Annotated in this window: 53 protein-coding genes (1 of these 53 running past the window's edge); 30 read left to right on the top strand and 23 right to left on the bottom strand. The window is 57.4% G+C overall.

The window, feature by feature from the left end:
- A protein-coding gene (locus M8010_RS19205; protein WP_250094314.1) for an EAL domain-containing protein crosses the window boundary here: on the bottom strand, positions 1-374 show its 5' end (the start). It extends 922 nt beyond the left edge of the window; 374 of the gene's 1,296 nt are visible here — the first part of the coding sequence; the start codon lies at positions 372-374; the stop codon falls past the left edge of the window.
- A gap of 568 nt (positions 375-942) precedes the next feature.
- On the opposite strand from M8010_RS19205, the gene M8010_RS19200 reads away from it, so the two are divergent.
- Positions 943-1,503, top strand: coding sequence for a cytochrome b (locus M8010_RS19200; protein ID WP_250094313.1), 561 nt, complete (start codon positions 943-945; stop codon positions 1,501-1,503).
- 54 nt (positions 1,504-1,557) lie between these two features.
- A complete protein-coding gene (locus tag M8010_RS19195) occupies positions 1,558-2,139 on the top strand; it encodes a YceI family protein (protein ID WP_250094312.1) in 582 nt (193 codons plus the stop codon).
- Positions 2,140-2,192: 53 nt separating this feature from the next.
- Here M8010_RS19195 and M8010_RS19190 read toward each other — a convergent pair whose 3' ends face one another.
- Positions 2,193-2,429: a hypothetical protein gene (locus M8010_RS19190; protein ID WP_250094311.1), complete on the bottom strand. Its 237-nt coding sequence runs from the start codon at positions 2,427-2,429 to the stop codon at positions 2,193-2,195.
- Positions 2,430-2,624: 195 nt separating this feature from the next.
- Between M8010_RS19190 and parC the strand changes: the two genes are divergently transcribed.
- Both parC and serB read left to right on the top strand, forming a co-directional pair.
- Complete coding sequence (parC, locus tag M8010_RS19185) at positions 2,625-4,949, top strand: DNA topoisomerase IV subunit A (protein WP_250094310.1); 2,325 nt, start codon at positions 2,625-2,627, stop codon at positions 4,947-4,949.
- The gene (gene serB, locus M8010_RS19180; protein ID WP_250094309.1) at positions 4,942-6,162 is read left to right on the top strand and encodes a phosphoserine phosphatase SerB; all 1,221 of its coding nucleotides are present in this window, start codon (positions 4,942-4,944) and stop codon (positions 6,160-6,162) included. Before parC ends, serB begins: the two co-directional genes overlap by 8 nt.
- A 46-nt stretch (positions 6,163-6,208) precedes the next feature.
- Here serB and M8010_RS19175 read toward each other — a convergent pair whose 3' ends face one another.
- The 3 genes from M8010_RS19175 to epmB all read right to left on the bottom strand — a co-directional run bounded on the left by M8010_RS19175 (position 6,209) and on the right by epmB (position 11,420).
- A complete protein-coding gene (locus M8010_RS19175) occupies positions 6,209-8,296 on the bottom strand; it encodes an EAL domain-containing response regulator (protein WP_250094308.1) in 2,088 nt (695 codons plus the stop codon).
- A 151-nt stretch (positions 8,297-8,447) separates the two neighbouring features.
- Positions 8,448-10,256 (bottom strand): cyclic-di-GMP receptor FimW-related protein, encoded by a 1,809-nt coding sequence (locus M8010_RS19170; protein WP_250094307.1) that lies wholly within the window; start codon positions 10,254-10,256, stop codon positions 8,448-8,450.
- A 123-nt stretch (positions 10,257-10,379) separates the two neighbouring features.
- Positions 10,380-11,420 (bottom strand): EF-P beta-lysylation protein EpmB, encoded by a 1,041-nt coding sequence (gene epmB / locus M8010_RS19165; RefSeq protein ID WP_250094306.1) that lies wholly within the window; start codon positions 11,418-11,420, stop codon positions 10,380-10,382.
- Between the two features lie 45 nt (positions 11,421-11,465).
- Between epmB and efp the strand changes: the two genes are divergently transcribed.
- Complete coding sequence (efp, locus tag M8010_RS19160; RefSeq protein WP_250094305.1) at positions 11,466-12,041, top strand: elongation factor P; 576 nt, start codon at positions 11,466-11,468, stop codon at positions 12,039-12,041.
- Between the two features lie 12 nt (positions 12,042-12,053).
- On the top strand, positions 12,054-13,028 hold the full coding sequence (gene epmA, locus M8010_RS19155) for an EF-P lysine aminoacylase EpmA (protein ID WP_250094304.1): 975 nt from the start codon (positions 12,054-12,056) through the stop codon (positions 13,026-13,028).
- Here epmA and asd read toward each other — a convergent pair.
- On the bottom strand, positions 13,000-13,878 hold the full coding sequence (gene asd / locus M8010_RS19150; protein ID WP_250094303.1) for an archaetidylserine decarboxylase: 879 nt from the start codon (positions 13,876-13,878) through the stop codon (positions 13,000-13,002). The genes epmA and asd overlap by 29 nt on opposite strands.
- Before the next feature lie 180 nt (positions 13,879-14,058).
- On the opposite strand from asd, the gene motA reads away from it, so the two are divergent.
- Entirely contained in the window at positions 14,059-14,910 is an 852-nt protein-coding gene (gene motA / locus M8010_RS19145; RefSeq protein ID WP_250094302.1) for a flagellar motor stator protein MotA, read from the top strand.
- A gap of 29 nt (positions 14,911-14,939) precedes the next feature.
- Positions 14,940-15,899 (top strand): flagellar motor protein MotB, encoded by a 960-nt coding sequence (gene motB, locus M8010_RS19140; RefSeq protein WP_250094301.1) that lies wholly within the window; start codon positions 14,940-14,942, stop codon positions 15,897-15,899.
- 6 nt (positions 15,900-15,905) lie between these two features.
- Here the strand turns inward: motB and rsgA are convergent, their stop codons facing one another.
- A complete protein-coding gene (gene rsgA / locus M8010_RS19135) occupies positions 15,906-16,961 on the bottom strand; it encodes a small ribosomal subunit biogenesis GTPase RsgA (protein ID WP_250094300.1) in 1,056 nt (351 codons plus the stop codon).
- A 117-nt stretch (positions 16,962-17,078) separates the two neighbouring features.
- On the opposite strand from rsgA, the gene orn reads away from it, so the two are divergent.
- Entirely contained in the window at positions 17,079-17,621 is a 543-nt protein-coding gene (gene orn, locus M8010_RS19130) for an oligoribonuclease (protein WP_250094299.1), read from the top strand.
- A gap of 17 nt (positions 17,622-17,638) precedes the next feature.
- Here orn and queG read toward each other — a convergent pair whose 3' ends face one another.
- A complete protein-coding gene (gene queG / locus M8010_RS19125) occupies positions 17,639-18,703 on the bottom strand; it encodes a tRNA epoxyqueuosine(34) reductase QueG (RefSeq protein ID WP_250094298.1) in 1,065 nt (354 codons plus the stop codon).
- A gap of 119 nt (positions 18,704-18,822) precedes the next feature.
- On the opposite strand from queG, the gene M8010_RS19120 reads away from it, so the two are divergent.
- The 11 genes from M8010_RS19120 to M8010_RS19070 all read left to right on the top strand — a co-directional run bounded on the left by M8010_RS19120 (position 18,823) and on the right by M8010_RS19070 (position 31,889).
- Complete coding sequence (locus M8010_RS19120) at positions 18,823-20,397, top strand: NAD(P)H-hydrate dehydratase (protein ID WP_250094297.1); 1,575 nt, start codon at positions 18,823-18,825, stop codon at positions 20,395-20,397.
- Positions 20,397-20,912 (top strand): tRNA (adenosine(37)-N6)-threonylcarbamoyltransferase complex ATPase subunit type 1 TsaE, encoded by a 516-nt coding sequence (gene tsaE, locus M8010_RS19115; protein WP_250094296.1) that lies wholly within the window; start codon positions 20,397-20,399, stop codon positions 20,910-20,912. The genes M8010_RS19120 and tsaE overlap by 1 nt, the downstream gene beginning before the upstream one ends.
- A 75-nt stretch (positions 20,913-20,987) precedes the next feature.
- Positions 20,988-22,289: an N-acetylmuramoyl-L-alanine amidase gene (locus M8010_RS19110; RefSeq protein WP_250094330.1), complete on the top strand. Its 1,302-nt coding sequence runs from the start codon at positions 20,988-20,990 to the stop codon at positions 22,287-22,289.
- Between the two features lie 19 nt (positions 22,290-22,308).
- Entirely contained in the window at positions 22,309-24,216 is a 1,908-nt protein-coding gene (gene mutL / locus M8010_RS19105; protein ID WP_250094295.1) for a DNA mismatch repair endonuclease MutL, read from the top strand.
- A 7-nt stretch (positions 24,217-24,223) separates the two neighbouring features.
- A complete protein-coding gene (miaA, locus tag M8010_RS19100) occupies positions 24,224-25,267 on the top strand; it encodes a tRNA (adenosine(37)-N6)-dimethylallyltransferase MiaA (RefSeq protein WP_250094294.1) in 1,044 nt (347 codons plus the stop codon).
- Positions 25,268-25,307: 40 nt separating this feature from the next.
- Entirely contained in the window at positions 25,308-25,556 is a 249-nt protein-coding gene (gene hfq / locus M8010_RS19095) for an RNA chaperone Hfq (protein WP_007154829.1), read from the top strand.
- Positions 25,557-25,687: 131 nt separating this feature from the next.
- A complete protein-coding gene (hflX, locus tag M8010_RS19090; protein ID WP_250094293.1) occupies positions 25,688-26,986 on the top strand; it encodes a ribosome rescue GTPase HflX in 1,299 nt (432 codons plus the stop codon).
- Between the two features lie 78 nt (positions 26,987-27,064).
- Positions 27,065-28,267, top strand: a complete 1,203-nt coding sequence (gene hflK, locus M8010_RS19085) for an FtsH protease activity modulator HflK (protein WP_250094292.1) — start codon at positions 27,065-27,067, stop codon at positions 28,265-28,267.
- Between the two features lie 2 nt (positions 28,268-28,269).
- Positions 28,270-29,145 carry a protease modulator HflC gene (hflC, locus tag M8010_RS19080; RefSeq protein ID WP_250094329.1) on the top strand — a complete coding sequence of 292 codons (876 nt, stop codon included), beginning with the start codon at positions 28,270-28,272 and terminating at the stop codon, positions 29,143-29,145.
- 182 nt (positions 29,146-29,327) lie between these two features.
- A complete protein-coding gene (locus M8010_RS19075; protein ID WP_250094291.1) occupies positions 29,328-30,509 on the top strand; it encodes an ATP phosphoribosyltransferase regulatory subunit in 1,182 nt (393 codons plus the stop codon).
- 84 nt (positions 30,510-30,593) lie between these two features.
- The gene (locus M8010_RS19070; RefSeq protein WP_250094290.1) at positions 30,594-31,889 is read left to right on the top strand and encodes an adenylosuccinate synthase; all 1,296 of its coding nucleotides are present in this window, start codon (positions 30,594-30,596) and stop codon (positions 31,887-31,889) included.
- 25 nt (positions 31,890-31,914) lie between these two features.
- Here the strand turns inward: M8010_RS19070 and cmoB are convergent, their stop codons facing one another.
- The 5 genes from cmoB to M8010_RS19045 are packed head-to-tail and all read right to left on the bottom strand — an operon-like array spanning position 31,915 to position 35,507.
- Complete coding sequence (gene cmoB, locus M8010_RS19065; RefSeq protein ID WP_250094289.1) at positions 31,915-32,910, bottom strand: tRNA 5-methoxyuridine(34)/uridine 5-oxyacetic acid(34) synthase CmoB; 996 nt, start codon at positions 32,908-32,910, stop codon at positions 31,915-31,917.
- 11 nt (positions 32,911-32,921) lie between these two features.
- Positions 32,922-33,677, bottom strand: a complete 756-nt coding sequence (gene cmoA / locus M8010_RS19060) for a carboxy-S-adenosyl-L-methionine synthase CmoA (protein ID WP_250094288.1) — start codon at positions 33,675-33,677, stop codon at positions 32,922-32,924.
- Positions 33,670-34,041 (bottom strand): PA3694 family proteiin, encoded by a 372-nt coding sequence (locus M8010_RS19055; protein ID WP_250094287.1) that lies wholly within the window; start codon positions 34,039-34,041, stop codon positions 33,670-33,672. Before M8010_RS19055 ends, cmoA begins: the two co-directional genes overlap by 8 nt.
- A gap of 32 nt (positions 34,042-34,073) precedes the next feature.
- A complete protein-coding gene (locus M8010_RS19050; RefSeq protein WP_250094286.1) occupies positions 34,074-35,075 on the bottom strand; it encodes a serine/threonine protein kinase in 1,002 nt (333 codons plus the stop codon).
- 9 nt (positions 35,076-35,084) lie between these two features.
- Complete coding sequence (locus tag M8010_RS19045) at positions 35,085-35,507, bottom strand: hypothetical protein (protein WP_250094285.1); 423 nt, start codon at positions 35,505-35,507, stop codon at positions 35,085-35,087.
- A gap of 113 nt (positions 35,508-35,620) precedes the next feature.
- Here M8010_RS19045 and M8010_RS19040 point away from each other — a divergent pair, with 113 nt between their 5' ends.
- Positions 35,621-36,736 (top strand): NAD(P)/FAD-dependent oxidoreductase, encoded by a 1,116-nt coding sequence (locus M8010_RS19040; protein ID WP_250094284.1) that lies wholly within the window; start codon positions 35,621-35,623, stop codon positions 36,734-36,736.
- 11 nt (positions 36,737-36,747) lie between these two features.
- Here M8010_RS19040 and M8010_RS19035 read toward each other — a convergent pair whose 3' ends face one another.
- Positions 36,748-37,536, bottom strand: a complete 789-nt coding sequence (locus tag M8010_RS19035; RefSeq protein WP_250094283.1) for a ComFC family protein — start codon at positions 37,534-37,536, stop codon at positions 36,748-36,750.
- Between the two features lie 40 nt (positions 37,537-37,576).
- On the opposite strand from M8010_RS19035, the gene bioB reads away from it, so the two are divergent.
- From bioB to M8010_RS18995, 8 genes are all read left to right on the top strand, one after another.
- Positions 37,577-38,647, top strand: a complete 1,071-nt coding sequence (gene bioB / locus M8010_RS19030; protein ID WP_250094282.1) for a biotin synthase BioB — start codon at positions 37,577-37,579, stop codon at positions 38,645-38,647.
- Between the two features lie 19 nt (positions 38,648-38,666).
- Entirely contained in the window at positions 38,667-39,845 is a 1,179-nt protein-coding gene (gene bioF, locus M8010_RS19025) for an 8-amino-7-oxononanoate synthase (RefSeq protein ID WP_250094281.1), read from the top strand.
- Positions 39,846-39,913: 68 nt separating this feature from the next.
- Positions 39,914-40,744 carry a methyltransferase domain-containing protein gene (locus M8010_RS19020; RefSeq protein WP_250094280.1) on the top strand — a complete coding sequence of 277 codons (831 nt, stop codon included), beginning with the start codon at positions 39,914-39,916 and terminating at the stop codon, positions 40,742-40,744.
- Between the two features lie 19 nt (positions 40,745-40,763).
- Positions 40,764-41,456 (top strand): dethiobiotin synthase, encoded by a 693-nt coding sequence (gene bioD / locus M8010_RS19015; protein WP_250094279.1) that lies wholly within the window; start codon positions 40,764-40,766, stop codon positions 41,454-41,456.
- 51 nt (positions 41,457-41,507) lie between these two features.
- Complete coding sequence (locus tag M8010_RS19010) at positions 41,508-41,753, top strand: flagellar biosynthesis protein FlgE (RefSeq protein WP_250094278.1); 246 nt, start codon at positions 41,508-41,510, stop codon at positions 41,751-41,753.
- 19 nt (positions 41,754-41,772) lie between these two features.
- Positions 41,773-42,423, top strand: coding sequence for a putative metalloprotease CJM1_0395 family protein (locus M8010_RS19005; protein WP_250094277.1), 651 nt, complete (start codon positions 41,773-41,775; stop codon positions 42,421-42,423).
- A gap of 239 nt (positions 42,424-42,662) precedes the next feature.
- Positions 42,663-44,462, top strand: a complete 1,800-nt coding sequence (locus M8010_RS19000; protein WP_250094276.1) for an acyl-CoA dehydrogenase C-terminal domain-containing protein — start codon at positions 42,663-42,665, stop codon at positions 44,460-44,462.
- A 215-nt stretch (positions 44,463-44,677) separates the two neighbouring features.
- A complete protein-coding gene (locus tag M8010_RS18995; protein ID WP_250094275.1) occupies positions 44,678-46,468 on the top strand; it encodes an acyl-CoA dehydrogenase C-terminal domain-containing protein in 1,791 nt (596 codons plus the stop codon).
- Positions 46,469-46,536: 68 nt separating this feature from the next.
- On the opposite strand, the gene M8010_RS18990 is transcribed toward M8010_RS18995, so the two are convergent.
- The 5 genes from M8010_RS18990 to leuS form a co-directional block, all read right to left on the bottom strand.
- A complete protein-coding gene (locus M8010_RS18990) occupies positions 46,537-47,172 on the bottom strand; it encodes an endonuclease (protein ID WP_250094274.1) in 636 nt (211 codons plus the stop codon).
- A 187-nt stretch (positions 47,173-47,359) separates the two neighbouring features.
- The gene (locus tag M8010_RS18985; protein ID WP_250094273.1) at positions 47,360-47,623 is read right to left on the bottom strand and encodes a hypothetical protein; all 264 of its coding nucleotides are present in this window, start codon (positions 47,621-47,623) and stop codon (positions 47,360-47,362) included.
- 99 nt (positions 47,624-47,722) lie between these two features.
- Entirely contained in the window at positions 47,723-48,730 is a 1,008-nt protein-coding gene (holA, locus tag M8010_RS18980; protein WP_250094272.1) for a DNA polymerase III subunit delta, read from the bottom strand.
- Positions 48,727-49,269: an LPS-assembly lipoprotein LptE gene (locus tag M8010_RS18975; protein ID WP_250094271.1), complete on the bottom strand. Its 543-nt coding sequence runs from the start codon at positions 49,267-49,269 to the stop codon at positions 48,727-48,729. The genes holA and M8010_RS18975 overlap by 4 nt, the downstream gene beginning before the upstream one ends.
- A 34-nt stretch (positions 49,270-49,303) precedes the next feature.
- On the bottom strand, positions 49,304-51,889 hold the full coding sequence (leuS, locus tag M8010_RS18970) for a leucine--tRNA ligase (RefSeq protein ID WP_250094328.1): 2,586 nt from the start codon (positions 51,887-51,889) through the stop codon (positions 49,304-49,306).
- Positions 51,890-52,283: 394 nt separating this feature from the next.
- On the opposite strand from leuS, the gene M8010_RS18965 reads away from it, so the two are divergent.
- On the top strand, positions 52,284-52,832 hold the full coding sequence (locus M8010_RS18965) for a zinc ribbon-containing protein (RefSeq protein ID WP_250094270.1): 549 nt from the start codon (positions 52,284-52,286) through the stop codon (positions 52,830-52,832).
- Positions 52,833-52,996: 164 nt separating this feature from the next.
- Here M8010_RS18965 and lnt read toward each other — a convergent pair whose 3' ends face one another.
- Genes lnt through M8010_RS18945 form a run of 4 tightly spaced genes read right to left on the bottom strand, consistent with a single transcriptional unit; the run spans position 52,997 to position 56,838 of the window.
- Positions 52,997-54,547, bottom strand: coding sequence for an apolipoprotein N-acyltransferase (lnt, locus tag M8010_RS18960; RefSeq protein WP_250094269.1), 1,551 nt, complete (start codon positions 54,545-54,547; stop codon positions 52,997-52,999).
- Complete coding sequence (locus M8010_RS18955) at positions 54,537-55,388, bottom strand: CorC family transporter (RefSeq protein ID WP_250094268.1); 852 nt, start codon at positions 55,386-55,388, stop codon at positions 54,537-54,539. Before M8010_RS18955 ends, lnt begins: the two co-directional genes overlap by 11 nt.
- Complete coding sequence (gene ybeY / locus M8010_RS18950; protein ID WP_250094267.1) at positions 55,385-55,858, bottom strand: rRNA maturation RNase YbeY; 474 nt, start codon at positions 55,856-55,858, stop codon at positions 55,385-55,387. Before ybeY ends, M8010_RS18955 begins: the two co-directional genes overlap by 4 nt.
- Complete coding sequence (locus tag M8010_RS18945) at positions 55,855-56,838, bottom strand: PhoH family protein (protein ID WP_250094266.1); 984 nt, start codon at positions 56,836-56,838, stop codon at positions 55,855-55,857. Before M8010_RS18945 ends, ybeY begins: the two co-directional genes overlap by 4 nt.
- Positions 56,839-57,197: the final 359 nt, after the last annotated feature.

The following is a 57,197-nucleotide window of genomic DNA, read 5'->3' as shown; positions in this document are numbered from 1 at the left end:
TCAGCCCGGTTGCCTGCTGACACCACACGCGGCGAAACGTTCAGGAATAACCAATTAAGCTGGTCCTGGAAATTCGAATAGTTGCGAATGTGTAAATAGCGACAAAGCCGGTCGAGCAGGAGGTTTTCGGCATCCGAACATGGCAGTTCGAACAGGTGCAGGGGAAGCACCGCGGCATTATCGGTATCAAATGCGCGGATCAGTGCCTCGTAGCCGACAATGCGTTTGTGGGAAATGCTGAATATGGGTTGTAACGCTGTTCGCAGCTTCAGGCCCTGATAATCCGCCGTCCATGACTCGCCCTCCCTTGTTAGCATAGGCGACAGCACATCCAGTTCCGGTGCGGTCAACGCTTCTGGGAGGGTTCGCGACATAGGCCTTCGGGTTCCGGATAAACGAAAACATCGGAAACGCCCTGGTGGCCTTCCGATCTGTCAATCCCGGTCGCACGCTGCTGATTTTGGTGAAATTTCAGCCAGAATACACAGGATTAATATTCCATGCGGGAGAGTGCCAAAACTCGCGGATTATTGCCACTATTTCATGTTAAAACAGGCAACGTCGGGTAACTGTGCACAGAAATTTGCTGAAGGGGGAGGTGCGGACGGCCCGCCGGGGCCGCCAGAAATCAGTTGTTGCTGGGGACTGCAACGGATTCGTCAAATTCAATTTCCATGTCTATTCCTCTCGTTCAATGAGTAACCCGAACCGGGCATTCAATCTATAAACAGAGTCTAGCCTGGCCATGGGTTTCCACAATCCGTAAAAGCCCTATCAGACCAAAGGTATAAGGGAAAGTACGTGCTGCCTACAGGATAAATTCGTCAGTCAGAATTTCTGACCTATGCATGCAAAACATTTCGATTGGTTTTAACCGCTCCTGTTCCTACACTGCGATTAACGATTAGGATAGGCATCGAAAGGTGAGGCAAGGAGACAGTCATGCAGGTACGCAATACCGCCAACAGGTTCGGGGTGGTGACTATCGGCTTTCACTGGCTTGTTGCCGCCACCGTATTTGGTTTGTTTGGTCTGGGTTACTGGATGGTTGACCTGTCCTACTACGACGATTGGTATAAAACAGGCCCGGACATTCACCGGAGTACCGGTATCCTGTTACTGATGATCATGACGCTTCGGTTGGCCTGGCGTTTCATCAGCCCGGTACCGAGGCCGCTGCCCAATCATAGCCGTTTCGAGGTATTGGCGGCGCACGGGGCTCATGCTCTGTTGTATGTCCTGATTTTCGTTGCGATGATCAGTGGTTACCTGATTTCGACGGCGGACGGGTCGTCTATCAGTGTTTTTGACTGGTTCGACGTCCCTTCGGTGACCGGTCGCATCAAGGGAATGGAGGATACGGCAGGGCTGGTTCATTACTGGTCTACCTGGGCGCTGGTCGCACTTGCCGCCGTGCATGGTCTCGCTGCCATCAAGCATCACTTGATTGACCGGGACGACACCCTACGTCGTATGTTGGGTACGGACCGACGCCAAAGCTGATCTGAATACGGTTTTTTAAAGACGCCTTCGGGCTGTTTCAACAAGGAGATGAACATGAAAAAACTGCTGCTTGCATCCGCGGTCTCACTCACGATGACTGCCGGAGTCCAGGCTTCGGAGCATAGTGGAACCTATGCCTTCGATACCGAGGGCGCTCACCAGTTCATAACGTTCAAAATATCGCACCTGGGATACAGCTGGCTGTACGGTCGCTTCAATGACTTCGATGGCCAGTTTGTCTATGACGCCGAAAACCCGGAAAACAGCTCCGTGGAAGTCACGGTGGATACGTCCAGCGTTGATTCCAACCACGGTGAGCGGGACAAGCACCTGCGTTCGGATGACTTTCTGCATGTCAGCGAATACCCGGAAGCAACGTTTAAAAGCAAAAGGGTAGAAGTAGACGAGGAGGGTGAGGCCGACATCATTGGTGATCTGACCCTGCGCGGCGTGACAAAAGAGATCACCCTCGATGTGGAAATGCTGGGCCATGGTGAAGATCCGTGGGGAGGCTATCGCATGGGTTTTGAGGCGGAAACAGAGTTCAAACTCACCGACTTCGGCATTCCCATGGACTTGGGCAAAGCGTCTGAAACTGTAGAGATGATTATCTCCGTGGAAGGGATTCGTCAGTAACTCGGCAGTTCAAGGCCCCAGGCTGAATGCCCGAATGCAGGTCATTCAGCCTGTCAAAACAGGTCAGTGGATTGGCTGGAACTGTCGTTGCGACAAAGGTGCCTCTGGCGCCAGAACTGGCCGAAAAAAATAACCAGCCCGATCAATATTCCCGCCCATAGATAAGGTCCTGCCAGCTGGAAAGTGCCACTTATGGCGAACTCCACCAACAGCATCAGGGTCAGAGCAAGAACAGCATTCACCAAGGCCGTCATCATGGCCTGCCCGCAGGCTTTCAGGTTGGGTCTCATAGTTCTCCACTCGCGGATGTCGTGAAACGGGTCTTCGTTAGACTAAGTGCGAGCATACGGCGAGGGTTAAACTCTCTCCATGCGGGAATTCCGCTATTGGAAATCCGACGGGGTGTTGGTGTATCCGTCCCCGCCTCCATATAATGTGCCCTTTCATATTTAGCAACTCACGTAACTTACACCAAAGGGGCATCCATGCCAGAGTTTCAGACCACGGATGAAGGCTTTGAGCGGGTTTCATTGAGGGACTACACCGAGAAGGCCTACCTCGATTACTCCATGTACGTCATTCTCGACCGGGCATTACCGAACGTAGGTGACGGCCTGAAGCCGGTCCAGCGCCGGATCATTTACGCCATGTCCGAGCTCGGCCTCAAGTCCACGTCGAAGTACAAGAAGTCCGCCCGCACGGTAGGTGATGTTCTGGGTAAGTTTCACCCACACGGTGACAGCGCCTGTTACGAAGCCATGGTGTTGATGGCTCAGCCGTTTTCTTACCGGTACCCGCTGGTCGACGGCCAGGGTAACTGGGGCGCCCCCGACGACCCCAAATCGTTTGCCGCCATGCGTTACACGGAATCTCGTCTGGCCAAATTTGCGGATGTCCTGCTCAGTGAACTGGGGCAGGGCACCGTGGACTGGGTGCCCAACTTTGATGGCACCATGGATGAACCCTCGGTGTTGCCCGCACGGCTCCCCCACGTTCTGTTGAACGGCACCACCGGAATTGCGGTAGGTATGGCAACCGATATTCCGCCCCACAATGTACGGGAGATCACAGCGGCCTGTGTCCGTTTGCTTGATCAGCCGGATGCCACGACTGACGACCTTTGCGAACACGTCAAGGGTCCGGATTTTCCGACATACGCGGAGATCATTACCCCTCGCAAAGATATCCGGCAGATGTACGAAACCGGCAAGGGTTCGTTGAGGATGCGTGCCCGCTGGATCAACGAGAGTGGCGAAATCGTGGTGACAGACCTGCCACACCAGGTTTCCGGTAACCGGGTGCTGGAGCAGATTGCCCAGCAGATGCAGACCAAAAAGCTGCCCATGGTCGGGGATCTGCGGGACGAATCAGATCATGAGAACCCGACCCGTCTGGTGATTGTTCCCCGCTCCAACCGGGTAGATCAGGAGGGGCTGATGGCCCACCTGTTTGCCAGCACCGACCTGGAGAAAACCTACCGGGTCAATATCAACGTGATCGGAAACGATGGCCGCCCGGGCGTCAAGGGTTTGCGGGAGATGCTGACCGAATGGCTCAGCTTCCGCCGCACCACGGTTACCCGCCGCCTTCAGCATCGGCTGGACAAGGTGCTGGCACGCCTGCATATCCTGGAAGGTCTGCTGGTTGCCTACCTGAATATCGACGAAGTGATTGCCATTATCCGCTACGAGGACAAACCCAAAGCGGAACTGATTTCCCGCTTCCAGCTGTCGGAAGAGCAGGCGGAAGCCATACTCGAACTTAAATTGCGGCACCTTGCCAAGCTCGAGGAAATGAAAATTCGTGGTGAGCAGGATGAGCTCGCTGCGGAGCGGGACGAACTCCAGGCTATCCTCGGGTCGGAGGACCGCTTGCGGGAGCTGATCAAGGACGAGCTGCTGGCGGATGCGGAAACCTATGGCGATGATCGCCGTTCACCGATCGTTGAGCGCAGCGAGGCTAAAGCGTTCAGTGAAACCGAACTGGTGTCCAATGATCCGGTGACGGTTGTGCTGTCCGAGAAAGGCTGGGTCAGGGCTGCCAAGGGCCACGATATCGAGCCGGAAGGGCTCAGCTACAAGGCCGGGGACAAGTTTGCCATGGCCGCGAAGGGCCGCAATAACCAGCAGGCAGTGTTTCTGGACTCTACCGGGCGGGCCTACTCCCTGGTTGCCCATTCATTCCCTTCCGCCAGGGGGCAGGGTGAGCCGCTGAGCGGCCGCATAAATCCACCATCGGGGGCGACCTTTTCCGGGCTTCTTATGGGCGACCCGGCCCGCAAGGTCCTGTTGGTAACAGACGGAGGCTACGGTTTCGTTACCTCCCTTAATGACATGATCAGCAAGAACCGTAACGGCAAAGCGGTGGTGTCGGTGCCTAAAGGGGCGGGCATCATGCCGCCGGTCGCGGTGCCGGAGTCCGGGAAAACACTTTATCTCGGCGCTATTTCCAATGAAGGGCGGATGCTGGTGTTTCCTCTGAGTGAGTTGCCGGAGCTATCGAAGGGTAAGGGCAACAAGATCATCAGTATCCCCTCGGCCCGGGTGCAGAACCGGGAAGAATACGTGGTGGCGGTTGCGGTGTTTGCCGAGGATGACCAGCTGGAAATTCGCGCCGGTAAGCGCAAGATGGGATTGCAGTTCAGTGATCTGGAGCACTATCTGGGCGAGCGTGGCCGTCGTGGCCATAAGTTGCCTCGCGGACTTCAGCGCGTGGATGCCATTGATGTGATTCAATCGGCCAGCAATGCGGCTGAGGCCGACAATGCAGAGGGCGGTACCAACGCAGAGGAGCAGCCTGACAGTGAGTGAGCTGGTTCTGATTAATGTGTCGGGCCGCGACAAGCCCGGTCTGACGTCTGAGATTACCGGCATCATGGGGCAGTACGATGTGCGTATTCTGGACATCGGCCAGGCGGTGATTCACGACCACCTGACCTGGGGAATCCTGATCGAGATTCCCGACGAATCCAAATCGTCGCCGGTTATCCGTGACCTGCTGTTCCGGTTGCATGCACTGGACCTGCAGGTGCGCTTTGCGCCCATCACTATTGAGGATTACCAGCGATGGGCGGAGGGTCGTAATCGTGCCTGTTACATCGTCACGCTGCTGTCGCGGGATATCAAGGCCGAGCAGATTGCGCGGGTGTCAGCGATAACGGCCCGCCATGGGCTGAATATCGACAACATCAGCCGGCTTTCGGCCCGACCCTCACTGAACCCGTCAGAAAACCGAATTGCCTGTGTGGAATTTTCTGTCAGGGGGACGCCGTCTGACCTGGAGCAACTGCGCTCGGATTTCCTGCACATTGCCGGTGAAATGAACGTGGACATTGCGTTCCAGGAGGATTCGATTTTCCGCCGCAACCGACGGCTGGTGGTGTTCGATATGGATTCCACGCTGATCGATGCCGAGGTGATCGATGAGCTGGCGCTGGAAGCTGGTGTGGGCGAGCAGGTGGCGGAGATTACCGAGCGCGCCATGCAGGGCGAGCTGGATTTCAGTCAGAGCTTTGCGGAGCGCCTGGCACTGCTTAAAGGCCTGGACGAGTCGGTGCTGGAACGGATTGCCGCCCGGCTACGGCTGACCGAGGGCGCTGAGCACCTGATCCTCAGCCTGAAGTCGCTGGGTTACCGCACAGCAATCCTTTCCGGAGGCTTTACCTACTTTGCCCGTCATCTTCAGCAAAAGCTGGGGATTGATTATGTCTATGCCAATGAACTGGAAATCGAGAATGGCAAAGTCACCGGCCGCGTGGCTGGCCAGATTGTCGATGGCAAGCGCAAAGCTGAATTGCTGCAGGAAATTGCCGAGCGCGAGCACATTTCGCGGGAGCAGGTAATAGCTGTGGGTGACGGTGCCAACGATCTTCCAATGCTCAGCCAGGCTGGCATGGGTGTCGCGTTTCGGGCAAAGCCGTTGGTAAAGGAGTCCGCCCGGCATTCCATCTCAACCCTGGGATTGGATGCCATTCTGTATCTGATCGGGTTCAGGGAGAGTGACAGTCTTCAGGTAGGTGAGTAATCACCTGCACGGGCTGGCCAGGGGTCGGCCCGTGCAGTGCTGAAGATTAGTGGTCGCCGAAGTCGTAGTTCATTTCCGGAACCGGTGCTTGCAGGTAGTAGCCCTGAATATAATTCACACCGGCCTGCCACAGGGTTGCCAGCACGCCAGCGTTTTCCACAAGTGGCACGATGGTCAGCTTGCCGGCGCTTTGCAGGCTCTTGACCATTTCCTTGACCTCTTCCTTGGCTTCGTCCTTTTTTTGTATTTCTTCAGTAAAGGAACCGTCAATCTTCACATAATCCACGTCAATATGCTTCAGGGTGTTGAACGGATTCAATGCGCACCCGAACTGACAGATGGAAACTTTGGCGTGCAATTCATGTACAGCTTTGGCGAAGTCCTTGGCCTGTTTCATGTAGTTGTTGGCGTCGCCCTCGCGAATCTGGAAGATCAGTGCATCGCCTGGCAGGCGAGCCGCCTTCAGCGCCACGCTCAGCCAGGGGGTGAAGGTCTTGTCTTCCAGGGTTTCCGCAGTCACATTCAGGAACAAACGTGTGTCATGGCCCCTTGATCGGTGGCCGGACAGCTGTTTGATGGTTTGCAGGATTACCCAGCGGTCAATTTTGATAGCCATTTCCGAGGGCCCGATCGGCGGCAGGAAGTCGTAGGGAGACACTTCCTCTTCGTCCTTGTCCAGCATCCTCACAAAGGCTTCGTAGTGTTCTTCGCCTTCGCCCCTGAGGTTAATGATGGGCTGGAACAGAAGCCGGAAGCGGTTGTCATCCAGAGCCTTCTGGATGGCGTCGACCGAGCTGCTTTCATCCGTGGCTTCGTAATTCGCCGGGTTGTATACCAGAACCCCGTTGCCTTGCTCGTGGCCTTCTTTTTTCTTCAGTTCCGAGGAGGCTGTGTGGGCCCGGCTCATCAGGTCCGGCGCCTTGGGGGCATTCTCTGTAATGGCTGCAACACCGATGCTCAGGGTTAGCTGCAATGTGCGTCCGTTGATGTCGAACAGGTGGTCTTCCACCTTTTTGCGGATGGTCTCGCACAGTTCAGCCATGGTTTTCTCTTCACAGGGCTGACAGAGCAGGCAGAACGCATCATCGCTCAGGCGTGCGAGAACCATGTTCTCGGGTGTCTGTTCCTTGAGCAGATTGGCCAGGTCCCCCAGCATGAGATCGGCGCCAGCTATGCCTACCTGCCCCTTCAGGCTCGTGAAATTATCAAGCGCGATGTAGGCCAGGGTGCCGGTCTGATTGTCCTTGCCGGCTGTTGCAACGGCCTGGCCAAGGGCATCCATCAGGTATTGCCGGTTGAACAGGCCGGTCAGCAGATCCTGGCTGCTGATCTGGCGGATTTTTTCTTCCAGCTCGGCATCGCTGTGCTCGGGCTGGATAACGATCTGGGTGCAGGTTTCGCCGTCATAGGTGGCCGCCGACACGGACATGGTGACGTTGAGTTCCTGGTCGTCGCTGCGGCGGGCGACGCAGTTCATGGTCATGCCGTCTTCGCCATTTTCGGCAAAGGACTTCATGAATTCCTTGTACTTTTCCTGACTTTCCGGGGTCAGGGTATCCAGCACCGGTATGCAGATCAGATCATCGATATCGTCGTAGCCCAGGAATTCCATGTAGGACTGGTTGGCATAGATGTGCATGCCATCGTTGATGTAGGCAATGGCGTCCTTGGAGCTCTCCAGCAATAACTGGCAGCGCTGCTCGGCCTCCCGCAGGTGGGACTCCAGAGTTCTGCGCCGTCGACGATCCTCCAGGGCACTCAGTTCCCGGTTAACCACCAGTACCAGTTGATCAGTATTCTCAAAAGGCACTGCATCGTGGGCGCCGGCCTTCATCACCGAAACCGAGCGTTCACGGCTGAACTCACTGGTCAGCAGTATGGAGGGAATATCCTTGTCCATGCGACGAATCATGGCCAGGGCACCGTCAGGCCCGAATTCCTGATCTACGTCGTCGCGCGCCAGTAACAAGTCCCAGTTGCCTGCCTTCAGGGTTTCCTCAAGGTCTTCTTCTGACGTGATGCGATGGGCGCGTGTGGCTTTGCCAGAGTTACGAAGCAAGCTCACAAGAGTCTCAGCATCGTTTTGTGAAGGATCAAGGATCAGCAGGTGTACGGTTGCGTTCTTTTTCTGCATTCGTCAGATGTCTCATGATACGCGTTGACTGTGCCAGATCTATCGATAGCCAAGAGCCGGCCTTCCAATAACGCTGAATGATGCAGGGGATAAGGGTTAATAACAACCCTTGGCGACCGCCCGGGCGCTTATGGTCGTCTGGCTCAGAGCCCTAAAGTGATGGCCACAGCGAATCAAATTCATCCTCGCTGGTGACTGCCGCGGATGATGCCTTGCTCGTGGTTGCAGCCCCGGCATTCTGAAGCTTGAGTTCAAACTGGCTGATACTGCCAGTGGCCGAGATCTTGCGGGAGAGTGCGCCCTGATCCTCTCGGCCATCATGTAGCAGTGATATCCGGCTCCCGGACTGAAACGGAAGCCGGGGTGTGATAAGGGTTGCTGCCTGGTTGACTACGCTGATTTCCGGCAATAACAGGCCCCTAAGGTATTCGCTGTTGTTGCCAACTTTCTGGATCAGTCGCACACCGCAAGGTGCCGCGCTTGGGGCCAGCAACTCTATACCAACCTGGGTGCCCTGATTGCGAATCTGGCGTATCCAGCGCACCACGGCAATGCTCCAGGGGTGGTTGGACTGCTCACGAACGCCGAGTACTTCGCCTGCCTGAAGCGAGGCAGGAACATTGGTTTCCCAGGCGACACAGTATCCGCCCGGGCTTGTGTTGATAAGCAGGGCGTGATGAGACTGAGGACGCCTGCGGTCTTTTTCGCTATCGGGGGTAGCGCCAATGCTGTTACGGAAGTTGATGGGTGTGTCCGCTGACTGCATGGGGTCATCGCCGATGCCCGCATCGTGAGCACCAGCCCAGGCATCTTCCCTGCGACGTGATGACCTCATGAACTGATTTTCCTGGTCATGGTGGTGGTCGTCATTGCCACTGACAAACTCGTTGAATGTCTTGGCGCCCGCAACGTAAAAGTGGGTGGCTGTCAGCCCGACGCAGATTTCGAGCGTTCCCTGGCTGGCGATGCGGTTAAAATTGCGCTTTGCAAGGATTCCCAGCGCCTGGCTGAGGTGAGTCAGCAGGGTGTCGCTGACCCGGGGTGGAAGCTCCAGATTGCTGGCGCTGTTGTCATTCCGATGATGGCGGGTATGCAGTGACTCGATAATCTGTTCTGACAGTTCACGGGTATCGAAGTTGTAACTGTCGTTAGCGGGCTTCTGCTCCAGCAGGCTGCGGTATACGGGTGCGGTGTCCCGCTCCATATTCACCACAAACAGACTGTCGTTGTCCGTGTCGGGGCCACAGGACACAAGATGCGTCCAGCTCTCAAACAGTTCGTAAACCTGTGACAGTTCCGCCTGCCGCAACTGGTTGGGGCGAGCGCAGCCAAGTAACAGAATGCGCTTGTAGCTGTCCTCCACCGTGCTGGTGCGACGGTGGTTCAGGGTTTCATCATCAACAGATAACCCATTGAGCTTGTTGCGATGGGCAAACCTGAACAGGCGATGGCATTCCAGCCAGCTCTGTGCCGGGCTGGGGCAGTAGAGTTGGTGAGACCGCACGATAGTGGCTGCAAGCTCGGAGATGGCCCGGTGAACAGCCGTGGCCACCGCTTTGCGGTTCTTGTCCAACCCGCCATTATCGAGGAACTCGAGAACACAGAGTTTATAGCCGCTGGCCGCGTGGAGCTGGAGCGCCTGGGACAGGTTTGCGATCTTGCGCTGTTTTTCGGGCAGCGCAACAGCCATGCCCAGGTAGTGCCTGGATAGTTCGGAGCAGACAAAGTGTATTTTCGGGCGGATCAATTCCAGCAGTTGCAGGCGCTGCTGCGGCGCAATGAACAGGTGGTTCAGTTCAATGATGGCATGATAGAGCTGCCGCGAGGCCTCACCAATATTGGCCATGGGTAGCTGGTTAACCCAACCCTTGAAGGCCTTTGGTGAGGTCTGGCAAAACGAGAGGCTTGCCGTTTTCTGTTCTGGAACACGGAGATCGGGTTTCAGGATAATGCCTTCCATGAAATCACGCCAATTGTATGGACCACGATTGGTACTCTAAAGTAGCAAACACACAACAGAAAGCGAGAAAAGCACGAGTTGACAATATTTAACAAGTAAATTAGGCCAACTTTGTTAAGGATGTCACGCAAAGAGGTCAAGGGGGGTCTTCCCCGGGCGGTCAGGCAATTCCCTGACAAGCTTTGGCACCAGAAATCCGGGGAGTGTACCGATCAGTTGCCGCACCAGGCACCTGGCCATGTCGTCACTGACGCTGAAATGATGGGCACCTTCCACCGGATCAAAAGCGTGGAGGTAATAGGGCAGCACGCCACATTCAAACAGCCGCTCGCTCAGGTCAGCCAATACCTTTGCCGTATCGTTAACACCCCTGAGGACGACGCTCTGATTCAGCAGGGTGACGCCGGCAGCCTTCAGCCGTTCCAGAGCCCGTCGGGTGTCACTGTCCAGTTCCGCCGGATGGTTGGTGTGAATCACCATGATAACCTGCAGCCTGCTTTCAGAAAGCCACGCAAGTAACGAGTCGCAAACACGCTGGGGAATTACGACCGGCAGCCGCGTGTGAATCCTGAGGCGGCGGATGTGGGAGATGTCCGCCAATGATTCGGCCCAGGATGACAATAACCGGTCATTGGCGACAAGCGGGTCGCCCCCGCTGAAAATCACTTCATTGATTCGGGTGTCGTTTGCCAGGGCTGCCAGTACCTCCGCCCTGTCCTCTGGTGACAGCCGGTTTTCGTCATAGGGGAAATGGCGCCGGAAGCAGTAGCGACAATTAATGGCACATTGTCCGGTGACCATCAGCAGGGCGCGGCTCTGATATTTGCGGATCAGACCGGTAGCCTGCATCGAGCCGCTCTCCTGCAGCGGATCACGAACAAAGCCGGGTTTGCTGTCAGTTTCTGCAGAGAGCGGCAGAACCTGCCGTAGCAGGGGGTCCTCCGGATCGCCCGGGATGATGCGTTGCAGATAGGGCTCCGGTACCCGCAGAGGAAACAGCCTATGGCCTTCCGTTGCACCGGAAAGCCAGATGGCAGGGTCAAGCCGTAGCCGCCGGAGCAGATCTTCGGGTGTTGTAACAGACGCTGACAGCAGCTGTTGCCAGCTGCGCGTATCATGATCGAGTAGGCGGGCTTCTATACGGGTGGCGGTTCGCTGTATCATAGCGACCTTCGAATTTTTATACGCATCGTTTCAGGTGATAATTTCATGGCTTCATATTCTACCAACGAATTCCGTGGCGGTCTTAAGGTTTTGCTCGATGGCGACCCCTGTATAATTCTCGAAAACGAATTCGTGAAGCCCGGCAAGGGTCAGGCGTTCAACCGGGTCAAACTGCGCAACCTGATGACCAATCGACAGTGGGAGCGCACCTTCAAATCCGGTGAAAGCCTCGAAGCCGCCGATGTCATTGATCTGGAAATGGAATATCTGTATTCAGACGGCGAGTTCTGGCACTTCATGAAGACTGACGGTTCGTTCGAGCAGTACCCGGCGGATGCCAAGGCGGTCAGTGATGCCCTCAAGTGGTTAAAAGAACAGGATGTCTACACCGTAACCCTCTACAACGGCGCTCCATTGACGGTAACCCCTCCCAATTTTGTGGAACTGGAAGTGGTGGATACCGATCCGGGCATGAAGGGTGATACTGCCCAGGGTGGCACCAAGCCCGCGACGCTTTCCACCGGTGCCGTCGTCAACGTACCGCTGTTTATTACCATTGGTGAGGTGCTCAAGGTGGACACACGATCGGGTGAGTACGTCAACCGCGTGAAAGTCGGCTGATTGGGTTCCGAGGTGATAGAACCACCCTCCTGGCAACCTTCGGCGTCTCTGGCTGCTCTTGAAAGCCGTGCACGTCAACTGGCCTGGGTGCGCGGCTTTTTTGCGCAACGCGGCGTGATGGAAGTCGAGACGCCGGTTTTGGGGCGGTATGGTGTTACCGATATCAATATCGACAGTATCCCTGCCGGCCCCACACCCCTGGCAGCCGGTTCCGCGGAAGCCTGGCTCCAGACCTCTCCCGAATACCACATGAAGCGCCTGCTGGCAGCTGGTGCCGGGCCTGTCTATCAGGTGGCGCGGGTGTTCCGGGATGGCGAATCCGGGCGCCGGCACAATCCTGAGTTTTCCCTGCTTGAATGGTATCGCCCCGGGTTTACCGACTCCGACCTGATGGCGGAAGTTTCAGACCTGGTGTGCGGCTGGCTGGGCTGTGAAGCGCCACGCACGATGCGTTACCGCGATGTTTTCCTCCGCTTTTCCGGTGTTGATCCGTTTCTGGCCAGCAACGCCGAACTGTCGGCCCGCTGCGAGCAATGGGTAGAGCCTTCGCAGTTGCAGGCCTTTACCCGGGACGACTGCCTGGATCTGCTGATGAGTTGCCAGGTTGAGCCGGCGCTGGCTGGAACCGGGCCGGTGTTTGTTACCGGTTATCCGGAGTCACAGGCGGCGTTGGCGCGTGTGTCCGAGCAGGACGGCTTGCGCCAGGCGCACCGTTTTGAGCTTTACGTGCAAGGCGTTGAGCTGTGTAACGGCTACTGGGAACTTACCGATTGTGATGAACAGCGGCAGCGGTTTGCGGCGGACAATCAGGCGCGACTGGCTGCGGGCAAACCCGAAATGCCCATCGACCAGGACTTTCTGGCGGCTTTGCAAGCGGGGGTGCCAGACTGTGCCGGAGTGGCACTGGGGCTTGACCGTTTGCTGATGTTGAAGCTGGGGCTGGACAATCTCGCCGGGGTTATTGCGTTTCCTGCTGACCGGGCATGATCTTGCCGAAAGCCTCCCCCATGCGCACTCTTCCGCCCGCTACCTGATCGCCATTCCAGGTGACAGTGCCTGTGGGCATGACCATGATGACGGTCGATCCCAGGCGGAATCGCCCCATTTCCTCACCTTTTTCGAAGTGTATGGGGGTTTTCAGGCCATCATAGCGAGTTACGTTCACGTCACGCTCGCCCGGGGCAACAATACCTGCCCAGGTGGTTTCCACGCTGCCGACAATCATGGCGCCGACCAGTACCAGAGCCATGGGTCCCACTGCGGTGTCAAAAATACAGGCCACCCGCTCGTTCCGCGCGAACAGGTTGGGCACGTTTTCCGCGGTGGTCGGGTTCACGGAAAACAGCTTGCCGGGGATGTAGATCATTTCTCGCAGGGTACCGGCCAGTGGCATGTGAATCCGGTGGTAGTCTTTGGGGGACAGGTAGATGGTGGCAAACTCGCCGTCTGCGAAGATTTTCGCACGCTCCTGGTCGCCACCGAGCAGTTCATTGAGACTGAAGGACTGGCCCTTGGCCTGAAAAACCCGGCCGCCACTGACGCTGCCCAACTGACTGATAGCGCCGTCCACCGGGCTGACCATAACGGACTGATCCGCTTCCACCGGCCGCAGGCCCGGTTTCAGTGCGCGTGTGAAAAACGCGTTGAAGCTGGGGTAGGCCGTAGGGTCTGATTCCAGTGCCTCGCTCATGTCCACGCCATAGCGGCCGATAAACCAGTTCACGACACGATTCTTGAGCGCCGGAACGCTTTCGTTATCCGCCAGGCGGCCTGCCAGGCGGGAAATGGCCAGTTGTGGTGCTACATACTGGCCCGTTACAAATAGCTTGTCGTACATCAGGGGTGTTCCTTGGCGCTCAAAGGGGCAAAGTCTACCAAACCGCGCGGCGTGTATAGAAATTGTTTCACACCTTCGCGGTTACGACCGGTGCTTGCTATTATCTGTGCAGCGCGCAATGGCAGGCAGGCTTCAGTCGCGGTTTTCCGATAACAATCACAGAAGGTATGTTCTCTTTCCATGCTACTTATAATCGGCGCAGTAATTGTAGTTGCAAGCGTCCTGGGGGGGTATGTTCTCCATGGCGGCAATCTCATGGTGTTGTGGCAGCCTACTGAAATCCTGATCATCGGTGGTGCGGCGGTGGGGTCATTCGTGATTGCCAACCCGATGCACACCATCAAGGAAGTCGGCAAGGGTGTCCTCATCCAGTTGACTGGTTCGCCCTACAACAAGTCCTATTACATGGACCTGCTGAGCCTGATGTACGAAGTTTTCGACAAGTCCCGGAAACAGGGTGTCATGGCCATCGAAGAGGACATCGACAATCCGCAGGAAAGTCAGATTTTTACCCGCTACCCCGCCATCATGAAATCCAGATACCTGCTTGCATTCATGACCGACTATCTGCGGATCATCAGCTCCGGGAATATGGCCACCCATGAACTGGAAGGCATGATGGAAAACGAGATCGACAGTCGTCAGCACGAACTGGAGGAGCCAGCTCATGCCGTCAACAAGATAGCGGATGCGCTACCGGGTCTGGGTATCGTCGCGGCGGTGCTGGGTATTGTAATTACCATGAACTTCCTCTCCGAAGGGCCTGAAAAAATCGGTCTCAGTGTGGCTGCAGCCCTGGTAGGTACGTTCCTGGGCATCTGGATGGGCTATGGTTTCGTCGGGCCCACTTCCATCGCGATGGAGCACTCGGCCCGATATGAGCTGAAGGCCTACGAATGTGTGAAATCCGCGATTGTTGCCACCGTTTCCGGCCAGGCGCCGCAGATGGCCATCGAATTTGGCCGCAAGGCATTGCCGTCAGACAAACGGCCGGGGTTCCAGGAACTGAACGACCACGTGCGTTCCAAGTAGTCCGAAAATAAGCCGTCTGGAGTAGTTCCTTGGAAGACCAGCCAATTATCGTAAAGCGAAAGAAGAAGGTTGTCAGTGGGCACCATGGCGGGTCGTGGAAAGTGGCTTTTGCCGATTTTGCCACCGCCATGATGGCTTTCTTTCTGGTCCTCTGGCTGACAGCAACGGCGTCTCCCGAACAGAAGCTGGCGGTGGAGGGTTACTTCAAGGACCCGGTGGGGTTTACTGAGGGCGGGTCACCGAACCCGGTGGACCTTGAGGGCAGTGCGTCAGTCATCAACGAAAGCAGTGAAGATATCGAGCGCAGCGATATCCAGATTGAAGATCAGGTAGTCGAAGAGCTTGCCCAGACCCTGGAACAACAGCAGATGGAAGAGCTGTTCCAGGATTTAAAAGACCGGATTGAGCAAAACGAAACCTTGCAGGAGTTCAAGGACCAGCTGTTGATCGACATCACCAGCGAAGGTCTGCGAATCCAGATTGTTGATCGCTCACAGCGCCCGATGTTCGACAGCGGCCGCGCTGAGCTGAAGTATTATTCCCAGGACATACTCTTCGAACTGGCCAAAACCCTGAACACGGTCAACAACAAGCTGAGCATTACCGGCCACACGGATTCCACACCCTTCAGCGGTCGCCCCGGCTACACCAACTGGGAACTGTCTGCAGATCGTGCCAATACCGCCCGCCGCGCGCTGGTGGCCGGCGGGGTCCGTCAACAACAAATTGGCCGGGTAGTGGGGCTGAGCGACTCCGTTCTGTTTGATCAGGACGATCCTCAGGCCCCGGTGAACCGCCGGATATCAATCATCGTGATGAATAAAAAGACGGCGGAAGGTATCCAGAGTAATGCAAGCCGCTCGAACGAGCCGTTGATTGATCTTACTGCGCCCTCTGAAGAGCAGCAGCAGGAGGCCATGGAGCGACTTGAGGAAGGCAGCTGGAACGAACAAAAAGAAGAGCCCGAGCCCGGGGAGCTGAACTGGTAAGCCGGTTCAGTCTGCTTTCAGCCCCCGGGATTGCTGTTCCGCCATATCCTGCAGAATCCGGTTGAAGCTTTTCATCCGCTCAACACTTATCCGCCCATCTTCCGCGGCCTGGGCAATGGCGCAGCCGGGGTCGCCCCTATGGCTGCAATTGCGAAACTTGCAGTGGCCGATCAGGTCACGGATTTCCCGGAAACCATACTCGATCTCCTGCGGGGCCATATGCCACAGGCCGAACTCGCGGATGCCAGGCGAGTCGATGAGATCGCCGCCGCAGTTGAGGTGAAAGAGTTTTGCTGTGGTGGTGGTGTGGATGCCCTTGCCAGTGCTTTCCGATATCGCGCCAACCCGTATTGCCTCGTCCGGAAGCAGTGTCTGGATAATGGACGACTTGCCAACACCCGACTGACCCACAAAAACGCTGGTCTGATCCCTCACCAGGTCTTCCACCCGAACTGCCTGCTCACCTTCCAGCGTCTTCGCCGATGTGCGTTCTGTGCGATAGCCGAGCTTTTCATAACGTGCCAGCAGGCTGTCGATGGTCTCCCGGTTCTGTTCCGTGATCAGGTCGGTCTTGTTGAGCAGGATTATGACCGGAATGTCCGTACTTTCCGCCGCAACCAGGTAGCGGTCAATCAGGTTGTCATGGGGTTCCGGCTCCGGTGCGATTACCAGAATGATGTAGTCGATGTTGGCCGCAACAGGTTTGAGCGCGCCAAAGTTGTCGGGCCTTTGTAGCAGTGTATGGCGATCACAGCGCGCCACAATCACCCCGGTGTCATCACTGCCAGGGCGCCAGATGACCTTGTCACCTGTCACCAGGCTGTCGATGTTGGCCCTGACAAAGCAGCGCAGCACCTTGCCGGTGTCTTCTCCTTCGAGGACTTCGACATCCAGTTGCTGGCCATAATGGGCAATGACCAGACCCTGCTGCTCCGGCCCCAGATCCCCGGCATCCAGTTGCTCGCCAATCGACTTTTCCTTCTTTGCCACCCGGGAAGCCCGTTCCTGCTGGACTTTCTGGATGCGCCATTGCTGCTGCTTGTTAAGTCGACGTTTAGCCATAGCGTGGGTCGGTCAGTTCCTGATGGATAATGGTGAAAGCTGTAACATCATACGTGATTCATCCACAATAGGCAGACTGTGTGCCCAAATCACGAGTTAAACGCCGGAGAGTACTGAATGCCAGAAGCCAACTATCTTGTCTGGATCGACCTCGAGATGACCGGGTTGGACCCGGAGAAAGAGCGAATCATTGAGATAGCAACGATTGTTACCGATTCCGAACTGAATACGATCGAAGAGGGGCCAGTCATTGCCGTTCACCAATCCGACAAACTGCTTAGTGAAATGGATGAATGGTGCACCCGTACCCATGGTGAAAGCGGACTGACACAGCGGGTCAAGGACAGCAAGTTCAGCGAGATTGATGCCGAGCAGAAGACCCTGGAATTTCTTCAGCGTTACCTGGAGCCGGGTCAATCACCGCTCTGCGGCAACAGTATTGGCCAGGATCGACGTTTCCTGGTGAAGTACATGCCGGAGTTGGAAGCTTTTTTCCATTACCGCAACCTGGACGTCAGTACTATCAAAGAGCTGGCTCGACGTTGGCGCCCGGATGTGCTGGACGGGGTGAAGAAGAAGGGCAGTCACCTGGCACTGGACGATATTCGCGACTCCATAGACGAACTTCGCCATTATCGGGAACACTTTTTCCAACTTTAGGCCCCCGCGCTTTCAAGCTATAAACCGTGCCGGCGTAAGGCCCAGTGCACATGTTCCCGTACCATGTCCGATGGATGGTCCGCTCTCTGTTTGAGGGCCTCGATCACCGGGATGGTTGAGGGCGCGTTGCCCAGGCCCACTGCCAGGTTCCGCAGCCAGCCATAATAACCGGTGCGGCGGATCGCGGAACCCTCGGTGCGTTTGAGAAATTCCTCTTCCGTCCACAGGAACAGGGTTGCCAATTCGCTGTTATCCAGACCATGGCGGGGCTGGAAATCTTTTTCTGCAGTCGGTTTGCTGAACTTGTTCCAGGGGCAAACTAACTGGCAGTCGTCGCAACCGAACACGCGGTTGCCCATTTTCGATCTCAGTTCTTCCGGAATGCTGCCCTTGAGCTCGATGGTGAGGTAGCTGATGCACTTGCGGGCATCCAGTTTGTGCGGGCCCTCGAAGGCATCCGTGGGGCAGATGTCCAGGCAGGCGGCACAGGTGCCGCAGTGTTCTTTCTCGAAGGGTTCATCCAGGGGCAATGGTGCGCTGGTGAAAATTTCCCCGAGGAAGAAGAATGACCCGGCTTTGGGGTGTATTAACATATTGTTCTTGCCGATCCAGCCAAGCCCAGCGCGCTGGGCGAGAGCGCGTTCAAGAACCGGGGCGCTATCCACGAATGCCCGATAATCAAAGCCTGATACCACTTCGTCGATCCGTTTTGCCAGAGTTGCCAGGCGCTTTCGCATTAATTTGTGGTAATCGCGCCCGACGGCATAGCGAGTGATATAGGCTTTTTCCCGGTTAGTAAGTACCCGCCCGGGGTTGTCGGGTGCGGGCAGGTAGTCCAATCGAACGGATATCACCCGCCGGGTTCCCTCCACCAGCGAGGTCGGGTTATAGCGCTTGTCGCCATGGTCTGCCATGTATGACATTTCGCCGTGAAGCCCCTCGCGTAACCAGTTTTTCAGCCGCTCACCATGGACGCCCGTATCGGGCAGGGTAATGCCGGCGTCATTGAAGCCCAGCTCATGGGCCCAGGTTCGGATCTGACTGGGCAGATCGTTCAGTTTCCGGTCGGTTGGATCAGTCATTGAATGCCAGTAACGAAGTTTAATTTGATTAAGTTATGACCTTTTCCACTGTTTTGCTATTCTTTACAGGTATCTGGCCGTTTTTCTTAATCCGAATTCTGTAACGGGAGCGGACTTTCATGCCCCTGTCCGGTGGTCACAGCTTACCAGAAGACCTTTACTCCGCCGATGCAGTGCGAGAGATCGATCGCTATGTCATTGATAAGCAGGGAGTTGATGGTTTTGAGCTGATGCAGGCTGCTGCAGCCAGTGCATTCCGCCGGCTGGTCCGGTACTGGCCAGAGCCGGGCCGGATTCTGGTGTTGTGTGGTGCTGGCAACAATGGGGGCGACGGCTATCTGGTTGCTGCCAATGCTGTTCGTCATGGCCTGCACGTAGACTGCCTTGCGGTTGCTGCCACGGACAAGCTGTCAGGAGATGCCCGCAAGGCATGGAAAAAAGCCGTTGAAGACGGAGTCCACGTGAGGGAGTTGGCGGCCGTTGCCGACAGCGAAATCGACGAACTTTTTGTCAGTGCCGGGCTGATTGTTGACGCGATGCTGGGGACCGGTGTTTCCGGTGTGCCTCGAGAGCCGTTTGCCGCCATGATTGGCAAGTGCAACGAAGCTGCCGCGCCAGTACTGGCCATTGATTTGCCGTCGGGGCTGAACGCTACCACCGGGACGGTGGCTGGGGCAGCGGTCAGGGCGGCAGCGACAGTAACGTTCATTGGGCTCAAGGCTGGCCTGTTTACCGGTCAGGGCCCGGAGTACGCCGGGGACGTTGCGTTTGAATCCCTGGATACGGACGACTGGGCTCTAGAGAGTGGACAACGCCCGCTGGCCCGTCGGGTGGATTGGGGCAGCATACGTGCGGTGATACCACGGCGCTCGAGGGTTGCCCATAAGGGGCGTTTCGGGCATGTACTGGTTGTTGCTGGTGATCGCGGGTTCGGCGGTGCCGGCATGATGGCGGCGGAGGCCGCATCCAGGGCAGGCGCTGGCATGGTCACCCTGGCAACGCGCCCGGAATATGTGTCACCTGCGTTGGCACGTTGCCCGTCAGTCATGGTCCAGGGGCTGATTCACGGTTCAGAGTTGCCGCCGTTGATCAGTGCTGCGGATGTCATTGTCTGTGGCCCCGGCATTGGCCAGGGCGCATGGGGGCAGCAGATGCTGCAGCAGGTGTTGGCCAGCGGCAAGCCGAGGGTGCTGGATGCAGACGCCCTCAACCTTGTTGCATCGCGGGTTGCACAGCCGGCGGATAATCAGATTCTTACTCCACACCCCGGAGAAGCGTCGCGTCTGCTGGAATGCGGGGTGGCTGACATTGAGAGCGACCGGGTGCGGGCTGCGGAGCAGATTCGGCAGTTGTTTGGCGGCGTTGTTCTGCTGAAGGGTGCAGGCACCGTTGTAGCCTACGGAGGCGTGCTACCCGATATAGTCAATGGCAGTAATCCCGGAATGGCAACTGGTGGTATGGGGGATGTGTTGTCCGGAATATTGGGGAGTCTGTATGCACAGCTTGAAGATGCTCATCTGTCAGCTTCAGCGGCCGCAGCCCTTCATCTGGCAGCGGCAGATCGGGCAGCGCTAACCCGGGGCTTTATGGGATTGCTGCCCATGGATGTTATTGACGCTCTGCCGCAGGTGCTGATGGAGTCCGAGCGGACGCTTGCAGGTGGGCAGGGTGCACACTGGGTGGTTGAGGATTAATGAAAATTTCAGCGGACGAGTTCAAGCTTCACCTGAAAGATGAGCTGGATACGGAAAAACTGGGCAGGATTCTGGCCAGGCTGGTCAGCGAGAGCGGACAAGGGTTGGTGGTGTTCCTGGAAGGTGATCTCGGAATGGGTAAGACGACTCTGAGCCGGGGAATCATGCGTGGTCTTGGTCACGAAGGCGCGGTTAAGAGCCCGACCTATACCATCGTTGAGCCCTATGAGCATTTGACTCCGCCAGCCTATCATTTTGACCTTTATAGGCTTGGCGATCCGGAAGAACTTGAGTACATGGGGATCCGGGATTATTTCCAGGGTCAGAATCTGTGCGTTATAGAGTGGCCGGGGCGTGGCGAAGGTATTCTCCCGGAGCCGGATCTGCTGGTTTGTCTGGACAGAAGCGGTGACGGGCGCAACGCCCAGGTTTCAGCGCCAACAACCCGTGGCGCCAGTTTGCTGGCCCGGATAGGTGCGCAGTGGCCCTCGGACAGGGACATTAATCATGTGTGATTTTTGCAGGTGTGCAGGATGATGATTATAAAAACGTTCTCCAAATGGTTTCTTGCTGTGGGCCTGGCGTTGTCGATGATCCCCCTGGCTGCGATGGCGGGCGTCAGCGTAGAGAGTGCCCGGATCTGGCCGGCGCCGGACCACACCCGTCTGGTGCTGGACGTTGGTGGCAAGATTGATCACAAGGTGTTCGCTCTCTCGGGGCCATCGAGGCTGGTGATTGACCTGAAAGATGCCAGCCTCAAAGCCGACTTTGAAAAGCTCGACCTGTCCGGCAGTCCGGTTCGTCGTATTCGCAGCGCCCCCCGTAACGGTAATGACCTTCGGGTGGTTCTGGACCTGAAAAGTGATATCAAGCCCCGGAGTTTCCAACTGGAGCCGAACCAACAATATGGCCACCGGCTGGTGGTGGATCTGATTGATGAGGGTGGCCTGAAAGCCCGCAAGCCTGCAGAGCCGACTGTATCCCAGAACACTAACGGCAAGCGTGACATTGTTGTTGTAATTGATGCCGGCCACGGTGGCGAGGATCCTGGTGCGATCGGGCCCCGCGGCACGCGTGAAAAAGACGTGGTGCTGAAAATGGCCAAAACCCTGGCGGACCTGATTGAGGCCAAGCCGGGCTATAGCGCCAAACTCACCCGCAACGGTGACTATTACATTGATCTGCGTAGCCGTACATTGCTTGCCCGCAAGCACAATGCGGACCTGTTTGTCTCCGTTCACGCGGACGCATTTCGCACGCCGCAGCCTCGCGGTGCCTCGGTATTTGCGCTGTCGCAACGGGGGGCTACCAGTGAGACCGCCCGTTGGTTGGCGAAAAGCGAAAACCGGTCGGACCTGATCGGTGGTGCCGGTGGCGTTTCGCTGGATGGTCGTGACGAGATGCTGGCGGGTGTTCTGCTGGATCTGTCCATGACAGCCAGCATCAACTCCAGCCTTGGTGTTGGAAGCTCCATCCTTGGCAGGCTTGGTGACGTCGCCAAGCTGCACAAGCAAGGTGTTGAGCAAGCCGCGTTCGCCGTACTGAAGTCGCCGGATATTCCGTCCATTCTGGTTGAGGCGGGATTTATTTCGAATCCAACGGAAGAGCAGAACCTGGCCACTTCCTGGTATCGGGAAAAAATTTCCCGGGCGGTCTTCGAAGGTATTGATGATTATTTCCAGAAAACACCACCGCCAGGCACCTTGCTGGCGTGGCAGAAGCAGAACAGTCAGGGCGCTGGCAGTGTCAGCCAGTATCGCATCCGCAGTGGCGATACACTCTCCGGCGTCGCCCGTGAGAATCAGACGAGTGTCAGCAGGCTGATGCAGTTTAACGACCTCAACGATGACCGTGTTATGGTAGGGCAAACCATTCGTATTCCCTCATCCTGAAACGAGGTGTCCCAGTAGCATGCCCTCCATTCGATTACTGACTCCGCGCCTGGCAAATCAGATTGCTGCCGGCGAGGTGGTTGAGCGACCGGCCTCGGTCGTCAAGGAACTGGTAGAGAACGCGCTGGACGCCGGTGCCCGTCGGGTTGATATCGAGATCGAGCAGGGTGGTGTCAAACTCATCCGGGTTCGTGATGACGGCAGCGGTATCGACGAGGCTGACCTTCCCCTGGCTCTCAGCCGGCACGCAACCAGCAAGATCGAGAACCTTGATGATCTGGAGGCGGTTGCGTCCCTGGGTTTTCGCGGTGAGGCCCTGGCGAGTATCAGTTCGGTATCCCGGCTGGCGCTAACCTCGCGTACCGAGGGTCAGGAAGCCGCTTCCCGGGTAGAAGTGGAGGGGCGCGACATGGACGCCAGTATCTCACCGGCGGCCCATCCGGTGGGTACAACGGTGGAGGTGCGTGACCTGTTTTTTAATACACCGGCCCGCCGTAAGTTTCTCCGTACAGAAAAAACCGAATTCAATCATGTGGATGAATGTGTCCGCCGCCAGGCCCTGAGTCGTTTTGATACCGGTTTCACGCTCCGCCATAACCAGCGGGTGGTCCAGAGTCTGCGCCCGGCGGAAAACCCCCTGGACCGGGAGCGCCGGATTGGCTCTCTGTGTGGTCAGCAGTTCATCGACAATGCGGTGGTGATCGACGCCGAGGCAACGGGGCTGAAACTCTGGGGCTGGGTGGCGCTGCCCACCTTCTCCCGCAGCCAGGCAGACCTTCAGTACTTTTTCGTCAACGGGCGGGTTATTCGTGATCGGCTGGTAGCGCATGCTGTGCGCCAGGCCTATCGTGACGTGCTCTATAACAACCGCCACCCCGCCTTCGTGCTGTATCTGGAAGTGGATCCTGCCAATGTGGATGTGAACGTTCACCCCACCAAGCACGAGGTGCGTTTCCGCGACGGGCGCCTGGTCCACGATTTCATTTTCCGTACCCTGCACAAAGCGCTGGCAGACGTGCGGCCCGACGATCACCTGCGAGGTGCGGTAGCCCAGTCCCATGGCCGCGAACCTGGTGGCGCCTCAGCGGGGTATGGCACCCAGGTCGCTATGTCTGATGTAAACCCTCAGCCAGCTCCCGATCCGTTTGCGGGATCACCCGGCCAGCAGCCTGGCGGATTTTCCGGCAGCCAGCGTCCACCGCAGCACGAATGGCAGGCCCGTGATCAGATGGCGTTCTACCAGTCCCTGAACCAGGGCGGCGGTGTTGATAGTCAGCCTGCCGCGGCTGAAACCGGCGAGTTGGCGGTAGCATCGCCAACACCACCACAGAACAGTGCCGACGAACCGCCGCTGGGTTACGCCATAGCCCAGTTGCATGGCATTTATATTCTCGCTCAGAGCCGCCAGGGCATGATCGTGGTTGATATGCACGCGGCCCATGAGCGCATTACCTATGAACGCATGAAGCGGGCGCTGGAAGCGCAGGATCTCAAAAGCCAACCGCTGCTGGTGCCTGTATCGCTGGCCGTCAGTCAGAAAGAGGCCGCACTGGCGGAAACCCACGGTGAGGAGCTGCTTCAGCTGGGCCTCAGAGTTGAGCGGATTGGTCCGGAAACTCTGGCTGTGCGCCAGGTGCCGGCACTGTTGCGGGGCGCAGATACCGAGCAATTGGTGCGCGATGTGTTGTCAGACCTGATCGAGAATGGCGAAAGTGATCGCGTCGAGGCGGTCACCCATGAACTGCTTGGGACCATGGCCTGCCATGGCTCCGTGCGGGCAAACCGGCAGCTGACCATTCCGGAAATGAACACCCTGCTGCGGGACATGGAAGCCACGGAGCGAAGCGGCCAGTGCAACCATGGCCGACCAACCTGGACAGTGGTCACGATGTCTGAGCTGGACAAGCTGTTCCTGCGGGGGCGCTAACGCCTTTATGACAGCAACCACCAACGATGGCGCCAGGCCTCCGGCCATATGTCTGATGGGCCCAACCGCCTCCGGCAAGACCGATCTGGCCATTGAGCTTTGCCGCCGCATGCCCTGCGATATCGTCAGTGTTGATTCGGCGATGATTTATCAGGGCATGGACATCGGCACCGCGAAACCTTCCCGGGAGGAGCTTGCCCGTGCCCCTCACCGGTTAATTGATATCTGTGATCCTGCCGATACCTACTCAGCTGCGGATTTTCGCCGCGACGCCCTGCGTGAAATGGCCGACATTACCTCAGCCGGTCGGATACCGCTGCTGGTGGGCGGCACTATGATGTACTTCAAGGCACTGCTTCACGGCATGTCTGATCTGCCATCTGCTGATCCTCATACCCGGCGGGCTCTGGAGCAGGAGGCCCTGGAAAAGGGTTGGGGGGCTTTGCATCGTGAGCTGGAAGAGCTGGACCCGGTGGCCGCCAGGCTGATTCACCAGAATAACCGGCAACGACTGGTCAGGGCTCTTGAGGTAATTCGATTGACGGGGCGGCCTATTTCCTCGCTATGGGAGGATAAATCGGGCAAGCAGGCGGCTACTGGCGATCAACAGCGGGTCGGTGTTGAGGATTACACCTATTTCACCCGATGGCAGGCAGACGAAACGCCGTGTCTTCCGTATACTGTGGTTCAGCTTGCGATGGCTCCCGCTGACAGGCGGGTGCTCCATGAAAGAATCAATCGGCGTTTTCAGCTAATGCTGGATACCGGTTTTCTTGATGAGGTCAGGGCACTGGTGGCCAGGGGCGATTTGCATCCCGGCCTGTCATCCATACGCTGTGTCGGGTACCGCCAGGCGTGGTCCTATCTGGCAGGTGATTGTGATTACAACACCATGGTGGAGAAAGGATCTGCCGCGACCCGGCAGCTTGCCAAGCGACAGCTGACCTGGTTGCGGAAATGGTCCGGTTTGGACTGGCTGGATAGTGATGACAAACTTATCTCAGACACTGCCTTGAAAATTATTGAATATCGCACCACATTTAAATCTTGAAACTGACGATCTGCTTTTACTTATAAACAGGAGAATACACATGTCAAAAGGGCACTCTCTACAAGACCCTTACCTTAATGCATTGCGCAAGGAACGCATTCCGGTTTCTATCTTTCTGGTCAACGGCATCAAGCTTCAGGGCCAGATTGAGTCTTTCGACCAGTTCGTGATTTTGCTGAAAAACACTGTCAGCCAGATGGTCTACAAGCACGCCATTTCCACAGTGGTTCCCGCACGGAATGTTCGCATACCGCCGCAGGCACCAGGTGGGGAAGAATCTGAGGACTGATCTGCCCGGTACTGCCGGCATTAAAACCCGCGCTCCCTTCAGGCCTGAACAGGCATGGAGGGCCGCGGGCGTTTGTTTTGTGCGTGGCGGTGTTGATTGTTACAACCTGACTGAACCGGAGTTTTTGTTACTTGTTTGAGCGTCCCGATGTTGGTGAGCGGGCGATTCTCGTTCACATTGAGTTTTCCTCCCATGAAGAGTCCGAGGATCTGGGCGAATTTCGCGAACTGGTCTGGTCCGCCGGGGTTGAGCCGGTTGGTGTTGTTACCGGCTCCCGCAAACAGCCCAGCCCGAGGCTGTTCGTAGGCGAGGGCAAACTGGAAGAAATTCGTGACGCGGTGACCGCGAACGAAGCTGATGTAGTGCTGTTCAATCATGCCCTCAGTCCCAGCCAGGAACGCAATATTGAGCGCGAATTGCAGTGTCGGGTTCTTGATCGCACCGGGGTGATCCTGGATATTTTTGCCCAGCGCGCCCGCACCCATGAGGGCAAGCTCCAGGTAGAGCTTGCCCAGCTGGAGCACATGTCTACCCGGCTGATTCGGGGCTGGACCCACCTGGAGCGCCAGAAAGGTGGTATCGGGCTGCGAGGCCCGGGCGAAACCCAGCTGGAAACGGACCGACGCCTGCTGAGAGAGCGGATAAAGTCCATCCACCGCCGGCTGGAAAAGGTTCGCAAACAGCGCAACCAGGGCCGCAGGGCCCGTAAGCGCGCGGATATCCCCACCGTTTCGCTGGTGGGTTATACCAATGCGGGAAAATCCACGCTATTCAACCGGATCACCACCTCCACCGTTTATGCGGCCGACCAGTTGTTTGCCACCCTGGACCCCACGCTTCGGCGGTTGGAACTTCCGGACATCGGGCCGGTCGTAATGGCCGATACCGTGGGGTTTATCCGTCACCTGCCACATAAACTGGTTGAAGCCTTCCGCGCCACTCTGGAAGAAACAACGGAAGCATCCATTCTCCTCCATATCATCGACTGCCACGACAACCGGCGGGAAGAGAATATGGAGCAGGTTGAAGAGGTGTTGGCGGAAATCGGGGCGGATGAAATCCCTGTGTTGCAGGTGTTCAATAAAATTGACCTGCTGGACAATTTCGAGCCCCGAATTGAGCGTAACGAGGACGGCATCCCGGTACGAGCCTGGGTTTCAGCGGTTACCGGGGCGGGGCTTGAAGGTTTGTTTGATACCATCGTGGAGCGGCTTGCGGAAGATGTAATTCACCGCTTTTTGGTGTTGGGCCCGGTTGATGGCAAGCTCCGATCGCTTTTGCATCAGGCAGGGTCCGTGCTCAGCGAAGATCACCGGGAAGATGGCGACTCTATTATCGAAGTTCGCCTGCAGTACCGCGACTGGTTGCAGCTATTGAGCCGGGCCGGCATGCAAGAAAAAGACGTAAAGCTTGACGAACAACGTATATAAGAAGGCTGTGCTATTGCCGGGGAACTTATAAATCCCTAGTATTTGCAGCCATCAGACTCGTTTGGAACGGAGAAAACTATGGCCTGGAATGAACCGGGTGGAAATCGTAATGACAATGATCCCTGGGGTACCGGTGGTGGTCGTGGCGGCAATGATCAGGGGCCGCCAGACCTCGACGAGGCGCTGAAAAAAGGTTTGGACAAACTCAACCAGTTGCTGGGAGGTAAAGGCAAGAAGTCTGGCGGCAACGGCGGACCATCCTCCGGTGGCGGAGGCAGTGCCGGCGGTTTCGGTGCAATTCTTGCTCTGGCGGCCATTATTTTCGTTGGCTATGTTGTGTTTCAGTCCTTCTACACTGTGAACGAACAGGAACGAGCGGTCGTGCTGCGCTTCGGTGAGTTCAGTCGAACTGAGCAGCCCGGGCTGCGTTTCAAGGTTCCGTTGATCGACAACGTCAATCTGGTAAGGGTAACCAACGTGCGGAACGCGGAATCCACCGGGCAGATGTTGACCCAGGATGAGAATCTCGTGTCAGTAGACCTTCAGGTTCAATATCGTGTTGGCGACGCCCGAGCCTATGTGCTCAATGTTCGTGACTCCAACCAGGCGTTGGCGTTTGCGACCGATAGTGCCCTGCGCCATGAGGTTGGCAGCGCGACTCTTGACGATGTCCTGACCGAGGGGCGTGCCGAGCTGGCCGTTCGCGTCGAACAGCGTCTGCAGACCTTTCTTGAGGCATATGGCACCGGGTTGTCAATCGTTCGGGTTAACGTGGAAAGCACACAGCCCCCCGACGCGGTGCAGGACGCATTCCGGGAAGTTCAGCGTGCCCGAGAAGATGAGCAGCAGCTCAAGGAAGAAGCCGAAACCTATCGCAACAAGGTTGTTCCCGAAGCCCGTGGTCGCGCCCAGCGCCTGACCGAGGAAGCCTCGGCGTACAAGGAAGAAGTGACCGAGCGCGCCCGTGGTGAAACGTCACGCTTCCTCGCGGTACTCGGTGTTTACGAGTCAGCGCCGGAAGTGACACGTGAACGTATGTATATTCAGGCGCTTGAGGGTGTGCTGTCGAGAACCAGCAAGGTATTGGTGGACACCCAGAGCAGCGACAACATGATGTATCTGCCTCTGGACAGGTTGACCAACCGCTCTGGTGGAAGCACCGGCAACCGCAACAGTTCCGGTAGCTCAGGCGACAGCGACATCGATATCAAAACCCTGTCAGACCAGGTGATTCAGGAGCTGCGCGGCAGACAGGATTCGGGCGTTCGGAGGAGTAGATAATGATGGGACCCAAAAGCATTGTGGGCCTTGCAGGCGCCCTGATCGTCGTGTTGGTAGTGCTTTCCAGTGTGTACATTATTCCGGAAACCCACCGCGGTGTGTTGTTGCGGTTTGGTGAACTGGTTGAAACGGATATTAGGGCAGGACTTCATTTCAAGGTGCCGGTGATCGACCAGGTCCGTGAATTTGATATCCGTTTGTTGACAACTGATCTTCCGTCGCGTCAGTACCTGACTATCGAGAAGAAGCCTTTGGATGTGGACTCCTACATCGCCTGGAAAATTCGTGATGTGGACCAGTTCTATCGTGCTACTGGTGGTGATGAATACCGTGCATCCGAGCTACTTCTGTCCCGCGTGGACAATGGCTTGCGCGATGAGTTCGGTGTTCGCACCATGGTGGAAGTGGTATCCGGCCAACGCGATGAGCTGATGAACACCCTGCGCGACCGCGTGAACGAAACTGCGCAGAAGGAGTTCGGCATTGAAGTGGTGGATATCCGCGTCAAGGCCATTGAATTCCCCGGTCAGGTCAGCCAGAACGTGTTCCGACGGATGGCGACTGAGCGTGAGAAGCTGGCCCAGGAGTTCCGTTCCCGGGGTCAGGAGCTGGCGGAAGGTATCCGTGCCGATGCAGATCGACAGCGTACGGTGATTCTGGCAGAGGCGTTTGCCGCAGCGGAGGAAATGCGAGGCGAGGGCGATGCCGAGGCCGCACAGATCTACGCTAATGCCTACGGCTCGGACAGCGAGTTCTACAGCTTCTATCGTAGCCTTGAAGCCTACCAGAACACGTTTGCGAACGAAGACGACATCATGGTGATCGATACCGACAGTGAGTTCCTCAGGTTCCTCAAGGATCCCCAGGGAAGCCGCTAATCGACGTCATGTTGACCACAAAACCGGAATACTGGGTATTCCGGTTTTTTTGTGCCTGCCAACAGTGTAAAATTCTGCCGGTTTTGGTTCGGGTTTTCATCTTTTCCCGGACATCGCCATAAATCCTGTGCAATCCCGTGGCCGCAGTTCTTGCCATGGGGCAGAACGGACAACCGAATCTCATGACAGTATCTGACCGCTGGCTACTGCCAGATGGCGTGGAAGATATCCTTCCGCCACTGGCTGGACAGATTGAATCCCTGCGTCGGGATGTAATGGATACCTGCCAGCACTGGGGCTACCAGCTGGTTATCCCTCCATTGATCGAATATCTTGAGTCGCTGTTTACCGGCACAGGACATGACCTCGAACTCCAGACCTTCAAGCTCACCGACCAGCTGACCGGCCGGATGATGGGGCTGAGGGCAGATATGACGCCCCAGGCAGCCCGTATCGATGCGCATACGCTCGGTCAGGAGGGTATTACCCGGCTGTGTTATGCAGGTCATGTTCTGCACACCCGACCACGCCACATGCTGACCGGGCGAACCCCGATTCAGGCTGGCTGCGAGCTGTTTGGCAGTGCGTCCGAGTCGGCGGATATGGAAGTGATCAGTCTGATGCTGGAGACACTGCGGGTATCCGGCCTGCCGAAAATTCACCTGGACCTGGCTCATGTGGCTATCTATGAGGCTCTGGTGGGCGAGGCTGGCTTCGACCGCGAAACCGGAGCGGCCATCTTTGATGCCATGGGCCGCAAATCGGTACCTGAGCTGGATCGGCTGCTGGCTGATTGCGCGCCGGGTTCCGCTGGTAGCATGCTGCGTGAGCTGGCAAGGGTCAGTGGTGGCCGGGAAGCTCTGGCCGAGGCCAGGCGCATTCTTGAGGGTGCGCCAAAGCCGCTTGTTCAGGCGCTGGAGCAGTTGGATCGGGTGGCGGAGATGCTGGCTGAAAACTATCCGGAAGTGAGCTTTGGTTTCGACTTCTGTGAGCTTCGCGGATACAACTACCACACCGGTCTGGTCTTTGCGGCCTATGTGCCGGGCCATGGCGATGCGGTGGCTAAAGGTGGCCGTTACGATGCCATCGGCAGTGACTTTGGCCGGGCGCGTCCTGCTACCGGGTTCAGTCTGGATATTCGCGCCCTTGTATCCCTCGGGCGGCGGCCCCGGCCGGCGGGCAAGTCAATCTGGGCTCCCGCACAGCGGGATTCCGCGCTTGACGGCGTTATCTCCGGATTACGAATGACGGAAACCGTTGTCAGGGCTTTGCCTGAGGACGAAAGCGTTGATCCGCGATCCCGCAATTGCGATCGGGTTCTGGTGAAACGTGACGGCCAGTGGGTCGTAGAGCAGCTGGGCTGATACCAACGGGTACCGAGCCACTCACATTTACAGGTATAACTGCGGATAATTCGTCGACCGGCGAAGCCGCGCTGAGAGAGAGTCATGGGTAAAAACGTTGTAGTGCTGGGCACCCAATGGGGTGACGAAGGAAAGGGCAAGATTGTTGATCTGCTGACCGACAAGGTCGCTGCCGTGGTGCGTTTTCAGGGCGGACATAACGCTGGCCACACTCTGGTTATTGAAGGTAAGAAAACTGCTCTTCACCTGATCCCCTCCGGCATCCTGCGCCAGGACGTCCAGTGCCTGATTGGCAACGGCGTGGTTCTCTCCCCGGAAGCGCTGCTGAAAGAAGTCCGGGAACTAGAGGGCAACGGCGTTGCTGTGCGTGACCGGCTGAAGATCAGCCTTGCGTGCCCCGTTATCCTAAAGACCCACGTTCGTATTGATCAGGCCCGGGAACGTGCCCGCGGCGTGGACAAGATTGGCACGACCGGTCGTGGCATTGGTCCGGCCTATGAAGACAAGGTTTCCCGTCGAGGCGTTCGACTTGGCGACCTGTGTGATCCGCAAAGTTTCAAAGAGAAGCTGCGCGAAATCATGTCCTACCACAATTTTGTGCTGACAGAGTATTTCCGCGAAGAGCCCGAGGATATTGACCAGGCTTTTGCTGAACTCATGTCCATGGGCGAGGAAATTCTGCCGATGTCCGCCGACGTGACGGATATTCTTCATGATCTGCGCAAGCGTGGGGAGCCGATCCTGTTCGAGGGTGCCCAGGGCTCACTGCTGGATATCGACCTGGGAACCTACCCCTATGTCACATCATCCAACACGACGGCGGGCGGCACCGCTACCGGGTCCGGTTTCGGGCCCATGTTTCTGGATTACGTGCTAGGTATTACCAAGGCCTACACCACCCGGGTAGGCGCGGGCCCGTTCCCGACGGAGCTTTTCGACGACATGGGCCAGCACCTGGCGGTGAAGGGTAATGAGATTGGCACTACCACTGGTCGTGCACGGCGTTGTGGCTGGTTTGATGCCGTGGCGCTGCGTCATGCCATCCAGATCAACAGTGTGTCCGGTATCTGTCTCACCAAACTGGACGTTCTGGACGGAATGGACACGGTGAAGGTATGTATCGGCTATAAAACGCCGAATGGCGAAATCACCCGCCCACCCATTGGCTGCGATGCCTATAAGGATATCGAGCCGGTGTATGTGGAGTTGCCCGGTTGGCAGGAGAGCACCGTGGGACTGACTGGTCTGGATCAGATGCCGGAAAATGCCCGGGCTTATATCCGCTTCCTGGAGGAGCAGATTGAAGCGCCTATCGATATTATCTCCACCGGTCCTGACCGGGTTGAAACCGTCATTCTCCGCCACCCCTTCGGCGAGTAAATCGTCAGCGTTGTCGCGGCAAACTTCAGGGCTTGTCCGCGACAACGGTCGCTCTCTTCGGGCCGGGATAGCCTTCGACGGTTTGCGTCGGGTCGTCCGGGTCCAGAAAGTCCCGTAGCGACTGAAACCGCATCCAGTCCGTGCTGCGCTGCTCCTCAATAGTGGTTTCTGTGACGTCCACCACACGGGCGTTGCGGAAACCGGTCCGGTCCAGCCATCGCAGCAACGTATCGCAACTGGGCAGGAACCACACATTCCGCATTCGGCCGTAGCGATCCTCCGGCATCAGGCTGTAACCTTCCGGGCCATCTACAATCAGCGTTTCCAATACCAGTTCACCACCCGGGCGAAGGGTATCTTTCAATTCCAGAAGATGGTCGAGTGGTGAGCGGCGGTGGTAGAGCACACCCATGGAGAAGGTGGTGTCGAAGGCTTCCAGTTTCGGTGGCAGGTCCTCGACCCGTATCGGTAGCAGGTCAATGCGCTGCTCCGGGCTGATATAGCCTTTGACGCTCAGGAACTGGAACAGGAACAACAGCCCCGGATCGATCCCTATGACCCGACTGGCGCCTTCACCCAGCATGCGCCAGCAGTGATAACCGGAACCGCAGCCTACATCCAGTATTTGCCGCCCGCTCAGGTCCGACAGATAGGGCGATACCCGGTCCCATTTCCAGTCTGAACGCCACTCAGTATCGATATAGGTGCCAAAAAATTCAAACGGGCCTTTGCGCCAGGGCATAAGCCCGCGCAGTCCCTGTTCCAGTTTTTCGGCTTTGTCCGGTGGTAATGGCTTGTCCGTACTCAGGGAAATGGCGGACCGGTTGAGGTCCGCCGTCACCGCAGGGATGGCTGGCAGTGTCGCCAGTGCCTCCATCCAGCGGGCGATATCGCCGTGAGGGTTTTCATCAAAGCGTTGATGAAGTTGTTGCTGTAGCAGGATTCGCCAGTGTTCAAGTCCGCGAGAATCGAGATCATCAAATAGCGGGGCAGAACACTCCCGCCAGTCGAAAGTCGTCATGAAGGCTCCGTTCAGGGCGATTTAATAGCGAGCATGGAGACAAAATTGAAGCACTGATACCACACAAGTACCTGGTCAAAGCCTGCCTCTGCCAGTCGTTGACGATGCTCTGCCAGAGATTCTGGAATCAGGACCTGTTCCAGGGCGGATCGCTTCTGGCTGATCTCCAGATCAGAGTAGCCGTTGGCCCGCTTGAATTCGTGATGGAGTTGCGTCTGTATGGCCTGCTCAGCGTCTGATTCAAAGCGGATTTTTTCGGAAAGGATCAGTACACCACCGGGCAGGGTGGCGTCGGCAATCCGTGCCATCAGTTCCCCACGCCTTTCCGGTGCCACAAACTGCAGGGTGAAATTCAGTGTGGTTACCGACGCCTTGTCGATAAAGGTGTCCAGAATATCCTCGCAGCGCAGGCTGACCGGTAAAGGGTGGTCATCCAGGGCGATATAGTGTTCGCAGCGTTCGATCATGGCGGCGGAATTATCCACGCCAGTCAGGGTGCAGTCCCGGTCACCAATACCATGGCGCATCGCCAGGGTGGACGCACCCAGGGAACAGCCGAGGTCGTAGCAGTGGCTGCCGGGGCGGGCGTACTGCTCGGTAATGACCTCGATCATCGGGATGATGGTGGTGTAGCCCGGCACCGAGCGGCGAATCATGTCCGGGAACACCCGTGCGACTGATGCGTCGAAGCGAAAGTCTTCCGTTGTACGCTCGCTGGCGAAAAGCCGGTCCAGTGCCTGTCCGGGCTTCCTGGTGCCGTCACTCATTGTTCGCCGGCTCCTGTCCTCCCCGGGAGGGCTGCTCGTGCACTGGAGCCGGGCCTCGGCTGCAGCGAACACCACGGTTTTTGTAATCGACAAGGATGCCGCGGAAATCGGGATCCGTATCGGCGGCGATGGCCAGATACCCCTGTTCACACGCGGCATGAAGCTCTGAAGACTTGGGTGACATGCGGAAGTCCTCACCCGGTTTAACGTGAATGGCTTCGAATTCGCCCACCGGTACGTGGTCCTTGTTGTCGGAGTGATCGATCCGGCCGCTGGCTTCCAGCACAAGTACGGTCACGATAATAGTGCCAATCGCTGTCGCGATCAGGCTGCGTACCGTGAATCTGGCCTCATTCTGGCTCATCGGGAAGTCTCCGGTCTGTCGGTTTTCCGGCCTCAGTACTGGCCGGGTAAGTTAATGGAAGGGGCCTGCAGTGCGGCGAGTTGTTCCCGCAACGACAGAATCTGGTCGGACCAGAAGCGTGGCTGGGCAAACCATGGAAAGAAACGCGGGAAGGCGGGATCATCCCAGCGTTTTGCCAGCCAGGTGCAATGGGAGATCTGCCGATAACAGCGCAGGGGTTCAATCAGGTGCCGCTCGCGGCGGTTAAAGTCGCGGAACATTTCATAGCCTTCCAGCAATTCGCCGAATTGTTGCCCGCGCTCGATATCATCACCGTTCAGCAGCAACCAGAGGTCCTGAATGGCAGGCCCGGTGCGGCAATCATCCAGATCGACAAACAGCATCTGCTCCTCCCGACAGAGGATATTGCCGCCATGGCAGTCCCCATGCAATCTCAGGGAGTGAACTTCGCCGGCGTCATCGATCCGGCGGGCGCAATGATCTATCAGGTCCGGAATCAGTGAATCCCAGGCCGGGCGGAGGTCATCGGGCACCCAGCGGTTATCTGTCAGGAACCGGTGGTTTTGCTCGATGCCGGAGAGTACCGACATAACAGGACGGTGGCGAAAGCTGGCGGCGTCGCCCATATTGTGAAGCTGGCCAAGCCACTGGCCAAGGCGGTAAAGCGTATCGGTCACACTGGTATCCGGGGCCTGACCGCCCCGCTGGGGGAATACTGCGAACAGAAAGTCATCGCAGCGGCCAAGGGTATCTCCGGACGGCATGACCATGGGGGCCACCACAGGAATGTCGGCGGCCAGTAGCTGCGCGGTAAAATCGTGTTCTTCGCGAATCTGGGCTTCGCTCCAGCGCCCCGGGCGGTAAAACTTGGTAATCACCGGTGGTTTGTCCTCGATACCAATCTGGTAAACACGGTTTTCGTAGCTGTTCAGGGCAAACAGCCGACCATTGACCGTGAACCCCGCATCCTCCATGGCGTCAAGTATTTTATCGGGTTTGAGAGTGTCGTAAGGATGGCTGGAGATTTCGGTCATAAATAGGCTTCAGCGTCTCGAACTTTGTTGGGCCTGCATCCGGGCAAGATGGTACCAGTTTTCGTCCAGCTCCCAGCGAACCCGGTCCACGCCGGGAGCGCTGAGGACAATGTCGCCGGCCCTGGCCTGAACCTGGGCCAGCTCACGCTCTGCCCGTTGCCAGTCCCGGTGGTTGTCGCCAAGGCTGCGCATGCTGGGGAAAATGATGCTCAGTGCATCATGGGTCGATGTCTGGTGGGATCGCAGGGAGCTCATGATGGCAGTGCTTCCCTCCACCCTCAACACCCGGTGTTGATAGGGATAGTTGGCTACCATATCGTCGGCCCTCAGCTCCTGGTTGAGGCTGATGACCTCAAAGCCACGCCATCCAAGCCAGCCAACAAATATGGCCGCTACCACCATTACAATTATAAACTGCTTCCTGTCAGACATCGTTCCCTGCTCCGTGCACCTGTTTTCTGGCGCAAGTATAACGTTTCAGCGCCGTCACAGTAACGCGATTCCGGCAAACTCACACAGACAGGCACAAGGTAACTTTAATTCCGATGACGGACACAGAACTACTACAGGCAGATACGGTCGTGATCGGAGCCGGCATTGTCGGCCTTGCCGTTGCCAGACAGCTGGCTATCGAGGGTAGCGAAGTGCTGGTGCTGGAAGCCAATGGGCACTTCGGGGAGGGACTGTCATCCCGTAACAGTGAGGTGATCCACGCCGGCATCTACTACCCCGAGAACTCCGCCAAGGCGAGATTGTGCGTTCGTGGCCGGCACCTGCTCTACGATTATTGCTTTCAACGCCATATTGCCCACCGTAAGACCGGCAAGTGGATTGTCGCCAGAGGCCCGGCCCAGCAGGAGAAGCTCAGTGATATCGGCCAGCAGGCTGAACGTAACGGTGTTGCGCTGCGAAGTGTGGGCCGCGAATCGTTGCAGGCGGCACTGCCCGGGGTGGTTGCTGATGAAGCGCTGTACTCTCCTGAAACCGGAATTGTTGATAGCCATGGCGTCATGCTGGCGTTGCTTGGAGACCTTGAGGATTATGGCGGTCAGCTTGCCTGCTATGCGCCCGTTGAGTCCGCGACAACCCGCGGAGGCCAACATTGCTTGCGGGTAGGCGGTCAGGCCCCGTGTGACCTGATTGCCCGGCGTGTGGTGAATGCCGCTGGCCTGGATGCGGTTCCGCTGGCATTCGGATGGGAGGGGTTTCCCCGGACAGCCGTCCCGCAACAGTGGCTGGCCCGCGGGGTTTATTTCAGTTATTCCGGTCGACACCCGTTCAGTTCACTTGTCTACCCGGTCCCGGAACCGGGCGGCCTGGGTGTTCACCTGACCCTGGATCTGGCCGGCCAGGCAAGGTTCGGGCCGGATGTACAGTGGATAGAACGGGCGGATTTCTCGGTGGATCCGGGCCGTGCACTAGCGTTTGCTGACAGTATTAGCTGTTGGTGGCCCGGCCTTGACGCAACCCGTCTGCAGCCAGCTTACGCCGGTATTCGCCCCAAGCTGGCAGGACCGGATGGCGGATTTGCGGATTTTCGTATCGCTGGTGAGGCAGAGCATGGCATTCCCGGGTTGGTGCATCTGTTTGGCATTGAGTCTCCCGGGCTGACAGCGTGCCTGGCTATTGCCGAAGAGGTGGCTGCAAAGTTCAGTGACTGACCTCTTGCCGGTTAACCCGGGGTTCTTGCCAGAGCCCAGATCTGAACATCCACCGCGCCGGCATCCAGCAGGGCTTCGGTCAGGCTCCGTGCGGTAGCACCCGTTGTTACCACGTCATCGACAATGGCTATTCGCGGAGGCGGTGGGCGGGTGACCTGGTAAATGCCCCGCAGATTCGCCAATCGTTCCGCCCGGTTCAGCCCCCGCTGGGGGCGAGTGCGCCGGTTCCTGGTAACCAGGTCTGTCGTCCATGGAATACCAGACTGTTTGCCGACCTGCTCAGCGATATCCGCTGCCTGGTTGAAACCCCGCTTTCGCAGGCGGGCGGGGTGCATCGGGCTGGCAACCAGCAAATCCGGCCGCCGTTCCGGGTTGGCGTCCAGAATCGACATGAGATGTCCCGCGAAGTCATTGATCAGCGGCCGGGCGAACGCTCGTTGGCCGTTGTATTTGTAACGCTGGATCATGCCATCGACCGGGAAGCGGTAACGCCAGGGCGCAATCACCCGGCTGAACGGTGGAGGGTCCTGCAGACATTGGCCGCAAAGTGTCTCATTGCCGGCTAATGCCAGGGGCAGGGCGCAGCAACGGCAATGCCAGTGATTGGCCGGTAAATCCAGCCGGCAGGGATCGCAGAGTCCGAAGCGGGCGTTCGATGCCAGGCAGGCGACGCACTGACCGCCACCGGATGGCGAAAGGCCCTGCATGATTTTCGCAGAGGTGTGAATCCATTCCCTGCTGTTAACCTTTGGTGCTAACAAGGTTGACAGCGATCTCAGTCCCTTTATCATCTGTTTCATCCGTAAACCAGAATCCCGGTAAAGTTAACAGGACTGAATCATGACTGCCACCGCTCCATCCACAACAGCCCGCCACGACTGGACAATGCAGGAAGCCCGCGCACTGTTCGAGCTGCCATTCAACGACCTGATGTTCCGTGCCCAGAGCGTGCACCGGGAACATTTCGACCCCAACGAAGTGCAGATCAGTACGCTGTTGTCCATAAAGACCGGTGCCTGCCCGGAAGATTGCAAGTACTGCCCTCAGAGCGGCCATTACAATACTGGCCTGGAAAAGGAAAAGCTGCTGGAGATTGAAAAGGTGGTTGCCGAGGCGAAGGCCGCGAAGTCGAAAGGCGCGTCCCGTTTCTGTATGGGTGCGGCCTGGCGTAGCCCCTCGAAGAAGGACATGGGGTACGTGGTGGATATGGTCCGCCAGGTGAAATCCCTGGGCCTGGAAACCTGTATGACCCTGGGTATGTTGCAGCAGGAACAGGCCGATGAACTGGCGAATGCGGGTCTGGATTACTACAACCACAATCTGGACACGTCCGAGAAGTACTACAGCCACATCATTACCACCCGAACCTATCAGGACCGGCTGGATACCCTTGAGAATGTCCGTAATGCGGGCATGAAAGTCTGTTGTGGCGGTATCGTGGGCATGGGGGAAGACCCCGACGACCGCGTCGGTCTGCTGGTTCAACTGGCGAACCTGCCCCACCACCCGGAGAGTGTACCGGTCAACATGCTGGTGAAGGTGCCGGGCACGCCAATGGAAAATGTGGAAGACCTGGATCCGTTCGAGTTCATCCGTACCATCGCCGTGGCTCGCATCATGATGCCGGCCTCCCACGTGCGCCTGTCTGCCGGCCGGGAGAACATGAACGAGCAGATGCAGTCCCTGTGCTTCCTGGCCGGTGCCAACTCGATCTTTTATGGCGAAAAACTGCTGACTACGAATAACCCCGAGGCCGATGCCGACCGTGAGCTGTTCAAGCGTCTGGGCATTCGCCCTGAAGAACGGGAGCAGGCCTGCTCGGAGCAGGAAGCGGAAGAGGCCATTACCGAGGCAGTGGAATACGAGCAGACCCACCACATGTTCTACGACGCTACCCGCGAATCTGCATGACCGTCGGTGAGGGCTGATCATGCGTGATTTTGCAGCCGAGCTTGAAACCCGGAAGCAGGCGGGGCTTTACCGCACCCGCCGGCTGATCAGCGGGCCGCAGCAGCCGCAGCTTGTTTCCGATGGGGTGCCGCTGTTGTCTTTCTGCAGCAACGACTATCTGGGGCTGGCCAATCACCCCGATATTATCCGTGCCGCTACCGATGCCATGCCTCAAACCGGTCTCGGCGGAGCTGCTTCCCACCTTATCTGCGGGCATCATGATGGCCATCACCAGTTGGAAGCCCGGTTGGCAGCGTTCACACTTCGCAGCGCGGCATTATTTTTCTCCACCGGTTACATGGCCAATATGGGCGTGCTATCCGCATTGGCCGGCCGTGGTGACACCATCTTTTCGGATCGCCTCAATCATGCCTCCATCATCGACGGCTGCATTCTCAGCCGTGCCAGGGTTCGGCGCTATCCTCACGGGGATACGGAAGCTCTGGCCGACATGCTGGCGACGACCGGGGGCCATAAACTGGTGGTGACAGATGGCGTGTTCAGTATGGATGGAGACATCGCGCCTCTGAAGGAGCTTGCGGCTCTGTGTCGCGTGCACGATGCGCTTCTGGTCGTAGACGATGCCCACGGTGTGGGGGTGCTTGGCCCCCAGGGGCGGGGCAGTCTGGCAGAGCTGGGGTTGTCGGAACAGGATGTACCGGTGCTGATTGGAACACTGGGCAAGGCAGTCGGTACCAGCGGCGCGTTCGTTGCCGGCCCGGAATTGCTGATGGATTATCTGGTTCAGAAAGCCCGGACCTATATCTACACCACGGCCATGCCCCCGGCCATTGCCCTGGCGACCTGCGCCAGCCTCGATCTGATCGAACAGGAGCACAGCCGCCGCACCCACCTGCAGTCGCTGATACGTGAGTTCCGCCGTGGCGCCTCCGCGCTGGGCTATGAACTGATGCCATCCTGCACCCCCATACAACCGATCATGGTGGGCGACAACTGGTCCGCCCTGGCTCTGAGCGAGGATCTGGAACAAAAGGGCCTGATGGTAACTGCCATCAGGCCCCCCACTGTGCCGGAAGGTGAAGCCCGCCTGCGGGTCACACTCAGCGCAGCTCATTCGGTGGCGGATCTGCGCAAGCTGCTGGCGGCACTTGCAGACTGCCGCCCATTGCTAAAACGGCCGTCTTCCGAGGTCGTATGAACCAGGGGAAATGCGGCCGTGCAATGCCTTGATTCGATTCGCCGGTTTGTTCTTGGTGAGGGGGATTAATGGCTAACCTGACAAATCCCCCGGCCGGGGCTCCTGCCAAAACAGCCATCGCGAGGGACTTCGGTGCGGCATCGGGAACCTACAATCCGGCTGCCCGCCTGCAGCGGTACATGGGCCAGGTGATGGTTGACCGGTTGCAGGAGCAGGCCTGTTTGCGAGAAATCGGGGTTGATTGCCGGGTACTTGACCTGGGGTGCGGCACAGGCTGGTTTACCGGGCAACTGGCTGAGCTGGCAGGCCGGTCCGGCGGTGTCGTAACCGGTGCTGACCTGTCGCCGGGTATGCTCGACTATGCACAGGCTGCCGGCGCACCCGGAATTCGCTGGATCGTTGCCGATGCAGAGTCCCTGCCGCTGGCAGACGACAGCATGGACGTCGTTTTCAGTAACCTGATGATTCAGTGGTGCAGCCATTCCGCCAATGTGCTGGCAGAATGCCGTCGGGTTCTGCGGCCTGGCGGGCAGTTGGTGATTTCAACCCTGCTGGATGGCACCCTGGATGAATTGAGGGACGCGTGGCGCAAGGCTGATCCGGAGCATGAGCATGTTAACCGCTTTGAGACGGAAACCGCTTTTCGCGGGCAAGCCCTTGCGGTTCTGCCGGGTGCTCGTATTACCACCGAGTCGATAGCACTGGATTATCCTTCACCCACGGCCCTGCTGGCAGAACTGAAAGCCATCGGGGCCGGTTTCAAGGGTTCGTTGCGTCGTCGCAATGCAACCGCGCCGGGCCGTTTACGGGCCATGTGCCATCACTACCCGAAAGGGCGTGACGGGCTGGTCTACGCAACCTACCAGGCAGCATGGCTGACGTGCCGACTGCCGGGCTGATATCGGAGTTCTCTGGGCAATGGCCAGAAAAAGCTATTTCGTAACAGGCACGGACACGGGCGTTGGCAAAACCATAGTATCGGCAGCCATTCTCGAGGCGGCAGCGGCCCTCGGTAAACGTACACTGGCCATGAAGCCGGTAGCGTCGGGCTGTGATGAAACACCCGACGGTCTGCGTAACGAAGATGCGCTGATATTGATGAAGGCAATGTCTGAGTCCCTGGGTTATGACCAGATCAATCCGGTCGCGCTGAAGCCTGCCATTGCACCCCATGTCGCAGCGGCCCATGCTGGCCGGACCATTACGGCAGAGCGCCTGGTCGGCTTCTGTCGCGGCCTGCAGATGCGGCCGGCAGACCTGCTTCTGGTCGAGGGCGCCGGTGGCTGGCGGGTGCCCCTTAATGACCGTGAAACCTATGCTGCAGTGCCGGGGGCACTGCAAATGCCCGTCATTCTGGTGGTGCCCCTGAAGCTTGGCTGTATCAACCACGCGCTGTTAACAGCAGAGGCCATCCGCCGCGATGGCCTGACAGTGGCCGGTTGGGTTGCCAACCGCCCGGTTCAGGAGGCTATGGATTGTGAGCAGGAAACCCTGGAATATCTTGTCAATCATTTGTCTGCTCCTTTTATGGGCGTCTTGCCTTGGCAGGAGAGCGCAGATCCGAAAACGCTGTCGGCCAGCCTGAATGTGAACTGTTTGTTTGAAAATTAACCAGAAATGTGGCTTACTTGAGTCAATTAACGGTCACTGAGTAGCGCAGTTATGATCAATAACACATTGGGTATCGGTATACAGGGTATTCAGGACGGCATGCGAGGCATGGAAAATGCCGCGCGCCAGATCGCCCGGGGTGGCGCTGATGGTCCTCGGGGTACCGCTGAAGGTGCCGGTGGGCTGGTCGAGCCCATTATTGATCTCAAGCTCTATGAGCGCAGTGTTGAAGCCTCTGCCCAGGTGGTGAAAACCGCCGACGAAACCCTGGGCACGCTTCTGGATATCGAGGCCTGAAGCTGCCTGAATCACTGAGATGATGATATCCGGTTCAGTTCCCTCCCTGTCGCCCGCGTATCCTCCGACGGATTCCGGCAGAGCTGCCGCCAGCAGAAATGCTGAAGGCGCTGAAGAAAGCCGCGACAACACCCGCCCCCGGAGTTCCGGGACAGATAAGCCCCAAGGGCTGGAAGATGCCGAACTAAAGATACTGGCTGAACTGAAAGCCCGGGATCGCGAAGTCCGTGCTCACGAGGCAGCGCACCAGGCCGTGGGTGGGCAGTATGCCGGGTCCATCTCCTATGTTTACGAACGCGGCCCAGACGGTGCCCAATACGCCGTTGGTGGAGAAGTGTCGATTGATACTTCCCCGATCCAGGGCGACCCGCAGGCAACGATTGAGAAAATGCGAACAGTCAGATCGGCAGCGCTTGCGCCTGCGGAACCCTCTCCCCAGGATCGGGCGGTTGCTGCCGAAGCTATGCAGCTTATGTTGCAGGCCCAGTCTGAACTGTCATCAGAGCTTGGCGGCCGGGAAGGCACTGACTTGGCTGGGAGCGCTGATGGCGATGAACCGGTTGATCAGAAATCCCGGGGTGCAGCCAATACCTACCAAACTGTCTCTGGCTTCGACGAGAACGTCGCGGCAAACGGAGAAAGCACTTCCAGGTTCATGGCAACTGCCTGATAAGCGTAATCTTTAAGCTTTATTTTTTGCAGTTACGCCCGCCTTTTTCATAAAACTTCACCACAAAACGCAACACAAATTTCCAGCCGGACTATTGACAATTCTGCCCCTCTAAACGTATGTTTCAAACAAGTGTTTAATTAGCGGTTCAGAAGCCATTGCTGCGCCGATTGAGCCAACCCCGAGGCAAAGTGCTGTGACCGTTTCGCAGCTGTGACCGAAAATCTGAGGTGAATTCCATGCCCGACTATAAAGCGCCCCTGCGTGACATTCGATTTGTGATGACCGAACTGCTGGACAGCGAGCAGCACTATGCCAATCTGGAAGGCGCCGAAGATGCGACGCCAGATATGGTCGACGCCATCATCGGGGAAGGTGCAAAATTCTGTGAGCAGGTATTGTCACCGCTGAACCAGGTGGGCGACAAGGAAGGCTGTACCTGGAGTGAAGACGGTGTGAAAACACCGACTGGTTTCAAGGAAGCCTACCAGCAGTATGTGGAAGGTGGCTGGCCGTCGATGACAGCCGATCCCAACTATGGCGGCCAGGGCCTGCCGCACTCCCTCGGCCTGGTGATGAGTGAAATGGTGGGTACGGCCAACTGGTCTTTCGGAATGTATCCCGGCCTGAGCCATGGTGCCACCAACACAATCGAAGCTCATGGTACCGAAGAGCAGAAGCAGACCTATCTCACCAAGCTGATCAGCGGCGAGTGGACCGGCACCATGTGTCTGACCGAGCCGCACTGTGGTTCAGACCTGGGCACCCTGCGCACCAAGGCCGAGCCCAACGCTGACGGCACCTACGCCATCACCGGTACCAAGATCTTTATCTCTGCCGGCGAGCACGACATGGCCGAGAATATCGTCCACATCGTACTGGCAAGGCTTCCGGGCGCGCCTGAAGGCACCAAGGGCATTTCTCTGTTCATCGTGCCCAAGAACCTGCCGAACGAAGACGGTTCTTCCGGTGATCGTAACGCCGTTTCCTGTGGCTCTATCGAGCACAAGATGGGTATCCATGGTAACGCCACCTGCGTCATGAACTTCGATGGTGCCAAAGGTTGGCTGATCGGCCCCGAGAACAAGGGCCTGAACTGCATGTTCACCTTTATGAACACCGCCCGAATCGGTACCGCCATTCAGGGTCTGGGTGCAGCCGAACTGGGCCTGCAGGGATCGGTGACCTACGCCAAGGACCGTCTGGCCATGCGTTCACTCAGCGGTGCCAAGAATCCTGAGGGTATTGCGGATCCGATCATTGTTCATCCGGATGTGCGTCGCATGCTGCTTACCCAGAAAGCGGTTGCCGAAGGCGCCCGCGCGCTGATCTACCTGACTGCACAGCAAGCAGACATTGTTCACAGTGGCAAGACCGAAGAAGAGCGAAAGGCAGCGGACGAGGCCCTGGGCTTCCTGACTCCGATCGCCAAGGCCTTCCTCACTGAAATTGGCTACGAAGCTGCCAACCTGGGTATGCAGGTATATGGTGGCCACGGTTTCATCTCCGAGTGGGGCATGGAGCAGAACGTTCGTGATGCCCGTATCGGCATGATCTACGAAGGAACCACCGGTATCCAGGCGCTGGATCTGCTGGGCCGGAAGGTCCTGATGACCCAGGGCGAATCCCTGAAAGGCTTTACCAAGCAGGTGCACATGTTCTGCAAGGAAAACGCCGACGATGAGCAACTCAAGGAATTCATTGAGCCGCTGGCCGCTCTCAACAAGGAATGGGGCGACCTGACCATGAAGATCGGCATGACTGCCATGAAGAACCGTGAAGAAGTCGGTGCCGCCTCTGTGGATTACCTGATGTACTCCGGTTACGCCGTGTTTGCCTATCTCTGGGCCCGCATGGCCAAGGTGGCGCTGGACAAGATGGTGGAAGGCACCACCGAAGAAATGTTTTACAACGCCAAGATCCAGACAGCACGCTTCTACTTCAAGCGTATGCTGCCGCGCGCCAAAGGGCATGCGGAAAGCATGCTGGCCGGTTCCGACAGCCTGATGGATATGCCGGAAGAAGCCTTCGTCCTCTAAGGCGGGGTTTCAGGAAAACGCAAAAGGCCCGCTCTCCCAGGAGGCGGGCTTTTTTCATGAAATGACCGCCGGGACCTCATGAGTTGAAGCTGTCATTAGGGTAGAATGATCGTTTATAAATATAACCTGAGCGGACACATAGCCGAGAAAGTGAACCGGGCCACTAGCCCGCATGCGTTCACTTTGCAGACTGACTGAATTGTGGAGAGTTTTTGATGGCTGATTACCAGGCACCTTTACGTGACATGCGCTTTGTCCTGAACGAAGTGTTCGACGCTCCGACTTTGTGGGCGTCACTGCCAAAAGTGGCAGAGAACGTGGATCCGGACACTGCTGACGCCATTCTGGAAGAGGCGGGCAAGATTACCAGTGGTGTGCTGGCTCCGCTGAACCGCGAAGGTGACGAGCAGGGCTGCAAGTGGAATGACGGCGAAGTGTCCACGCCGGAAGGCTTCCGCGAGGCCTACCAGACCATCGTTGAAGGTGGCTGGAACGGTCTGGGTGGCAACCCGGAGTTTGGTGGCATGGGCATGCCGAAAACCCTGGTCGCCCAGTTCGAGGAAATGATGCAGGCCGCCAATATGGCCTTTGGTCTGGCCCCGATGCTGACCGCAGGTGCCTGCCTGGCCCTGGATGCCCACGGCAGCCAGGAGTTGAAGGAAAAGTACCTGCCCAACATGTATTCGGGCGTCTGGTCCGGTGCCATGGACCTGACTGAACCCCATGCAGGTACCGACCTCGGCATTATCCGCACCAAGGCCGAGCCTAACGGTGATGGTTCCTTCAGCGTGACCGGTACCAAGATCTTCATCACCTGGGGCGAGCACGACATGGCCGAAAACATCGTCCATCTGGTGCTGGCCAAGTTGCCTGACGCACCCAAGGGGCCCAAAGGCATCTCGATGTTCCTGGTGCCCAAGTTCAGCGTCAATGACGATGGCTCACTGGGCGAGCGCAACAGCCTGAGCTGTGGTTCCCTCGAGAAGAAGATGGGCATCAAGGGTTCTGCCACCTGCGTGATGAACTTCGACGGCGCCAAAGGCTGGCTGGTTGGCGAGGAGAACAAAGGCCTGGCAGCCATGTTCACCATGATGAACTATGAGCGCCTCGGGGTAGGCATCCAGGGCATCGGTGCCGCGGAAGCGTCGTTGCAGAGCGCCCGTGAATACGCCCTGGAGCGTATCCAGAGCCGTGCCCCCAGCGGTGCCCAGCAGCCTGAAAAAGCCGCGGACCCGATTCTGGTACATCCGGATGTGCGTCGTATGCTGCTGACCATGAAAGGCTATGTAGAGGGCGGTCGCGCTTTCTCGACTTATGTGGCCCAGTGGCTGGATATCTCCAAGTACTCGGACGATGACGAGCGCCGCAAGCATGCCGAAGGCATGGTGGCATTGCTGACCCCGGTGGCCAAAGCCTTCCTGACCGACCGTGGCCTGGATGCCTGCATCATGGGCCAGCAGGTGTTCGGCGGCCATGGCTTTATCCGCGAGTGGGGCCAGGAGCAGCTGGTTCGTGATTGCCGCATTACCCAGATCTACGAGGGTACCAACGGTATCCAGGCGCTGGACCTGATGGGCCGCAAGGTGGTTGGTAGCCAGGGCAAGCTTTATGAATTGTTTGCTGAAGATGTGGCGTCTTTCATCGAAGAGAACAGCGGCGATGACAACCTTCGCCCCTATCTGGAGCCATTGGCTGCGGCTTTCGAGCGTCTGTCCGATGTCACCGAGCATGTCATCAAGCAGGCCGGTGACAATCCTGACGCCGTCGGTGCGGCATCGGTGGATTACCTGGACCTGTTCGGCCTGACGGCGCTGGGTTATATGTGGGCGAAGATGGTAAAGGCAGCGGCGCCGAAAGCCGAGGGTGATACTTCTGGCTTCTATAGCGGCAAGGTGAAGAGTGCGCGCTTCTACTTTGATCGCCTGTTGCCGAAGACCGTCGCGCTGGCCGAAGGCATTCGCAGTGGCAGCGGCTCCATGATGGCGCTGACTGCCGAGGAATTCTGATGCGCCCGGTGTGACGTTGAAAAGGCAGGCCCGCGGGCCTGCCTTTTTTGTGTGCGGCCAGTTTGGCGCTAGAGGTTTTCGAGTCTTTCGGGATCCAGCACGAAGGGGTTTTCATTGCCCTGTATGTCTGCAACCTGGCGATGACGGGTCAGCTCCCGGTCATCCGGCGGGTCCAACCGGTTCCAGCCCTCGAAAACCCTGGTTGCTCCGGCCCAGGGCAGGTCGTAGGTCTCCACCATGTAAGCGACGGTGCGGGCAACATCGCCTTTTACCCGTTCCGGCGGTTCAAAGAACTGGGCACTCTCGCGAATTCCACACTCATCTGGCCTGGCGACTGCGCCGAGCTCCTCGAAACGGGCATTACGTCGTCTCATTTCGACACGACTGCGAACCGGTACGATGTTGTGGAGGTCTGAAGCAATTTGCCGGTATCGATCATCATCGGCGCACTGGCTGGAGGTTCCACAGTCAAGAGCGCTGCGAACCTGGGCCAGTGGGTAGATATAGCCGTCCGTCAGCAGAAACCCTTTGCTGGTGAAGGGCGTTTCGCAAAAGAAAGATGCTCCACCCTGAGCGTAGAGCTTTCCCCAGAATTCGTTCTGGATAACTGTGTCCGGGTCGCTGAAGCGAGTATTCTGACTACTGACCAGCGAAGAGGCGAGCAATATGGACAGTGTTAGCAGGGAGAAGATTAAGGTTTTCATGGGCCATTTATACCTCTCAGTGCTCAGAAGCGCCTTGGCTGACGGGGCATGAATGGATTGCGGGTGGCCTGATCAGACAAAAAAATGACACTTCATTCACTAATAATGAGAAGTATGGCACAGAGGCTCTTGAAGAACAGAGCCTCGTGAAGGATATTTGCTGTATTCTGTTAACCGGTTAACAATTTTATTTTAACCGGTTACGGATGTTCTGGTAGCCCGATTTCAGATCTTCACCAAGCTTGTGGGCGGTCTGGCGTGCTTCCTTTGACGCATCGTCTGCATCATGCAGGAGTCCGTCGAGTTTGCCGCGGAACCGCTCCCAGTCTTTTTCCAGGTCATCCCACTCGTCTTTGACATCTTCTCTCGCCAGATGCATTTGAACGCGGGCTTCGTCGCGGTACTGTTTTACTTTCTCCGATAACTGTTTCAGATCGTCCTGGAATCCCATATCACACACCTCCTTTGATGATTGATGGATATACCATGCTACCGGATGTCAAAATCTGTCAAGCGGGATTGGTTGTGATTGCGAAAGGTTTGATTCAGATCAGGCTGGTCTGGATAAAAGGGTGATCATATCCTGCAGGTGGTGCCAGGGGGACAGGCTGTCAAAGCCTTTGGCGGCACGATCCGTGGCGCTGCAGAGCTCCAGTGCTGTCATTAGCTGGCGGCGGCTCAGGCGTCTGGCTGCCTGCTCTACAGCCTTTGCACGCTGGGGCTGGAATACGCCTCGTTTCTTCAGGAAACCGGCCGTGTTTTCTTTTTTGGCGGCCGCGATATTCAGTTCCATAGTCAGGTTCAGATCCCGTGAGAGCACTGTCAGTAGGCCCAGAGGATTCTCGCCTTCCTGTTGCAGCACGCCAATGATTTTTCTGGCATGGGCCGCTCTGCCGGCAAGAAGTTCGGTGACCAGTTCAAATCCATTGAAGCGGGAACTGTCCTGAACGGCCTGTTCGACGGTTTCCTCATCGATGGTGATGCCGGAGCCCAGCAGCGCCAGGCGGTCCAGTTCCTGGCTTGCCGCCAACAGGTTGCCCTCCAGGCGCTCGGCCAGAATTTCCAGGGCACCACGGGTCAGGTGCAATCCATGGTTGCTGGCCCGCTGTTGCAGCCATCCCGGAAACTTTTCGGTATCAACAGGCCAAACCGGTACGTGAACACCTTTGTTCTGGAGTTCCTTGTACCATTTACGACGGGTTTCCGCGGCATCCAGGCGGGCGCTGATCAATAACACAATGATGTCATCGGGGGGATTCTGCAGCACAGTTTCCAATACCGCACGGCCATCCCCGAGTTTGCCCGTGGGCAGGTGTATCTCAATTCGGCGTTTTTCGGCAAACAATGACAGCGCACCAAACTCCTCTCCGACCCTGTTCCAGTCCAGCTGTTGGTCTGCGTGAAAGGTCACCCGGTCTTCAAAGCCGGCCGCACGGGCAGCCTTGCGTACCTGGTCACAGCACTCCTGAACCAGCAATGGCTCGTCGCCGGATATCAGATATACTGGTAACAGGCCTTTCTGAAGTAACTGGGGAAGCTGGTACGCCTGTGTCTTCATGACGAAGGATCTGCACTTTCGTCACGGGCCTGTTTTGCTTCCTGTCTCAGGCGATCAATGCGGCCCTCATCGAGCGGAGCCAGACGGAAGATGATTTGCTGCGCCAGGCGATCATGGAGCTGTTCCCGCAAGGCTTCTTCTTCCCGTTGTTTGGCCAGCACGTTGGATTCATCGTAGCGATAGGTTTCACTGCTATTGAGGTCGGTTGGCTCAATAAGCGGGATGTTATCGGAGGTGAGTACCTCAATATCCACCGTGTGACGTAGCGTGTATTCGGCGGCTGCGGCACGGAGGGTAATGGCGCTGGCACGCCGTTCCTGGCGGAAGTTGCCGATCTTCAGTACGTAATCTGCCTCTTCCGCGGGCTTCAGCTGAATTCGACCCAGTTCCAGTTGCTCGCGGACAGCGTCGCACAGTTGCCCGGGCACGTTATCCGAGCAGTCCACGGCCAGTGGTTGCAATGCTGACGACACCGGCGGTGCGCCCCTTAGCTGAAACCCGCACCCTGTAACCAGCAGGCAAAGAGTTGCTAACGCCATAAGTCGAATCAGGGAGCCGGCCGCCGGTTTCATATCAGTTTGCCACCACGTTTACCAGTTTGCCGGGCACTACGATAACCTTGCGAACAGTCTTGCCTTCGGTAAAGCGCACGACGTTCTCGTTTTCCAGTGCGAGAGCCTCCAGTGCGTCTTTTTCAATATTGGCCGGCACGTCCGCCTTGGCCCGTACCTTGCCATTGACCTGAAGCACTATCTGAATCTCACTGCGAACCATGGCAGCCTTGTCAGCGGTGGGCCATGAGGCATCTACAACCGGCTCTTCATGCCCCAGTGCGTGCCACAGCCGGTGGCAGATATGGGGAGCGATGGGGGACAGCATCAGCACGGCGGTATCCAGTGCTTCCTGGCGCACGGCATGGCTTTGCGGCTCGTCATCGGCGAGCTTTCCAACGTCGTTCAGAAGCTCCATAACCGCTGCAATGGAAGTGTTGAATGTCAGCCGCCGGCTGATGTCATCACTGACCTTGGCGATGGTTTCATGGGTCTTGCGGCGAAGGTTGCGCTGACTATCGTTGAGGCTGGTGCTGTCCAGAGCCGGAACCGCACCTTTTTCGGTGTGTTCGCCGACCATACGCCACAGACGCTTGAGGAATCGGTGAGCACCCTCCACGCCGCTGTCGGACCATTCCAGGGATTGCTCCGGGGGTGCGGCGAACATCATGAACAGTCGTACGGTATCGGCACCGTGCTCGTCAATAATGGCCTGCGGATCGATGCCGTTGTTCTTGGATTTGGACATTTTGGTAACACCGCCGGCTACCACCGGTTGACCATCATCCTTGTGAACGGCACGGATAACCTGGCCTTTCTCATCTTTTTCGGTGATCACATCCGCCGGAGAGATCCACACCTTGCCGCCGCTGTCGTCTTCCCGGTAATAGGTCTCCGCCAATACCATGCCCTGACAAAGCAGGCGGTTGAACGGCTCGGAGCTGTTGACCAGCCCGACGTCCCGCAGCAATTTATGGAAGAAGCGGGCATACAGCAGGTGCAGGATGGCGTGTTCGATACCACCGATGTACTGGTCTACCGGCAGCCAGTAGTTGGCAGCGGCGGGGTCAAGCATACCCTTGTCATAATTGGGGCTGCAGAACCGGGCATAGTACCAGGATGACTCCATAAAGGTGTCGAAAGTGTCGGTTTCCAGCGTGGCGGGCTGGCCTTCAAAACTGGTTTTTGCCCACTCCGGGTCGGCCTTGATGGGCGACTGCACACCGTCCATGGTCACGTCTTCCGGCAGGACGACCGGCAGCTGGTCGTCGGGTACAGGGCGCTCAGTGCCGTCCTCCAGGGTCATCATCGGAATCGGCGCGCCCCAGTAGCGCTGGCGGGATACGCCCCAGTCGCGTAGGCGGTAATTGACCGTGCGCGTGCCAATGCCGTTGTCTTCCAGGTAGTCGGCGATAGCCTCAAAGGCCTCCTCGCTGGTGAGACCATTGTATTTACCCGACGAAACCAGAATACCTTTCTCGGTGAAAGCTTCTTCCTGGGTATCAATCTCGCGATTATCGGCGGGGGCGATAACCTGCTTGATCGGAAGCCGGTATTTAACAGCAAATTCGTGATCCCGCTCGTCATGGGCGGGTACCGCCATGAGCGCGCCGGTACCGTATTCCATCAACACGAAATTGGCGACGTAAACCGGAATTTCTTCCTGGGTCAGCGGATGAATCGCTTTATAGCCGGTATCAATGCCTTTCTTCTCCATGGTTGCCATTTCGGCTTCGGCAACCTTGCTGTTGCGACACTGTTCAACAAACTCGGCAACTTCCCGGTATTGCTCGGAGGCCGCCCTGGCAACCGGGTGCTCAGCGGCTACCGCCATGTAAGTAACGCCCATGAGGGTGTCCGGGCGGGTGGTATAGACATCCAGCGTGTCATCACGGCCCTTGAGGGGGAAAGTCAGTTCGGTACCGGTGGACTTGCCGATCCAGTTCCGTTGCATGGTCTTGACCTGCTCGGGCCAGTCTTCCAACTCGTCTAGGTCGTTCAGCAGTTCTTCGGCATAGTCGGTAATGCGGATGAACCACTGGGGAATCTTTTTCTGTTCTACCGGAGCACCGGAACGCCAGCCCTTGCCGTCAACCACTTGCTCGTTGGCCAGCACCGTCTGGTCCACCGGGTCCCAGTTCACCGTGGACATCTTCTTGTAGACCAGGCCTTTTTCGTACAGGCGGGCAAAGAGCCACTGCTCCCAGCGATAGTAGTCGGGTTTGCAGGTGGCCAGCTCACGGTTCCAGTCGTAACCGAAGCCCAGTTGCCTGAGCTGATTTTTCATGTAGGCAATATTGGCGTGGGTCCACTTCGCCGGCGCTGTCTTGTTGGCAATGGCAGCGTTTTCAGCGGGCAGACCAAAGGCGTCCCAGCCCATGGGCTGCATCACATTCTTACCCTGCATGCGCTGGTAACGGGAGATCACGTCGCCGATGGTGTAGTTGCGCACGTGCCCCATGTGCAGTTTGCCGCTGGGGTAGGGAAACATGGACAGGCAATAGTATTTGGGCTTGCCCGGCTCTTCCTTTACCGTAAAAGTCTTATTTTCTTCCCAGTAGGTGCGGGCTTGTTGTTCAACATCGCGGGGATTGTATTGCTGGTCCATTCCTGCCATTACCAAAGTTACCCTGTATCAGAAAAGATGTGCAAAGCGGCCGGACATTCTAACGCACACAAGGCTTAACAGGTAGTCTGCCAATTTTCCCATACTGTGCCATGCTTGAGGTGAAGGCAGGCAGGTACGGGTGACCGGGACACGCGGTGAATACATCCCTGTAGGCTCGTAAAAAACATCCCTGTTTTTTACGGTCCCGATCACCCGTACCTGCCTGCCCGGACTTTTGACCAGATTGTCAACACAGCTAGGTATAGGGGAGAGTGGGTATGGCTGATCAGGGATGTCAAAAACAGGGATGTTTTTGTCAAGCGTACATGGACGTATTAACAGCGTGCCCTGATCAGCCATACCCACTCTGCCCGTACACCAATAGGGAGCGGCCATGACCGAACCAGAACGCAATCACCTTTCAGGCAAAGCCCTCGAGGCCTATGACCGTATGCTGGAACGGGTCCAGACCCGACTCAGTGAAATGGAGGAAACCACCCGCGATACCCTGCAGGAAGAAATCGAACGGGCGGTGGAGTTTGAATACGAGTTGGAAGAAATGACCCGCGAAGAAGCGGATCTTCTTGGCGCCTATCTGCAGCGTGATCTCGAACATTTGCTGCACTTCGTCGAAGAAACCGGCGAAGGCCTGAAGGAATGGTTGCAACTGGACATCTCACTGCTGGAGCACCAGTTGGCGGATATGCTGTTCTCGGTGGCGGATAAAACCAAGCTCGACACACTTGAGCTGAGCCAGAAACTCGAGAGACACGGGGCCAGCCAATACATCAGCGGTGAAGTGGCAACGGCCGGCATGTTCAAATGCCTCAATTGCGGCCACATGCGCTGCCTGACAGCCACCAGCCACCTGGAACCCTGCGACGCCTGCGGTTCCCACTACTACGAGCGCGTCACCAGCCGCTGGCCCCGCAAGACGGAGTAAGTCGGGCTACGGAGGTTAGCATCAGAGCCTGAACGGCCATGGGGTGGGTATCCTTTTCTGCCAGAAAAAGGTGTTTGAGCACAGCGAGTTCTTTTTCCAAAGAAAAGGATACCCACCCCGTGGCCAGGCACTCACCGTGCAGGCTGCCCGGAAGCCACCCGAGATCAGTTTTTGGGAATCACCCGCTCCCGCACAAACACGATAAGAATCGCCGCCAGCGTCAGCACCGGCCATGAGCCGGACAGCATATAAGGCGTGTTGCCCTCAGCTGCATAAACTTCACCGGTGAGCACGGCGCGCTCAAACTGGGGAATGGTTTCAGTGATTTGGCCCTTGTGATCGATGATGGCGGTAACGCCATTATTGGTCCCACGCAGCATGAAACGACCAGTTTCCAATGCCCGCATGCGGGCGATCTGCAGGTGCTGCAGCGGGCCGATAGAGTCGCCGAACCAGCCGTCGTTGCTGATGGTCAGTAACAGGCCGCTGTTGCGGGCGTTACTGGCGACGAAGTCCGAATAGGCCACCTCGTAGCAGATGAAGGGCATGATATTGATGCCATTGGCATCAAGTGGCGACTGGTTGGACGGGCCACGACTGAAGCTGGACATGGGCAGATCGAAGAACCCGATCAGGCCGCGGAGCCACTGTTGCAGTGGCACGTATTCACCGAAAGGCACCAGCTTCTGTTTGTGATAGATACCGTCGCCATTGCCGATGGCCATGATGCTGTTGTGGAAGGTGAAGTCCTCAATGCGGTCACTGAAGCCATACCAGGGAATGCCGGTAATCAGTGTGCTGTTATCCCCCAGCTCCTCACCAATGTGATCAATCACCGTTCCGGCCTGATCCTGGGGGATGGGAATGGCGGTTTCCGGCCACAGAATCAGATCAGTATTCCAGTGCTCTTCCGTCAGCTCCAGATAGGCTACGATCTGGTCCCGGAGGAAATCCGGATCCCATTTGATCTGCTGGGGAATATTGCCCTGCATGGACGCGAAGGTGGATGGCTCTTCGTCGAGGGTTGTCCAGTCCGCGCTGGAAACCAAAGGTCCGGTGACCCAGGGTAGAAGTGCCACGACCGCTACAATAGCGGCGCTGGCGTAGCGGATATTCCGGGTCAACCACCAGCAGGCGACGAACGCAACGCCAGTAACCGTCACCCAGAAGGTTATTCCATGCACGCCAACCAGCGGCGCGAAGCCGCCAAGAGGGCCGTCCACATGTGCAGTGCCCAGGTACAGCCAGGGAAATCCCGTCAGCAGCCAGCCTCGTATCCAGTCAGCCAGTATCCACACGGCGGGGAACAGGAGCAGACGCCTTACGGTGCTGTCCTTGGCGAGTTTGCCCCAGGCCCAGAAGGCGAGACCGTGGAACAGCGCCAGACCAGCCACAAAAATCACGGTGAGGATGATGGCCAGGGGCACCGAGGTATTGCCGTGCTCGCTGATACTGATATACACCCAGCTGGCGCCGGTTCCGAATAATCCCAGTCCCAAAAGCCAGCCAGCCCGGAACAGCTTCCGTGGCGACAGCGGTAAGCAGCACAAGAGTATTAGCGCAATGGAGAGCGGCCCCAGCCACCACCAGTTGAACGGTGAGAACGTCAGAGTCTGCAGTGCACCGGCGATGACAAGGGCAACTGCTCGCAGCCAGGGCTGTTCAGAAAGAAGTGATGTGGTCACGGGGTTCCGGGTTGTGGTGTTACTCGTCATCGCCGCGCGTTACCTGCAACAGGCGGATGACACGGTTATCGGCATTGGCAATGGTGAAGTGCAACCCGCCAAACTCCACTGATTCGCCCCGCCTGGGCAGGTGACCGAACTCCTTGAGAACAACACCACCGATGGTGTCGAATTCTTCCTCGTCCAACTCGGTTTCAAAGAATTCGTTGAAGTCGTCCACAGGTGTGACGGCCTTGACGGCATAGGTGCCGTCGCCCCGGGCCTTGATGTGGGTTTCTTCGTCAAAGTCGTGTTCGTCCTCGATCTCACCCACGATCTGTTCCAGCACGTCTTCGATGGTGATCAGGCCGGCAGTGCCGCCATACTCATCCACCACAATGGCCATGTGGTTGCGGGTTTCCTTGAATTCTTTCAGCAACTGGTTCAGGCGCTTGCTTTCCGGCACAAAGGTGGGCGGGCGCAGAATCTCGCGGATGCGGTTCCAGTTGAGGTCACTATTCAATGCCAGGGGGAGCAGGTCTTTGGCCAGCAGCACGCCAATCACGTCGTCCTGGCTGTCGCCAATGACAGGAAAACGACTGTGGGCGGAGGAGATGATTTCGCCCAGGAATTCTTTCGGGTCCTGGGATGCCTTGACGGTGACCATCTGGGAGCGGGGAATCATGATTTCATCCACCCGCATGTCGATCACCTGCATGGCACCCTCGATAATGCTCATGGCATCAACATCGATGATGTTCTGGGATTCGGCGTCCCGCAGGATTTCCAGCACGTCCTCTACGGACTCAGGCCCGCTGGAGAAGGCCTGTGATATACGCTCCAGCCAGGACTTGGTGCTGCCCTGACTGCGACTCGACTGATCGTCGTTCATGAGTCTTTTTCCGTTTCCTCTGTCTCGTAAGGATTGCTGAACCCGAGTTGCCCGAGCAACCGGATCTCTAGGGCTTCCATGACCCCGGCATCGCTATCGTCAATATGGTCGTAGCCCTGGAGATGCAACATTCCATGCACCACCATATGGGCCCAGTGTTCTGCCAGTGCTTTGTGCTGTTCGGCGGCTTCTTTTTCGACCACCGGGGCGCAGATAACCAGATCACCGGCCAACGGAACCGTTATACCGGCTGGCGCTTCAAATGGGAAGGACAGGACATTGGTTGGCCCGGATTTTCCACGATACTGGCCGTTTAGCTCCGCACTTTCAGCGACAGTGACGATACGTACCGTCACCTCTGATGGATCCTCGCCAAGCCACGCCGCCTGCGCCCAGCGCTCCAAATCAGCGTCCTCCGGTACACCTGACGCCTCGACGGCACGTTGCACGTCCACTGTCAGATCATTCACTGGCCTGTGACACTCCCGTCATCCAGGGAATCATAGGCCTCGACAATCCGCTGAACCAGCGGGTGACGAACCACATCCCGGGCTTCAAAGCGCGTGAAACCGATACCGGACACCTTGCTCAGCACACCCGCAGCATGAATCAGGCCGGAGTTCTGGCCCCGGGGCAGGTCCACCTGGGTGGTATCGCCGGTAATCACTGCGGTAGAGCCGAATCCGATCCGGGTGAGGAACATTTTCATCTGCTCTCGGGTGGTGTTCTGGCTTTCATCCAGAATGATAAACGAATTGTTGAGCGTGCGACCCCGCATGAATGCCAGTGGCGCGATCTCGATCACGCTTTTCTCGATCAGCCGCGTAACATGATCGAAGCCCAGCATTTCATAGAGCGCGTCGTAGAGAGGGCGGAGATAGGGGTCCACTTTCTGGGCCAGGTCACCTGGCAGAAAGCCCAGCTTCTCGCCAGCTTCCACTGCCGGCCTGACCAGCAGAATGCGCTTCACCTGTTCGTCTTTAAGCGCCTCAACCGCACAGGCCACCGCCAGCCAGGTCTTGCCGGTACCAGCCGGACCAATGCCAAAGTTCACATCGTGGGTGCGAATGTTGTGCACGTACTTCTGCTGGTTCTCGCCCCGGGGCTTGGCCTGCAGTTTCGGAGTCTTGATGACGGTAACAGCGCCGTTATAGGGCACGTCATCCGGCAGCCGCTCAAAGCCGGTCTCGCGGATAAACAGGTGAACCATGTCCGGCGAAATGTCGTCGTTGGCTTCGGTTTCCCGATACAGGTGCCGGATAACCTCGGTGGCCGCAGCCACATGCTCGGTTTCGCCCTCCACCCGGAAGTGATGGCCACGGCGGCCAACCTTCACGTCCATACGCCGCTCGATGTGCTTGAGATGCTCATCAAACTGGCCGCAGAGAGTGGTCAATCGGTGCTGGTCTACCGGGTGCAGGTCGAATTGTCTTGAGTCGTTGGCTTTCAAAGGTTCTCCGTTTCTATGACTCCCCTGGTTCGCGGGAGTTGGCATCTCATGTTTGGTGATGTCGGGCGCTGGCCGGGAGGGGCTTTCCAAAAAACGCCCGTGAATACGTCCCTGTAGGGCTCGGTCGCGCCATCCCTGGCGCTCCACGTTTTTGGAAAGCCCCTCCCGGCCAGCGCCCTTTTTAAACTATTTGCAGGCCCGCTTGTGAAAATACAAGGTTGGATTAGACGAAGTCGTAATCCGACAAATATCGGGCTGTTCGCGAATCCCGAAGCCATTGTTGGATTGCGCTTCGCTTAATCCAACCTTGTTTGGATCGCAGACACGACAGGGGTCGGCGGAGAGTGGTGGGGGTGGCG

Origin of the sequence: Marinobacter sp. ATCH36 (assembly GCF_023555055.1) — a bacterium.
Taxonomy (GTDB): Bacteria; Pseudomonadota; Gammaproteobacteria; order Pseudomonadales; family Oleiphilaceae; genus Marinobacter.
The sequence above is the reverse complement of the archived record's forward strand: the minus strand, read 5'-3'. Positions and strand labels throughout refer to the sequence as shown.

Excerpts from the sequence above, each read along its gene's own strand:
- M8010_RS19200 (WP_250094313.1), top strand. The coding sequence starts at position 943 with ATGCAGGTACGCAATACCGCCAACAGGTTCGGGGTGGTGACTATCGGC.
- M8010_RS19195 (WP_250094312.1), top strand. The coding sequence starts at position 1,558 with ATGAAAAAACTGCTGCTTGCATCCGCGGTCTCACTCACGATGACTGCC.
- M8010_RS19190 (WP_250094311.1), bottom strand. The coding sequence starts at position 2,429 with ATGAGACCCAACCTGAAAGCCTGCGGGCAGGCCATGATGACGGCCTTG.
- parC (WP_250094310.1), top strand. The coding sequence starts at position 2,625 with ATGCCAGAGTTTCAGACCACGGATGAAGGCTTTGAGCGGGTTTCATTG.
- M8010_RS19175 (WP_250094308.1), bottom strand. The coding sequence starts at position 8,296 with ATGCAGAAAAAGAACGCAACCGTACACCTGCTGATCCTTGATCCTTCA.
- M8010_RS19170 (WP_250094307.1), bottom strand. The coding sequence starts at position 10,256 with ATGGAAGGCATTATCCTGAAACCCGATCTCCGTGTTCCAGAACAGAAA.
- epmB (WP_250094306.1), bottom strand. The coding sequence starts at position 11,420 with ATGATACAGCGAACCGCCACCCGTATAGAAGCCCGCCTACTCGATCAT.
- efp (WP_250094305.1), top strand. The coding sequence starts at position 11,466 with ATGGCTTCATATTCTACCAACGAATTCCGTGGCGGTCTTAAGGTTTTG.
- asd (WP_250094303.1), bottom strand. The coding sequence starts at position 13,878 with ATGTACGACAAGCTATTTGTAACGGGCCAGTATGTAGCACCACAACTG.
- motA (WP_250094302.1), top strand. The coding sequence starts at position 14,059 with ATGCTACTTATAATCGGCGCAGTAATTGTAGTTGCAAGCGTCCTGGGG.
- rsgA (WP_250094300.1), bottom strand. The coding sequence starts at position 16,961 with ATGGCTAAACGTCGACTTAACAAGCAGCAGCAATGGCGCATCCAGAAA.
- orn (WP_250094299.1), top strand. The coding sequence starts at position 17,079 with ATGCCAGAAGCCAACTATCTTGTCTGGATCGACCTCGAGATGACCGGG.
- queG (WP_250094298.1), bottom strand. The coding sequence starts at position 18,703 with ATGACTGATCCAACCGACCGGAAACTGAACGATCTGCCCAGTCAGATC.
- M8010_RS19120 (WP_250094297.1), top strand. The coding sequence starts at position 18,823 with ATGCCCCTGTCCGGTGGTCACAGCTTACCAGAAGACCTTTACTCCGCC.
- tsaE (WP_250094296.1), top strand. The coding sequence starts at position 20,397 with ATGAAAATTTCAGCGGACGAGTTCAAGCTTCACCTGAAAGATGAGCTG.
- M8010_RS19110 (WP_250094330.1), top strand. The coding sequence starts at position 20,988 with ATGATCCCCCTGGCTGCGATGGCGGGCGTCAGCGTAGAGAGTGCCCGG.
- mutL (WP_250094295.1), top strand. The coding sequence starts at position 22,309 with ATGCCCTCCATTCGATTACTGACTCCGCGCCTGGCAAATCAGATTGCT.
- miaA (WP_250094294.1), top strand. The coding sequence starts at position 24,224 with ATGACAGCAACCACCAACGATGGCGCCAGGCCTCCGGCCATATGTCTG.
- hfq (WP_007154829.1), top strand. The coding sequence starts at position 25,308 with ATGTCAAAAGGGCACTCTCTACAAGACCCTTACCTTAATGCATTGCGC.
- hflK (WP_250094292.1), top strand. The coding sequence starts at position 27,065 with ATGGCCTGGAATGAACCGGGTGGAAATCGTAATGACAATGATCCCTGG.
- hflC (WP_250094329.1), top strand. The coding sequence starts at position 28,270 with ATGGGACCCAAAAGCATTGTGGGCCTTGCAGGCGCCCTGATCGTCGTG.
- M8010_RS19075 (WP_250094291.1), top strand. The coding sequence starts at position 29,328 with ATGACAGTATCTGACCGCTGGCTACTGCCAGATGGCGTGGAAGATATC.
- M8010_RS19070 (WP_250094290.1), top strand. The coding sequence starts at position 30,594 with ATGGGTAAAAACGTTGTAGTGCTGGGCACCCAATGGGGTGACGAAGGA.
- cmoB (WP_250094289.1), bottom strand. The coding sequence starts at position 32,910 with ATGACGACTTTCGACTGGCGGGAGTGTTCTGCCCCGCTATTTGATGAT.
- cmoA (WP_250094288.1), bottom strand. The coding sequence starts at position 33,677 with ATGAGTGACGGCACCAGGAAGCCCGGACAGGCACTGGACCGGCTTTTC.
- M8010_RS19055 (WP_250094287.1), bottom strand. The coding sequence starts at position 34,041 with ATGAGCCAGAATGAGGCCAGATTCACGGTACGCAGCCTGATCGCGACA.
- M8010_RS19050 (WP_250094286.1), bottom strand. The coding sequence starts at position 35,075 with ATGACCGAAATCTCCAGCCATCCTTACGACACTCTCAAACCCGATAAA.
- M8010_RS19045 (WP_250094285.1), bottom strand. The coding sequence starts at position 35,507 with ATGTCTGACAGGAAGCAGTTTATAATTGTAATGGTGGTAGCGGCCATA.
- M8010_RS19040 (WP_250094284.1), top strand. The coding sequence starts at position 35,621 with ATGACGGACACAGAACTACTACAGGCAGATACGGTCGTGATCGGAGCC.
- M8010_RS19035 (WP_250094283.1), bottom strand. The coding sequence starts at position 37,536 with ATGAAACAGATGATAAAGGGACTGAGATCGCTGTCAACCTTGTTAGCA.
- bioB (WP_250094282.1), top strand. The coding sequence starts at position 37,577 with ATGACTGCCACCGCTCCATCCACAACAGCCCGCCACGACTGGACAATG.
- bioF (WP_250094281.1), top strand. The coding sequence starts at position 38,667 with ATGCGTGATTTTGCAGCCGAGCTTGAAACCCGGAAGCAGGCGGGGCTT.
- M8010_RS19020 (WP_250094280.1), top strand. The coding sequence starts at position 39,914 with ATGGCTAACCTGACAAATCCCCCGGCCGGGGCTCCTGCCAAAACAGCC.
- bioD (WP_250094279.1), top strand. The coding sequence starts at position 40,764 with ATGGCCAGAAAAAGCTATTTCGTAACAGGCACGGACACGGGCGTTGGC.
- M8010_RS19010 (WP_250094278.1), top strand. The coding sequence starts at position 41,508 with ATGATCAATAACACATTGGGTATCGGTATACAGGGTATTCAGGACGGC.
- M8010_RS19005 (WP_250094277.1), top strand. The coding sequence starts at position 41,773 with ATGATGATATCCGGTTCAGTTCCCTCCCTGTCGCCCGCGTATCCTCCG.
- M8010_RS19000 (WP_250094276.1), top strand. The coding sequence starts at position 42,663 with ATGCCCGACTATAAAGCGCCCCTGCGTGACATTCGATTTGTGATGACC.
- M8010_RS18995 (WP_250094275.1), top strand. The coding sequence starts at position 44,678 with ATGGCTGATTACCAGGCACCTTTACGTGACATGCGCTTTGTCCTGAAC.
- M8010_RS18990 (WP_250094274.1), bottom strand. The coding sequence starts at position 47,172 with ATGAAAACCTTAATCTTCTCCCTGCTAACACTGTCCATATTGCTCGCC.
- M8010_RS18985 (WP_250094273.1), bottom strand. The coding sequence starts at position 47,623 with ATGGGATTCCAGGACGATCTGAAACAGTTATCGGAGAAAGTAAAACAG.
- holA (WP_250094272.1), bottom strand. The coding sequence starts at position 48,730 with ATGAAGACACAGGCGTACCAGCTTCCCCAGTTACTTCAGAAAGGCCTG.
- M8010_RS18975 (WP_250094271.1), bottom strand. The coding sequence starts at position 49,269 with ATGGCGTTAGCAACTCTTTGCCTGCTGGTTACAGGGTGCGGGTTTCAG.
- leuS (WP_250094328.1), bottom strand. The coding sequence starts at position 51,889 with ATGGACCAGCAATACAATCCCCGCGATGTTGAACAACAAGCCCGCACC.
- M8010_RS18965 (WP_250094270.1), top strand. The coding sequence starts at position 52,284 with ATGACCGAACCAGAACGCAATCACCTTTCAGGCAAAGCCCTCGAGGCC.
- lnt (WP_250094269.1), bottom strand. The coding sequence starts at position 54,547 with ATGACGAGTAACACCACAACCCGGAACCCCGTGACCACATCACTTCTT.
- M8010_RS18955 (WP_250094268.1), bottom strand. The coding sequence starts at position 55,388 with ATGAACGACGATCAGTCGAGTCGCAGTCAGGGCAGCACCAAGTCCTGG.